Here is a 57,671-nt window from a genome sequence, read left to right as displayed (position 1 = left end):
ATTAGTCAAAGCCCACCGCATCCAGTCAAAAATGCTGCAAGAATATGCTTCAGGGACTTCATTTACCTGCGATATCTTGTTGATCCATGCACAAGATCATTTGATGACAACCATGACCCTCAGAGAAGTAGCACTAGAAATGCTAGGGATTTATCAAAAAATGAGTAGCCTTGAAGAAGCGATCCAATGCAGGAGTGCAGATGGCTAGTAAGCAAGCAAAAGTTGCTCAAAGAGATGCGGCGCAAAAACTGACGAAGAAAAATCTCTATTTTCAACGGCTGTTGCTATTGCGGTATTTAGTCGCATTCTTTTTCTTTTTTAACCTATATTGGCTGTTGGCTGCTTCTTTGGCAGGGCAATGGCTGCGTGTGGTTCCACTGAGCCTGTTGCTGTTGTCAATGAGAGCGATCAGTGAGTTTATCCGCTTATATGGACACCACGCAACCATCGTTTCCAAGCAACTCTTTTTTACTACATGGTATTTACGCCTTCAAATGGGGACAATGGCCATTCTTTTTTTATTGACTTTTTTTGGCGTGACAGAAGTTATTTTCCCCTATTTCACCTCGCAAAGTATCGAGTATGTTCGCATAGTTCTCTGGATAAGTGGTGTCTTTGCTTGGAGTGGTATCAGAAAATTGAAGAAAATTTTTCGCAATAAAGACCGACATTGGCAATGGATTCGCGAATTTGAAGAGATAGAAAGAAAGGGTGATTGATTTGACAGAATCGAACAATAAACTATTTCAACTTTTAGAAAAAGCAGTAATGGGTCCGATGGGAAAGATTTCCCAATACAAAATCGTTCGTAGTATCATGTCGGCAGGGATGGCGTCGATTCCTTTTACGATCGTAGGCTCAATGTTTTTAGTATTCAACATTTTACCGATCACGTTTCCGTTTTTAGCTGACTTTTTTGAAGCGACTTTTTTGAATTTCAGTGATTTGTATATGTTAGCAAATAGTACGACCATGGGGTTATTGGCATTATATTTTTGTATCGTTCTGGGCTATGAGTATTCCAAGATCATTCAAGTCGAGGAGAATCTCGACCTGACGCCGATCAATGGGGCGTTGTTAGGTGTTTTTGCTACATTGATGTCGATTCCTCAGCTTGTTTTTGACGGCGGAAAAATGACACGGATGAATGATGTGGAAGAAGGGCTGATCAATGGGTGGTTGATTGGTGCCGATGGGGTCGCACGTTTAGGAACTGTTGGTATTTTCACTGGGATCGTGATGGCGGTCGTTGCCGTTCAGCTGTATCGTCTCTGTGTAAAAAACAACTGGGTCATCAAAATGCCTGAAGAAGTGCCTGAAGGTGTGGCTCGTAGTTTTACGGCACTGATACCAGCCTTTGTGGTGGCAGTCGTGGTTCTGACCATCAATGGTGTTTTAGTTGTTTTAGGGACGGATATTTTTCAACTAGTAGCAATTCCGTTCGGGTTTGTTACCCACCTTACGGATAGCTGGTTGGGAATCATGGTGATTTATTTCCTCGCGCATGCCTTGTGGTTGGTAGGGATTCATGGATTCAATATCATTAGTCCACTGATCACCCCGATCATGTTAGCTAATTTAGCTGCCAATGTTGAAGGGGCGAGTTTCCCATTAGCAGGCCAATTTACCAACGGGTACGTGACATTAGGTGGTTCGGGAGCAACCCTTGGTTTTACCTTATTTATGATATACATTGCTAAATCGAAACAGATGAAAGTATTAGGGAGAGCTGCCATCGTCCCGTCGATTTTCAATATCAATGAACCGATCATTTTCGGCGTGCCGATCATCTATAATCCTTATTTAGCAATTCCTTTCTTGTTAGCACCGATGGCATCCGCCACGATCGCGTATTTTGCCACAAGGATGGAATTGATTCGTCCCATGATCGCCAATATTCCTTTCCCAACACCCGTTGGACTTGGTGGCTTTATTGGCACCGGTGGAGACTGGCGTGCAGGCGTCGTTGCCATTGTTTGTGCAGTAGTTTCTTTCTTGATCTATTTTCCATTTGCGAAGTTTTATGACACAAAATTGCTGAAAGAAGAACAAGAAGCCGCATAAGACGAGCAGTTGGGAAAACAGCAAGTAGCTACATTATCCCTATAAGAAAAAAACAGTTGTCCCTTTGCAGTTGAAGGGATAACTGTTTTTGCAATGGTCCTTCTTTTTCATGGTAAAATAAAGAAAAGCAAATCGAGGAGGGTCCTTATGAAGTATGAATGGCGCAAACTAGAAAAAGAGCTCTATCTTCCCAAAAAACCAACAGTGATCGAGGTGCCAACGTATCAATTTATCAGTTTGAGCGGCAGCGGCAATCCGAATCGACCTGAATTCAGCGAAGAGATCGCCGCTTTATATACGATTTCTTATTCACTCAGGATGGGATTAAAAAAAGGGGCTTTTGGCAATGAACCCTTTGAATACACGGTCTTTCCTTTAGAAGGTGTGTGGACCTCTCTGACAAAGCCAGACGGTGCCGTCAACAAAGAAGAATTGATCTACAAAATCATGATTCGCCAACCAGAACCAGTCACGGAAACACTGTTTCAAGAACAGCTCTTGGCAGTCAAAGAGAAGAAAGACAATCCAAATCTAGAAAAGCTCATCTTTGAGCGCTATGAAGAAGGATTGTGCCTGCAAGCGATGCATACAGGCTCTTTTGACACTGAAGCGGAAACCTTTGCGAAAATGAAGGAGCTGTTAAAACAAGAACAGTTAGTGATCCGTCCAACGATGGACACGTTCCAGCATCGAGAAATCTATTTGTCTGATCCGCGAAAAGTTTCACCAGATAAAGCCAAAACCGTCCTGCGATGGGCAGTAGAAGCAGAGGGTGGGATTCAGTGAATAAAAACTATTTAAGCATCGACATCGGCGGCACGAAAATCAAATCGGCTGTCATTGATCGCTCGGGGAATATTCTGACACGAGGACGGATGGATACGCCGAAAAATCTTACGGAATTTCTGACAGGGATTGAAACGATCGTTGAAGACGTTCATGGGAGCATTCGGGGCATTGCTGTTAGTACTCCAGGAAAAGTCAACCCAGAGACAGGGACGATCTCGTTTGGCGGGGCATTGCCTTTTTTAGATGGAGTCTCCTTAAAACAGCTGCTGGCAAAGTACCAAGTGCCGCTGGCTGTGACCAACGATGGCAAGGCAGCCGCATTAGCTGAATGGTGGCTAGGAAACCTTAAAGGGATTCAAAATGGGGCTGCCATAACCTTAGGTACTGGTTTGGGTGGTGGTGTGATCGTTGAAGGAAAACTGATCCAAGGTGCACATTTTCAAGCAGGGGAATTAAGTTTTCTACTAAATGCCACTAAGAGAAGCGATGCTCCAGAAAACGCTGAGCAACCAAATAATCAGGGATTGACCCTGCAGCAATTGGCAGGTTTTAGCGGTTCAGCGGTCGCCATGATTCGTCGCAGCGCCCAACTGCTAGGCTTAGCTGATCTTGCGGATGGCGAAGCAGTTTTTGACGCTATCAATCAAAAAGAGCCACGGGTCTGGGCGCTGTTTACAGCGTATTGCCGAGAAATTGCGTGTGTCATACTCAATGTTCAAGCCGTGATCGACTTAGAGCGCTTCGTGATTGGTGGTGGCATCAGTGCCCAAGCGATCGTGGTGGAAGAAATCGACCGTCAGTATCAGCAACTGCTGGCTAGTTTACCGATTTTGCAGCAGACCTTGACGAAGCCGGAAATCCAAGCCTGCAAATTTCAAAACGATGCCAACTTATTAGGGGCGCTCTATCATTTCTTTTTGGAACATGAGATGAAATAAAATAGACCAAAAAACTGCCGCGAACCAACGATTCGCGACAGTTTTTTTAGGCTTTTTTCTTGGTGTCTTTGTCTTCGTCACCTAGGTAATCTTTGCTAGTGAAGGCACTGTGGAAGTATTTGCCTTCTTGACCGTAATAGCGGTTATAGCGCTGCTTGAATTTGCGGAACACGTAAACGACAAGAACTTTTAGCAGACAATAAATTGGAATCCCGAAAATCACCCCAACGATCCCCATCAAATCACCCATCACTAATAAAACAACCAGAATCGTAATAGGATGAATTTTCAATCGGTCACCCATCACACGGGGCACGACTAAATCCCCATGAAGCAACTGTACAGCAAACCAAGCAATCAAAAATTTAACCAACATCCCGGTGGAGTCTTGTGCGGCAATGAAAAGTCCCGGGAAAAAGACGATAAAAGGACCAATATAGGGGATGATGCAAAGCAGACCAGCGGCGATCGCCAGAATACTGGCATACTCTAAGCCAATCAATAGGAAAACGACCCAATAGATCGCCCCTAAAATCAAGGAAGAAATGATTTGTCCTTTCAAAAAGGCACCGACTTGTATGTCAGAGATCTTGACGATTTCATTAAAGTCTTTGCGAAAACGTGGTGGCACTAACGAGAGAACCGAAAAATAAAACTTGTTGGGGTTGCGCAATAAGAAAAAGGCAATGATCGGTCCCGTAAACAAAGCGATGAACAAGGTCGATATCGTTGAAAACAAACTGCTGAGCCCAGCAGCACCAGTTTCCCAATAGTCCCCAATAAAACTCATGATGTTGTTGGTGATATTTTGCAATGTGTCTGTAATTTGTGCCATCTCATCTTGAAACGGGGTATTTTCTAAAAAGGCGGTCGCGTTTTTCTCAAAGTCACTGACCAAACTTGGTAAGCTGTTGATCAGATCGGTGGTTTGCTGCTCCAAAATCGGGTAAAGCTGGAAACCAGCAAAGACGATCAACAAAAGAATCAAAAGATAGATCCCAGCAATCGAAACACTGCGGGGAATTTTTTTCGATTCCAATTTATCGACCACCGGGTTAAACAGATAGTAAAGGATCAGCCCAAATAAAAAGGGGGGGATAATAGCTGTAAGTATGGCTGAAAAGGGTGTAAATAAAAAAGAAATCTGATTTAGCAAAAAGACAGCAACTGCTGACAAGATAATCAGTCCTAAGACATAATAGCTTGTTTTGCCGCCTAAAAAGTGGATCAATCGGTTATTTTTCATAATAAGCCTCGCTTTCTTAGCTACATTATAACGAAAGACCCCTATTCTGTAAAAAAACAACGTACCTTTTGAAAAAACTACGCTCATATTCTCAATATCTTTATAATGAAAGAATATCTTTGATAAGGGGTTAACTGGTGGCATCTTTCTTCAAAGCAGGCCAAAAATGCTCCCGTGTTTACAACACAGGAGCGAAAAGAATTATTTGCGCACTGTCGTCAAGGTACAGCGACCAACGGCAGTTTTTAACCCGCTAGCTAACCAAATAGTGGCTTGCCAAGTTTGGATACGGGCGCCGATGCGATCAGGACTAGCTTCTACGATCAGGGTTCCTTCTTGGGCGGCGGCTAGATGGTTGACTTGTAGGTCAATGCCGGCGGCGAAGGCTTCTTCTTGAGCCAAAGCTTGATTGGCACCGATGCTGCAGGCAGTCTCGATCAAAACGCCGTTAATGCCACCGTGAACGAGACCAAAAGGCTGTTTGTGCTGTTCTTTGATGGGCATTCGTAAACGAACAAAATCGGCTGTTGCTGCTTCTACTTCGATTTCTAAAGCTTCTAGTAAGTTCATTTTTTGCTCCTTTTTCTAAGAAAGTTACCATGATTATAGCACGAGTTTTGTTAGAAATAGCCGAAGTTCTCAGAAAGTCGGCAACAGGGGGAGAAGTCTTAAGAAATTCCCTTAACCAAAGCAATTTCTAACGAAAAGCGACTAGATATGTGTATAATAGAGCTATGTGAATTGAGGAGGAACAAGTAATGAGAGAATGGAAAACCTTAAAAGAGTACGATGAAATTTTGTTTGAACAACATGGAAAAGTGGCGAAAATCACGATTAACCGCCCAGAAGTCCACAATGCGTTTACACCAAAAACGGTGTTTGAAATGATTGATGCATTTTCGATCAGTCGCGATGAACCAGGCATCGGCGTGATTATTTTGACAGGCGCCGGCGACAAAGCCTTTTGTTCAGGCGGAGACCAAAAAGTCCGTGGTCACGGTGGCTATGTTGGGGAAGATCAGGTTCCTCGCTTAAACGTATTGGATCTGCAACGCTTGATCCGAACGTTGCCAAAACCGGTGATCGCCATGGTCAAAGGCTGGTCGATCGGCGGCGGAAATGTTTTACAATTGGTTTGTGATTTAACGATTGCCGCTGACAACGCTAAATTTGGTCAAACAGGACCAAATGTCGGTAGTTTTGATGGTGGCTATGGTTCGGGGTATCTTGCACGGACGATCGGTCATAAAAAAGCCAAAGAAGTTTGGTTCATGACAAAACAATATACCGCCGAAGAAGCATTGGCAATGAACTGGATCAATACGGTCGTTCCTCTTGATCGAGTAGAAGATGAAACGATGGAATGGGCCGAAACGATGCTGCAAAAGAGCCCGTTGGCGTTACGTATGATCAAAGCATCAATGAATGCCGATACGGACGGATTAGCTGGCATTCAGCAATTGGCCGGCGATGCGACCTTATTGTATTACACGATGGATGAAGCCAAAGAAGGTCGTGACGCGTTTAAAGAAAAACGTCAACCAGACTTCGACCAATTCCCTAAATTCCCATAATGACTGGGAGTTGGCTGCAAAGGCAAGCACAACTTCATCCAGAACGACCAGCTTTTTATTGGCATGAAAAAAGCTGGTCGTTTGCTGCCTTGCAAAAAGAGGTTTATGCTTACGCTGCTTATTATCAAGCCCAATTCGTTGATCAGCCAAACCGGGTAGCTCTTTTTAGCAATAACTCCCCTGAAATGGTCTTTACGATCCTTGCGTTATGGGAGTTGGGGATCGAAGTCCAGCTGCTGAATACGCGATTGACAGCCGCTGAAATCTCCTTCCAATTGCAAGATGCCCACTGCGACTGGGTGATCGCGGCGGATCAGGCTGTGATTTCGGGTGTTCGCAGCTTGACCTTTGGACAAGCGATCAAACAGGCGGAGGCTTTTATCGGTTCTTTTGATCCTTCGTTTGTTCCTAATAAAGCAATCTATCAAGTAGAACAGGTAGCTTCGATTATGTATACATCCGGTACGACTGGCAATCCCAAGGGTGTGCCGCAAACCTTTGGGAATCATCTAGCAAGTGCCGAAGCGACGCAAAAGAACTTAGTCATCACTAGCGAGGATTGTTGGCTTTGTGCAGTTCCGCTGTACCATATCAGTGGATTATCAATTCTCTTGCGTTCACTGCGACTTGGAATGAGTGTTCGTTTGTATGAGCGCTTTGATGCTGTAGAAATGGCCAAAGACCTTGAAGCAGGAAAAGGGACGATCGTTTCTTTGGTGGCAAAAATGTTGACAGATTTGCTGCCCTTGGTGCCCCAACAAGGCTTTGATTCGTTGCGTTATATCCTGCTAGGCGGCGGTCCGATTGCTAAAAGTATATTGGAAAAATGCCAGCAAAAACAGCTTTCTGTGATCCAATCCTATGGGATGACAGAAACCTGTTCACAAGTGGTGGCATTGCCGCCAGAAAAAGCTTCAGAAAAAATTGGCGCCTCTGGGATTCCCCTGCAAGGTATCCATTTAAGAATTGCGACGGATGGGAAAATGGCAGACCACCAGACTGCTGAAAGTACCCAGTCGATCGGAGAGATCCAACTGCAAGGGCCGGCGATCACGACCCGTTACTTAAACGATCGCAGTCCACAGCAGTGGGACCAAGAGGGCTGGTTTGCCACAGGAGATCTAGGTTATCTTGATCAAGAGGGCTTTTTGTATGTAGTCAGTCGTGCAAGCGAACTGATCATATCTGGTGGAGAAAACATCTATCCCGCAGAAGTGGAGCAAGCCTTGTTGCAGCATCCAGCGGTCAAAGAGGCAGCTGTGGTGGGGGAACCAGACGAGGAGTGGGGACAATCTGTCGCGGCTTATTTAACGTTAAATGAACCGATCCACTTCAAAGCTTTATTGGATACGTTAGAAGGGCAGATCGCCCACTATAAATTTCCGCGCCGTTTTTATCACGTGCGAGAAATGCCGCGCACAGCAAGCGGTAAAGTTTTAAAAAGGCTATTGCTGAGTGAAGAAAGAGTGAACTACATTGAACAGCAAATCAACAAGTAATTATGAGGCAGCGATCGCTGCCGGGAAAACCTATTTGAGTGAGTATCAACCTATAGAAAGGTGTGACTTACTGGCTCTTTATGCAGCGGCACAAGAATATCGAGGGGAACGCTATTTCTGGCGTACTCCTGATGAAACGACTAGTATGGTAGGGTTGGGTTGGTTAGCCACTTTTTCGCAACCCAAACTTGCAGACTTTTCAGAAGTCCGCTCTCTCTTAAAGCAAGCCCACTATCAACCAGAGGCACCTTTTCAGGCGCAGTTAGTTGGCGGCTTTGCTTTTGATGAACAGGCAGAAGTCAGTCAGGATTGGGCTGAGCTAGGTGCTGGTCTCTTTGCGTTGCCAAAAATACTGGTCAGCAAAACTGGCGATCAGTGTGGCGTCGTTTATACAGTAGCCGCTTCTTCCGAGGAACAACGACAACAAAAAGTCGCTGCCTTACAGGAAAAAGTCGCAAGCTGGTTGCAGGCCAATTCGGACAAGAGTCTTGTAGCAGAAACGCCTGCTTTTCAGGCACAAGAGGAACTAGATGTGCCCCAATGGCTGCAAGCGGTCGAAGAGACAGTGGCAGCCATTCGCTCAACTGAAACACCGTTGAAAAAAGTGGTTCTGGCAAGACGAATGAAGGTAGAAACGAAGCAGTCGATCATTAGTGCTGCGGTGTTGCAACGGTTGGCGCAACAGCAGCCGAATACCTATCTTTTTGCCATCGAACATGGGGGCCATGTTTTTGCTGGTGCGACGCCAGAACGCTTGCTAAAAGCGACTGTCGATCAGTTTGAAACGGTAAGTATCGCAGGTTCCGCGCCAAGAGGCAAAACCAAAGAAGAAGATGAGGCACTGGCACAAGCCCTCTTAGCGGACGCAAAAAATACCCATGAACATCAAGTAGTTGTCGATCGCTTAGAAACGGCGTTGGCCACTTTGTTAGCTGACGGCTTTCAATCAGAAGCCCGTTCCGTGATCAAAAATCGTGACATTCAGCATTTGTTTGTTCCTTTAGCAGGGCAAAGAAAGGCAGGAGTCAACTTTCTGACCGCCGTGCAAAAACTACACCCAACCCCAGCATTGGGGGGAGAACCGAAAGAAGCAGCCGTCTCATGGATTCGTACCCATGAACCAGCCAGCAGAGGGATGTACGGTGGACCGATCGGTTGGTTGGGTATTCAAGAAGATATTGGCGAGTTTGCTGTGGCGATCCGCTCAGGTTTCTTTAGCGGCAATCAAGCAACGCTGTATGCAGGCTGTGGGATCGTTGCCGATTCAGATGCGGAATCCGAACGTCAAGAAACACGGTTAAAATTTCAACCGATGAGGAGAGGGATCTTAGGAGATGAATAACCAGACAGTCATGACAGACTATTTACTAGCGGCGATCCAAGGACTAAAAGCAGCGGGTGCGAAGCGAGCAGTCATTAGTCCCGGTTCACGCTCAACGCCATTGGCGCTACTATTGCATCGTGATCCTGAGATCACCTGTACGGTGGCTGTCGACGAACGTTCAGCTGCTTTTTTTGCTTTAGGGATGTCCAAAGTTGATCTCCAGCCGACGATCTTACTGTGTACCTCTGGAACTGCAGCAGCCAATTATTATCCAGCTGTTTGTGAAGCAGAAGCTACCAACTTGCCACTGATCGTCTTAACGGCTGATCGTCCGCCAGAACTGCGGGGCGTTGGGGCGCCACAGGCAATGGATCAACAGAATTTGTATGCCTCTCATGTCAAAAAAATGGTAGAGATGACGGTGCCAGAAAACGATCCTGCTTTGTTGCGTTATAGTTTTTGGCAAGCTGCAACTTGCACGATCGAAGCGCAAAAACAGCCGAAAGGCCCTGTCCAAATCAACTTTCCATTACGGGAGCCGCTGTTGCCTGACTTTAGTCGACAATGCAGTATGCAGCAAGACGTGAGCTATCTGGCACCACAACAAGAGCTGTCAGCAGAGATGATCACCCAGCTAGCCCCTTACTTTGGTAAAAAAGGTATTCTGATTGCTGGAGAAAGCCTTACGATCGAAGAAGCGCAGCAGTTGCTGGCTTTTTCAGAGAAATTGGGCTGGCCGATTGTCGGCGATCCATTGACCAATTTGGCGACAGCCGGTACCAAAGTAGGAACATTTATCAGCCAAGCCGATCTTATTTTCCCGCAATTGACTTCTGCCTTCCAACCAGAGGTGGTCGTGCGTTTTGGTCGCTTACCAGTCACTAAAAATGTCCTGTTATGGTTGAACAAAGCAGCCGATACGACGACGTGGCTCTTTGTTGATCCATCGGGGCAGTGGCAAGACCAGTTGCATCGGGCAAACTATTTGATCGAAGCAGCGATCAGCACTTTCGTGGTGGCCATCACCCACTTGCCGATCGTCAAAAATACGGCGTGGCAACAACAATGGCAAGCACTTCAAGCGCGGGCAGATCAGGTGATTGCTGCAAGTCCCCAGTTGCAACAATGGGATGAGAGCAGCGCTGTGCGCATGCTCCAACAATGTCTACCTGAAGAAGCGCAAATTCTTTTGGCAAACAGCAATGCGATCCGTTTCTTTGATCGCTACGGCAGCAAAACTTCCTCCACTTATCGAGTGTATGGAAATCGGGGCGTCAATGGGATCGACGGCCTTGTCTCGACCGTAGCTGGGATTGCTTCAGCCAGTCAAAAGCCTACCTACTTGTTGATTGGTGATTTAGCGTTGTACCATGATATGAACGGCCTACAACTACTGCGTCAGTATCAATTGCCAGTAACGATCATTTTACTGAATAATAACGGTGGTGGGATCTTTTCCTTTTTGTCACAAAACACCTTAGAACCAAACGACTTTGTCCCGCTCTTTGGCACGCCGTTAGGCCTTGAGTTTCAAAAAGTGGCGGCCTTATATGAGGCAGATTGGCACACACCGACCTCTTTGCTAGAGTTTCAAACGATTTTAGCGGAAACAAGTCAACAGCCGCGCTTTCAAATAATCGAAGTGAAGGGTGAGCAAAAAGATCCGGTTAATACTTGGCAAGCACTGCAACAGCATTTTAGCGAGGCAGGAGCACAGCAATGAAGGACACGATAAATGGCGTCAGTTATTTTTATCAGTGGCTGCAGCCGTATCGACCATCCTTACCAACCCTTGTGGCATTGCATGGCTTCACGGGTTCTTCGGAAAGCTTTCGACCGGTTTTTGCAAAGGAAGGTTCTTACAATGTATTGGCAATCGATTTGATTGGACATGGACGCTCATCGATTTATGTCCATCCCATGCGTTATGAACTTCCTTTACTGGTGGAGGATCTCGCAAAACTTTTAGCGAAGATAGGGATTGAACGTTATGGCCTGTATGGCTACTCGATGGGGGCGCGAATCGCACTTGTCTGGGCGGTCATGGAACCAACGGCAGTGACCCATCTTTTGCTTGAGAGTGGTTCACCCGGGTTAGCTGATCCAGCGGAACGACTCGCTCGTCAGCGGCACGATCGTCGCTTAGCGTTGCGCTTACTAAGGGAGCCTTTGGTCGATTTTGTCGATTACTGGCAAGAACTGCCGTTGTTTGCTAGTCAAAAGGAGCTACCTTTAGCGCAGCAGGCTGCTGTACGGCAAGGACGCTTGCAGCAAAACAAATTTGGCTTGGCAGTAAGTTTGGTTTACGGTGGTACTGGCAAACAGCCAAGTTGTTGGTCGGAGCTTCCGCAACTAGCTTGTGAAATTCTTTATTTAGCGGGGGAAAAAGATTTAAAGTTTCGTAAAATCGCCCACCAAATGAAGCAGCTACAACCAGAGATGACCGTCAAAGTCGTTGCTAATGCTGGACATTGTATCCACTTAGAACAGCCGACACAGGTTCGTCATGAAATCGATCAATGGTTTGTAAAAGGATCGGGGCCACAGTCAGCTGATTGACAAGGAGAGAACGCAATGAAGATTGAGAAAATTGAACGCATCGCCTGTCGCTTGCCCCTCAAACACCCCTTTGTGACAAGTTACGGACAATTAACAGAAAAAGCCTTTGATCTTTATTTGGTGACGGCAGAGGAGGGAACGGTGGGCATCGGTGAATTGGTCGCTTTTGAGCAGCCAGATTACATTGAAGAAACCCTCTTTTCTGCTCGACAAGTGATTGAAACAGCACTGATCCCATTATTGATTGACCAAGAGATCGAGCATCCGCAAGAAGTTTGGCAGCTGTTTCAAACGGTCCAAGGAAACTACATGGCAAAATCGGCTTTGGAAACAGCAATTTGGGATCTATATGGCAAGCAAACGCATCAAAGTGTGAAAGAGCTGTATACCGCCACCCGACCGAGTGTCGCTGTTGGCGTTAGTATCGGCATGCAAGACTCTGTCGAAAAACTAATGGCTCTTGTTGCCGATTATGTCGCGCAAGGATATCAACGAATCAAGTTAAAAATCAAGCCGGGGCAAGATCTGGCACCCTTGCGAGCGATTCGACAAGCCTTTCCAGAATTGCTTTTGATGGCAGATTCAAACGGAGCCTATCAGAGTGAGCCAGAACGCATTTTGGCACTTGATGACTTAGGCTTGGTGATGATCGAGCAACCCCTTAAGGTACGAGATCTGGTGGGGCACAGTCAGCTGCAGCGGCAGATGAAGACACCTCTGTGTTTGGATGAGGATATTCGAACGGCAGAAGACGTCGATACCGTCGCCGCACTGGACAGCTGCCGTGCGATCAACCTGAAAATCCCCCGTGTCGGTGGGATCACCGAAGCCTTGCGAATCCTTGATCGATGTCAAACCCATGGACTACTCGTTTGGTTAGGCGGCATGTTTGAGTCTGGTGTGGGACGAGCCATGAATTTGCAATTTGCGAGTCAAGATATTTTCCATTTTCCTGGGGATCTTTCCGCTTCTGATCGTTACTTTTATGATGATGTCATTACACAGCCTGCAACTTTGCATGAAGGCAAGCTGCTGGTACCTGATGGAAAGGGCTTTGGCATCACGTTAGCAGAAACAAAGCTAAGTCAATATGGGCAACCTATAGAATGTATCTACTCAAGAAAATGATCAGCGGAAGAATAACATCAGCAAAGAAAAAACAGTAAAAACAAAAGAAATGGCCAGCAGGGAAATCTGCTGGCCGTTTCTTTTGCGTTATTCTGCGTTTTTGAATTCTTTTTCAATTTGTAGTCGTTGGACTTTCATGGTTGCTGTTCGTGGGATATCTTCGTATTCGCGCAAAATTGGCTGATTGAGGTGAGGGAGATCTTCCACCATTTTCCACCAAGCATCCCAATCCATTTCACGATTTGGCGCTAAAGCAATGATTGGTTGTGGTGAGTTTTCTTTGTCGCGAACAATCACAACTTCGGCAAGGAAGTCTAAATGATCCAGCAAAAGGTCTTCCAAGGCAAGATTGCTTTCAATATTTTTGATCAAGTCCACTTGACGGTCTTTTAAGTAAAGATGTCCCTGATCATCCATCATGCCGTAATCACCACTGTCCCACCAAGCGCCATAGACATTGTCAGCAAAACGCTGATCTTCTTTATAATAGGTCAACGCGCGTCCTTTTGAAAGGAAATGGATGTGCCCATCGGTATTGGCTGGCAGCTCGTTGCCCTCGGCATCGGCGATCCGCGCTCTCGTTAAGTCCTCCAGACCGACACCCATATCACGGGCATCGTTGGTAGTGATGCTTTCTAAGGTATGTGCTTTTAGAATCATTGGCCCGCACTCACTTTGGCCATAGACTTGTAAAAAGAGTGCTTCTTTTGTTGCTGAAGTATTTAAAAAAGTCGCCATTGTTTGATTGTTGATAGCATCAAAGGTTGAGTGATAGTAACGAATATTAGCAAAAGCATCTGGTTTTTCTTTTGCCACAAAGCTCCATTGGACAAAATTGTTTGGATGAGTTTCCAAAGCGATCGGTGGGTATTCTTTTAACATGCCTACGACATGAGCACCGTTGGCATTGGCTAATGGCATCATCGGGAAGCCCATCGCCATCAAGGAGGAGATACCGATATTGAAGCGGGAGTGCACCGGTGAAATATGGAACGCAATTAAATCAGAGTCAGCTTTGGTGCGATCGATCTTGGTGAAGATCGTTTTTTGCCATTTTGTCCGCCAGCCCATGGAGTTTGCTGAATGACAAATCAATTTTGGAATACCCGTCGTTCCAGAAGTATGGGTCATATAGGAAATTTGATCCACCGGTAATTCAGTTTGTTCCACTGGTTCCGCTGGCTGCTGCAGCAAATGGCGAACAGCGATCTGTTTGTCAGTACTGCTATTTTTCACTTGTGCGACGCGGACTTCGGTTTCTTCATCAAATAAGATGTAAGGATCTCCTAAGCGATCCACAAACACTTCGATGGTTTCAGCAGGAAAATGATAGGAGATCATAGCAGGAACGGCACCAAGGTAAGAAGCAGCCGTTGCTAACAAATACGTATCGAATTTTGAAGATTTATACAGAATGATTTTATCTCCTGCTTGCACGCCAAGTGAGGCAAGTTGATAAGCACGCTTTAAAATCATTTCATGGCTCGAACGGTAGGTACTACGATAGCCAAGCTCAGGAAATGCTGGCAACACTTCATCATGGATGATGGGGGTGTCAGGAAACGTCTCAGCAGCTTCGCGATAATTGGTGTATAGATTCAATGGACGATAGTCTAAAATGGACAAATAGAACACTCCTTTAAAAGTTCGTGAAAAAATTCATTTGATTTCTCCATTTTAGCACAGGAATTCCTCGATACAATAGATATTTTGTGTTTTTTATTTATTTCTAAAAAATCATTCGGGCAAAGACTTTCGAAGAATGAATGACTGTGATGTGTTATCATTCATTCCTCGTACTAAGCGGAAAAAGTGCATAATCAATGGGTGTATTTTGCTACAAAATCTTTGATTGGGAGGCGAAAGTCTAAATAGCGTGCTTTTAATTCTGCACGATTCCAATTCCACCAAGCGATTTCTTGCAAAGCAGTGATCGTTTCTGGATCAAAGCGGTATTTGATCACTTTTGCTGGAACCCCGCCGACGATCGCATAAGGCGGCACATCTTTGGTTACGACTGCGTTTGAGGCGATCACGGCACCATCACCGACGGTCAAACCAGATTGGATCACGGCACCGTGGCCGATCCAGACATCATTGCCAATGACGGTCGTTTTTGCTTTGCGTTTTTCTAAGAAGGACTCGTCCTTTGGCGCAAATCCATAGCCTTCGCCATTATAGGCAAAAAGATGCTGACTAGGGCGTTCATAGGGATGATTGGTAGGGCCGATGCGGACCATCGCTGCGATACTGATAAAACGTCCTAATTGGCTGTTCTGAATAAAGCAATATTGCCCCGTATAGGTATAATTGCCGATGGAAGAATGATCAATGTGATTGGCTTCGCCAATTTCGACATAGTCTCCTAAAGTTGTGTCTTGAAGCTGCGAGTCTTTGCCAACGATCGGCTGTTCATCTGGAAAATTTGTGATCGATAGGTGCATAGAAATCATCCTCTCTTGCGTATTGCTATCATTTTACCGCACTTTTTTGTACTATTTGACTAATACGCACTAAAGACAAAAGGAGGTCTGCTTTATGGAGACGATTTATCAGTTAGATAAGATGACCGAAACGATAGGTAAGCGAGCAATAAAAAAAGGATACTCGTTAAAAAATCAAGCGGCCCCAGAGGCGCTGTTTGTACGCAGTTCAACGGTTCCTAACGAATGGATCACACCAGAATTAGCTGTGATCGCTCGCTCAGGAACAGGCACCAATACGATCGATTTGGCACGGTGTACTCAAAATGGCACAGTAGTCTTCAATAGTCCCGGTGTCAATGCCAATGCAGTCAAAGAATTGGTGCTCTCCAATTTATTTCTCAGCGTTCGCCCCTTATTCAAAGCCATCCAGACGGTAGCCGATTTGCAAGAAGAGGTAACGTCCGGTCAAATTGAAGCAGAAGATGTGTTGAAGGTAGCTGAAGAACGGCGAAAAGAAGTGATCGGCGAAGAATTAGCTGGAAAAACCATCGGTATTTTAGGCTTAGGAGAGATCGGTGAACGGGTGGCAAAAGCCTGTCATCAGCTAGGGATGGAAGTCCTCGGCTATGCCCGTACGAAAAAAGCGGCACACGATTACGAACAAGTCAGTGACTTGCACGTACTGTTGGCCGAATCAGATTTTGTAGTGGTTTTGCTCCCTTTAAGTCAGGAAACCAAAGGCATGCTGAATCGACAAACGATTCAGCAGATGAAAAAAAATGCAGTGTTGATGAATTTTGGGCGCGGGGAGATCGTGGAAGAAGCAGCCGTCTTAGAAGCACTAGCCAAAAATCAGCTCAAACAATACATCACCGACTTTCCTAGTGCCGGCTTGATCGGACAACCGAAAGTGTTGTGTTATCCGCATATCGGCGGCAGTACTACCAATGCCTTGGAAAAGGGGGATCACGTAGTTTTTGATCGCATGCATGCCTATTTGCGCGCTGGGACGATTCAAGAATCGGTCAATTTTCCTCATGCAGAGCTGCCTTTTTTGGCACCGTATCGCTTGGCGCTGTTTTATCACGACAAGCCTGGTGCTTTTGCCCCGCTATTGCGGATCATTTCTGAAGCAGGCGTAGATATCGATAATTTGGCGAGTGAGAGAAAAGCCGGAGTCGCATATACCTTGATTGACCTTGATGAGACAAATGAAATACTGCTGCAAGATCTACAAAAGCAGATACAGCAAGAAACAGCGATCATCCGTGCCCGCTTGATCAAAAATTCGCGAACCAGTGAATAGTTGCCACCAACAATGTTTCTTGTTATGATGAAAAAAAAGTAAAGGAAGTTCATCATGACGAATAAGTTTCAAGATAAAAAGAAGGTCGCTTTGCCTCGTTATCAGCAGATTGCCGTGGCGATCGCGGAACGAATCGTTGAAAATCGCTACCAAGTTGGGCAAAAGATCCATGCGCGCTCAACGTTAGCCAGCAATTTCAATGTCTCTCCTGAAACAGCCCGCAAAGCGATCAATGTATTAGTTGATTTAGAAATCATGGATGTCCGTCATGGCAGCGGCGCCTATATTGCTTCAAAGGAAAAAGCACAGGCCTTTGTTGAACAATACCAAGATGTGCAGTCGATCCAAGAAATCAGACAAGACATTTTAGACAGTGTGGAGCGGCAGCAGCAAGAGCTGGATAATTTTTCTGACTTGTTGAACATGTTAGTGCAGCAGACCAAAAAGGTACACCATATGAGTCCGTTTGTGCCCTTTGAACTTCAGTTGACGGAACAAGCGCAGCATTTGGAAAAAAGTATCAATGAATTGAATATTTGGCAAGCCACAGGGGCGACGATTATCGCAATCCAAACAACCGAAGAATTGTTGTTGTCACCAGGACCTTATGCGAAATTCAGTGCAGGCAATACGATTTATTTTGTCGGAAATGAACTGGCGTTGCAGCGCATGACCAATTTCTTCTATCCAACGGACCATTCAGCGTAATTCTTTTTCCTGATTCCCATGCTTTTTTTGCAAAAGAAAAAGCATTGGGAAATTTTTTTTTGACAAAGTGACCACATCTTGTTAAGATAGTATGGTCACTTTCGTGAAATTTTTCAGAAAAAGGAGTATTAATCATTTGAGTAAAGTTAAAGTGGAACACTTAACCAAAATCTTCGGCAAGAAAAAGCAGCAAGCTCTAGCCATGGTCAAAGAACAACGCAGCAAAAACGAGATTTTAGAAAAAACGGGTGCCACCGTCGGGGTCTATGATGTGAACTTTGAAGTCAACGAAGGCGAGATTTTCGTCATCATGGGCCTTTCTGGAAGCGGGAAGTCAACATTGATTCGACTATTGAATCGATTGATCGAGCCGTCTGGCGGAGATATTTACATAGATGGCGTGGATGTTGCCAAAATGAGTAAAGAGGAACTACGAGAAGTTCGCCGTCACAAAATCAACATGGTTTTCCAAAGCTTTGGCCTTTTCCCTCATCGGACAATTTTAGAGAACACAGAATACGGACTAGAAGTCCGTGGGGTCTCGAAAGAAGAACGAACAGCGAAAGCGGAAAAAGCATTAGAAAACTCAGGATTGCTTTCTTTTAAAGACCAATACCCTGACCAGCTGTCTGGAGGGATGCAACAGCGTGTGGGACTTGCCCGTGCGTTAGCCAATGATCCAGAGATCCTCTTGATGGATGAGGCCTTTTCAGCATTAGATCCGCTGATTCGCCGTGAAATGCAAGATGAACTTTTAGAATTGCAAGCCAATGTTCAAAAAACGATTATCTTTATCACCCATGATTTGAACGAGGCCTTGCGGATCGGTGACCGGATCGCTTTAATGAAAGATGGTCAGATCATGCAGATCGGTACAGGAGAAGATATTTTGACGAATCCTGCCAACCAATACGTGCGTGATTTCGTGGAAGATGTCGATCGTTCCAAAGTCTTGACTGCGCAAAACATCATGGTCCCAGCATTGACGACGAACATCGAGATCGATGGACCAAGCGTAGCATTGAACCGGATGCGGAAAGAAGAAGTCAGCATGCTGTTAGCCGTCGACAAACGTCGTCACCTAAAAGGAAGCCTGACAGCCGAGTCTGCTCGTGAGGCACGGAAAAACAATCTGACCTTGAAGGAAGTTATTGATAAAAATGTTAAAAAGATCGATAAAGATATGCTGGTAACGGATATCTTCAATTTGATCTATGATTCGCCTACACCTTTAGCTGTGGTAGAAAACGATCGTTTGATCGGAGTCGTGATCCGCGGAAGTGTGATTGAAGCATTGGCTGAGACTGATTCAGCCGCTCAAGCAGAGGAAGGGGTAGTGACAAATGGATAATTTCTTACAACATACGATTCCGGTGGCTGATTGGGTCGAAAACTTTACTGATTGGCTAACAGGAACTTTTAGTGGATTGTTTTCAGCCTTACAGTCTTTCGGACAATTTATCATGGACGCTATTACAAATGTATTACTGTTTGTACCACCGTTATTAATGATCGTCTTATTGACAGCTGCTGCCTTTTTCGTTTCACGCAAAAAATTCGGCTTGCCAGCCTTTACTTTTGTCGGGTTGCTGTTCATCTATAACCAAGGGTTATGGACAGACTTGATGAACACCGTGACGTTGGTCTTGTTGTCGAGTTTGGTTTCGATCATCATTGGGATTCCACTAGGGATCTTAATGGCGAAAAGCGAAAAAGCGCAAAGTATCGTGACGCCGATCTTAGACTTTATGCAAACGATGCCTGGTTTCGTTTATTTGATTCCTGCGGTTGCTTTCTTTGGGATCGGGATGGTTCCAGGGGTCTTCGCCTCAGTGATCTTTGCTCTACCACCAACCGTTCGGATGACGAACTTAGGGATTCGCCAAATTTCTCGTGAATTGGTGGAAGCCTCTGATTCCTTCGGTGGGACTGGCTGGCAAAAACTGATCAAATTAGAATTGCCACTAGCCAAAAGCACTATTTTGGCTGGGGTCAACCAAACCACGATGCTGGCATTATCAATGGTCGTGATCGCGTCAATGATCGGTGCTCCTGGGTTAGGGCGCGGCGTCTTGTCCGCCTTACAACGAGCACAAGTCGGTAACGGATTTGTCAGTGGGGTATCCTTAGTTATTTTGGCGATCATCATGGATCGCTTTACCCAGAATTTGAATCGTTCGGCACATCAAAAAGCAGCCAGCAAGACAAGTCGCAAACAAAAACGTCTTTTTGGCGGGATTGCTGCAGCGGCAGTCGTTGCTTTGATTGGAGCATCGTTTGCCTTTGGAAATGTTTCTGACAGCAAAGGCACGGTGAACTTGGCGTATGTCGAATGGGATACGGAAGTTGCATCTACCCATGTGGTGGCAGAAGTTTTGTCGCAAATGGGCTACGAAGTCAATACGACGCCTTTGGATAATGCCATCATGTGGGAATCGGTGGCAAAAGGGGAAGTTGACGGGATGGTCGCTGCTTGGCTGCCATCTACGCATCAATCCCAGTATGAACAGTACCAAGACCAAGTTGAAAACTTAGGTCCTAACTTAGAGGGGGCAAAACTGGGGATCGTTGTACCAAGTTATATGGATGTAGATTCCATCGCAGACCTTTCTGACGAAGCTGGAAAAACCATCACTGGTATCGAACCAGGCGCTGGTGTCGTAAATGCAGCGGAAAATACGGTTGCAACGTATGACAACCTTTCCGATTGGAATGTCGCTACCTCTTCTTCAGGAGCGATGACAGTGGCATTAGGCCAAGCCATCAAGAACCAAGATGAGATCGTTATTACTGGCTGGTCTCCACATTGGATGTTTGCGAAATATGATCTGAAATATCTGGATGATCCAGAAGGAACAATGGGTGAAGCAGAAAGCATCAACACTGTTGTACGCCAAGGATTAGCAGATGACATGCCAGAAGTCTACGAAGTACTTGATCGTTTCAACTGGACACAAGAAGACATGGAAGAAGTCATGTTAGCAATCAATGACGGAACGTCAGCCGAAGATGCAGCCAAAGATTGGGTAGCCAATCACCCAGAAGAAGTTGCTGCTTGGACGAACTGATGTCTAAAAAAGAACGACCGCAGATTGAAGCGGTCGTTCTTTTTGTTGTTTAAAATACTTAGGTTCATAACGAAAGACGAGGGGATGATTTTTGCAAAAGATCGAGCTTTTGTGCAGGTTAAGCAAAACGATGAAAAATCGGCTGCATCTGTTCAAACGTACAGAGCTTAGTAAATCCTAATGACCGTAAAAGATCTTGTCCCTCTTTGATTTGAAACCCGAGGTGCTCTGGTTTATGACTGTCGCTGCCGATGGTTATCACACTTCCCCCCAAGTCACGATAAAGCTTGAGGATCTCGATCGATGGCGTATACCCGTTGATTCCGTAACGGTGGGAAGAGGTATTCAGTTCAATGCCTTTGCCATTTTTGATCACGACTTTCAAGATCTCTGCTATTTGTTCTTTCGTTTGTTCAAAAGCGTCCTTCTCTTTATCTAAATAACGACGAATCAAATCCATATGGGCTAAGACGGAATACTCTTTATATGTCGTGACTAGCTGATACATTTCATCATAATAGCGCTCGTAGCATTCCTGTTGGCTGCGTCCTTTTTGAAATTCTCCAGTCCAAAATTCTTGATCGTCTACCTGATGAACGGAAAGTAAAATGAAGTCAAAGGGATGCGAATGATAAAGACGGGTAAATTGTGGGATCGTGTGCATTTGTATCCCAAATTCCAGCCCAGTTTTTAGCTTGATTTGGTCACTGTATGTTTCCTTTAAGCGTGCCAGTTCGTTAAAATACAAGTCGTAGTAGACATTTTTTACAACTTTATTGGCCCCGACGAGGTACGTATCCGTCGCTTGCCAGTCTTCTTTGACTCCATAATCCACATGATCGGTAAAGCAGATTTCTGCTAAGCCTAGTTTAATGGCGTCTTTGACTACATCTTCCATCAAATACCAAGAATCATCGCTGTAATCACTATGGACGTGATAGTCTGTAAAAATCATGGCGTCTCCTTTTGTTTCGTTATTTTTGCTGCTTCTGCCAGTCTGCTCGTTTTTGATGATAGAGCTGGGCGGCAGTTTCCCAATGTTCTTTGTCAGCCGGCTGAATCTCACGGATCACACGGGCTGGATTGCCGCCGACGATCGTATTCGGCGGCACATCTTTTGTGACGACGGAACCAGCAGCGACGATGGCATGTTTGCCGATCGTGACACCTGGTAAAATCGTACTATTGCCCCCGATCCAAACGTAATCTTCGACGGTGATCGGGAGACCAAATTCCAAATCTTGACTGCGGACCACAGAATCGATTGGATGACCGGCGGTATAGAAGCTGACCCGTGGTCCCACCATCACATGATCACCAATCAGAATCTTATTGACATCTAAAAAAATGCAATCCATATTGGCATAAAAGTGATCACCAATCTCAACATGGCGACCATAATCAACAAAAAGGGGTGGCTGGACAAAGCAATGCTGCCCAAATTTGCCAAAGAGTACTTTTTCTTTGGCGATGATTCCTTCTCGGTCATCGACTGGTAAATGGTTGATTTCCTGGGCCCGTTTTTTTCCCTCCGCTGAACTATTCTCAGGGAGAATGCCAGCAGCTTGATACAATTGACCAGCCAACATCGCTTGATAATCAAAGTCTTCTTTCATTGCAAAATCCTTTCTAAGACGGTAAATCGTCGGTGGTTAATTCAATCAAATTGCCTTCGGGGTCTTGGACAACTGCTTCATAATAGCCATCGCCTGTTGTACGAGGACCATTTAAAAGAGGGTAGCCATCTTCAACAAACCGTTGAGCGTACCGATCGACGTCAGCTTGATCACCAACTGCTATCGCAAGGTGAGTGTAGCCTAAGCTTTCACTGACACGAGGGCTTAAAAATTTCTTGGTCGTTAATTCTAACCGACTGCCAGAATCAAAGGTCAAAAAATAGGACTGAAAGCCTGTTTTCGGATTATGGTATTTTGGGTTGCTGACCGCTTGAAAGTAGGTTTCATAAAATGTCCTCATTTTTTCCAAATCATTGACATATAGTGCGATGTGTTCAATTTTCATTATCGACAACTCCTTTAATAAGCAACATAGATCGTTTTTTTTTTTGAACTTAGTAAACTTTGTTTAATAAGTTGCTTCTATTATACCTTTGTTAACAAAATTAATAAAGATATATTCCCAGCTTTTTATCTGTTAAAATAGGAGCGTTGAGGGGGAGAAAAATGAAAGCTTATCAGCCAACGACCATTAAATTACATAATCAGGCAGTATTGCTGGATTTGCTAAAACAGCAGCAAGCGCCTATGACCAAGCGCCAACTGGCAGATGCCTCTCAATTAAGCGTGGTAACGATCAACAAGCTGCTTCCTGAATTGATTGAAAAGCAGTTGCTTTTGACGACGGATCAACCGCAACGAACGGGAGGACGTCAAGCTGCGGCTTACCAGTACAATGCGCAACGGACACTGTTGTTGATCATTCAGTTTATCGAAGAAGACCAGCAGATCGTGATTCGTTTTTCAGTCGTCGATCTCGTCGGGAACATTTTGCATCATGAGCAGTCAGCAGAGGGCCGATTGCCGCAGTTCTTGCAAGTGATTCGTCAGATAAAACAGGAATACCCGAAAATCAGCTTGGCAGTCGTGGGAATTCCTGGTGTGGAAATTGCTGGAAGACTGAAGATCATGGATGCTCCAGCATTTAAGGACATGGCGCTAGGGGAATTGATTGAAAAGGAGATCGCTGTAAAAACGCTTATTGAGAATGACGTGAATGCTGCGGTATTTCATTTCAAAGAAGAGAAAAAAATCGTGGCTGGCATTTATTTTCCGAAAAATTATCCGCCAGGTGCGGGACTGGTCATCGACCAACAGCTCTTTAAAGGAGCCAACCATTTAAGTGGCGAAATCAAGCATTTGCCGCATCTCTACACGGCTTCTTACCCTTTGGCAACAGAGGCGATCCCAGAACAAGTGACTGCCACTCTTCAAGCGATCGTGGCAGTGACGGACCCGCATCAAGTCATTTTGTTTTTGCCCTCTGAATGGCAGGCGCTCGTGTCGCGCTCCTTTTTGGAAAAGCAGCTGGCAGCAGTGTTTCAATATGGCGTCTTGCCAAAATTACACTTTTCCGATCGGTTTTCAGAAAATTATTTGGCTGGGTTGATCACGATGGGAATCGAAGCAGCTGGCTTAGGGCTTTGATTCCTAGCATTCAACTGGTACTGAGGACAAAAACTGCCGCTGCTTCCTTTATTCAGAAGTAGCGGCAGTTTTTTTGAAAATACGAGAACTCACAGCTTGGCGAGTTTCTGTGCTTTTTCGGTATTCGCAAAATGCAGTTTGGCATATTGGCCTAATAGTGCTATGCCACCCTGCTGCAGTAATTTTGCTGCAACTTGATCAGCAGCTGCGTGGGCGCCAGAAGGCAAGCGCAAACCGACTTCTTTAGAGGCTGCATCTAATTCATCCAAAAAGACTGTACGACATAAAATAGAGGCTGCCGCTACTGCTAAATGATATTGTTCACCTTTCGTCGCAAAATAGAGCTTTTCAGTGACCGCTACTTGTTCCGACTTTAAATAGGTGCGATAATTTTTTTCGCTCGTGAACTGATCGATCAAAATGGCATCTGGTGTCTCAGGAGCAATCTTTTGCAAAAGCAAACGAATGGCTTGATTATGCAAAGCAACTTTCATTCGGACTGTGTTGTATTTTGGTTGGATCTCGTTGTATTTGCTGGGCGTGACGGTGAGCAATTGGTAAGGAACCAATTCTTTGATTTTCGGCGCCATCTTACGGATCTCTGGATCTGTCAGCATTTTTGAGTCCTTGACTCCTAAAGCTTTCAGCTGTGGTAATTGCTCTTTTTTTGCATAGACGGCACAGACCACCAAAGGACCGAAATAACTGCCATTACCGACCTCGTCACTGCCGACGACGCTTTTTTCGCTAAATCCTGCTGGCAACGCAGTGGATGAAACAGTCGCTTTTTTCTTATCTGGTACAGCACTTGCCGTATCGCCCCATAAGGAAGCTTCTTTTTCAGCAGTCGCTCCTTGGAACATGACTTTTCCTGACGTATAAGCAGTGATCGTCGTTGGCCCTTTTTTGGCGACAAACACTGTATAAGGAACTTTCTTAGCTAGCAAATCTCGTTGGTAAAATTGCTGCATCTTTTGGATAGTTGAAGTTGGTACTTTGATAACGATCGTACTCATTTGATTCCTCCTGATTTTTTGTCTTTTTTTAGGTAGACAAAAGGATACTTTAAGATTTTACCATACTTCTTATTCTTTTTTACTAAGACGATCAGCAAACAAACGATTGGCATGGAAATTCATAAGAAAATCACGTATAATAGTTAAGAGTTTGCGACACATGTTCAATAAGTGATAGAATAGAGCAGAATGTAAGCAATGGGAGGAAATATTCCTATGACGGAGCAAAAGAAACGCTATAAAGCAGTTATCGCGAATCAAAGTTACACGATTATTGGACGCGAAAGCAAAGAACACATGGATATGGTGACAAGATTGGTCAATGACCAACTGCTTGAGATCATGCAATTATCGCCACAAACCGATCAAGAACAAGCGTCGATCTTATTAGCGATCAACGCTGTTTCCGACCAGCTGAAAAAACAAGAACAGCTGTTGGTCCTACAAAAAAAAGTGGACGAGTTGCGGGGACAAGCCATTAAAGCAACGGAGCTTGAGAATCGCATCAAGCGGATCGAAGCGATCGAATCCGAAGCACGGAAAGTTCTCGATGAGACAGGTCGCAGTGATGTGGAGATCCATAATCATGTGGAAGCACAACAGATCTTAAATGAACAAAGGAAACGAAAAATTCAAGAAAAGACAGCCCATGGGTAGTGCGGCGTAGAAAGGATTCCTAAATGATTGGATTATTTGTCTTGGTTTTGTTGTTGGCAGCCTTTTATGGCGGCGCGCGGCGCGGAACCAGTTTACAATTGGTCTCAGTTTTGGGCTATTTGATCTCTTTTTTCTTTGCAGTTGCGAATTACCAAGAAATTGCGAAAAAAATTGAGCTCTATGTTCCTTATATGTCAGTAACGGCGGATTCAAAGTTAAAATACTACGATATGGAACTGGCTTTAGATTTAGACAAAGCCTATTATGCGGCCATCGCTTTTGTGATGGTGCTCTTTGCTGGTTGGCTGATCACCAAACTATTAGTGATTTTTGCAGACAGTTTGCGTTACAAACGGCTACGTTTTTTAGGTGGTTATGACTGGGCAGTTGCGGGTGTTTTGAATGTCATCTTGATGTATATCAATTTGTACATGTTTTTCATGATTCTCTCAATGATCCCGTTTGCCACGATTCAAAATCTGTTTGAAACGAGCGGAACTGCGAATTTCATCGTTGATCGGTCGCCGATTCTCTCAGATTACTTCTATCGATTGTGGATCACAGATGTGATTGGGTAAAAAGCAGGCAGATGGTTGCAGAGCCATTCTGCCTTTTTCTTAGGAACAAAAAGTTAAAACAAAGCAGGTGAGAAAAGAATGAATACTAAGATCCTTGATGTTTTAGGATTTGAACAAGTAAAGAGTCAAATTGGTCAGTATATTGTAACATCCCAAGGAAAAGAAGCCTTAGCAAAGCTTGCGCCATCAAGTGATGCGCAAGTCATTTCCTCTTGGCTAGCAGAAACAGAAGACGCGATCAAGATCCAACGTTTAAGAGGCGGAATCCCTGTACCAAAGATTGAGAATATTCGTCCCCAAATGAAACGGATCGAAATTGGCGCCGATTTAAACGGCATTGAGTTGGCACAAGTTGCCCGTGTCTTATCAACTACGCAGGAATTGAAACGCTTTTTTGCTGATTTGTCTGAAAGCGAGATTGAATTTTCCCGCTTGTATCACTGGGAAGAACAGTTGGTGTCTTTGCCAACCTTGAATCGACGCTTGAAAGAAGCGATCGATGAGGATGGCCGAGTCACAGATGATGCCTCTCCAGCACTACGTGGAATTCGGCAATCGATCCGACGAGCAGAACGGACGATTCGCGAGACATTGGATGGCATCGTCCGAGGTGGCAATGCAAAGTATCTAAGTGATACGATCGTAACCATGCGAAATGAGCGTTATGTGATTCCAGTCAAACAAGAGTACCGAGGTGTTTTCGGCGGGGTAGTCCACGACCAAAGTTCCTCTGGTCAAACCTTGTTTATCGAACCGAAACAAGTAGTGGAACAAAATAACCGTTTGCGCCAGCATCAAATTGCGGAACGGGATGAAATTACACGTATTCTAGCAGAATTGTCAGCAGAGTTAGCCCCATATCAAAGAGAGATCCTCCATAATGCGTATGTGATCGGGATCATGGATTTCATGAATGCCAAGGCTCGTTTTGGAAAAGAGATGAAGGCAATCGTACCAGCGATCAATCAAGACAACCATGTCTTTTTTAAGCAAGCACGTCATCCATTGATCGATCAAGAAAAAGTCGTTCCTAACGATATTACGATTGGAAAAGACTATCAAGCCGTTGTCATTACTGGGCCGAATACGGGTGGGAAAACCATCACCTTAAAAACATTAGGGCTATTGCAGATCATGGGCCAAGCTGGTTTACCAATTCTGACAGAAGAAGAAAGCCAAATGGGTGTCTTCAATGAGATTTTTGCGGACATTGGGGATGAACAATCCATTGAGCAAAGTCTATCGACCTTTTCTTCTCATATGACGACGATCGTTGAAGTGTTGAAAAAAGTCGACGAGACAAGCTTAGTTCTCTTTGATGAATTAGGCGCAGGAACCGATCCTCAAGAAGGGGCGGCACTAGCGATTGCGATTTTGGACGAACTTGGGGCTAAGTCGGCTTATGTCATGGCGACGACCCATTATCCTGAATTGAAGGTTTATGGCTATAACCGATCCAATACGATCAATGCCTCTATGGAATTTGATGTTGATACCTTAAGTCCGACCTATCGCTTGTTGATCGGGGTTCCAGGACGAAGCAATGCGTTTGAGATTTCGAAAAGACTTGGCTTGCCAGAGACGATCATTGATCAAGCCAAAGAGATCATGGATGGAGAAAGCCAAGACCTGAATGAAATGATCGCTGATTTAGAAAATCGAAGAAAAATGACGGAAACCGAGTATCTTGAAGTCCGTCATCATGTAAAAGAAGCGGCCCGCTTGCACCAAGAGCTAGAAGCAGCCTATAGTTATTTCTTTGAAGAACGTGAAAAAGAATTGGCGAAAGCTCGGCAAAAAGCCAATCAGATCGTTGAAGAAGCCAAAGAAGAATCTGAAAAAATCATTGCCGATATTCGTAAAATGCAGTTAGCCGGCGGTCAAACGAAGGTCAAAGAACACGAGCTGATCGACGCGCGCACCAAGTTATCAGGGCTACAGCAAGAAGAACATCTGCAAAAAAACAAGGTTCTGCAAAAAGCCAAGGCAGCCAAGACACTGAAAGAAGGAGACGAAGTGCTCGTAACTTCTTATGGGCAGCGAGGAGTCTTGTTGAAAAAAGCAGGCAAAAATCAATGGCAAGTCCAAATCGGTATTTTGAAAATGAATTTGCCAGAAACAGATCTCCAACCAGCAGCGCCAGTGAAGGAGCCTACACAGCGTATCGTCAATACGATTCGTTCTGCTGACAGCAGTCCAGTGGTCAATCAGTTGGATTTACGCGGTAAGCGGTACGAAGAAGCCCTCAATGAAGTGGATCAATATTTGGATGCGGCGATTTTGGCAGGCTATCCGCAAGTGACGATCGTCCACGGAAAAGGAACCGGCGCATTGCGTCAAGGGATCACTGACTACCTAAAAAACCATCGCTCGGTGAAAAGTTTTGAATTTGCGCCAGCAAATCAAGGGGGCAATGGGGCGACCATTGTGAAGTTTAACTAATCGTTAAGACCCCTTACCTTTTGTAAGCAGACGATTTTAAAAAACTTCCGATACGTGGTATACTTTTTTTAGTTTTAAAAATGGAGGGGAAGTACGATGGCAAAAGAAATTACTGATAAAACTTTTTCAGAAGAAACCGATAAAGGCTTAGTCCTTATTGATTTTTGGGCAACTTGGTGTGGTCCATGTCGGATGCAAGCGCCGATCTTGGAACAATTAGCGAATGAATATGAGGAAGACGAATTGAAGATCGTGAAAATGGATGTGGATGAAAATCCTGAAACACCAGCTTCATTCGGGATCATGTCTATTCCAACTTTGTTGTTGAAAAAAGACGGCCAAGTCGTTGATAAAGCAATTGGGGTGCATACAAAAGATCAATTGAAAGCTTTAGTTGCGGAACATATGTAATAGAAGAAACGTTTTTGAAGCAATAGCCGAAAGTGGCTATTGCTTTTTTTATTTTGGGGACAAAGTCTTTGAAGAATGCCTTTGACGTTTCTAACTTCTACTCTTTGTTCCATGCACTGCTGCTGGGGTTCACTCAATTGCTAACGAGAAAAGTGAGAATGAACATTAAGAAAGCAGTCATTCTCCAGCAATGTTAGCAGATCAGAAAAAAAAGATTGACGCTGGTTATATCATTCGATAATATATCATTAAGTGATATAGCTAGTGGGACGGAGGAATCAAATGGATGAGGCATTGACAGATTCAACCTATTTGATTTTATTAGCGCTTTTAAAGCCGAAACATGGGTATCTCATCATGAAACAGATCCATGAGCTAAGCCAAGGGACGTTTGAGATTGGTCCCGCAACGATGTATACGATTTTAAAGAAGCTGACGAAAAAGGGGTGGATCGATTTAGAGGAGAGCGTTGACCGAAAAAAAATCTATCAGATTACACCAGAAGGAAGACAAGTTCTGGAGAGAGATATTCAACGGCGCAAATTATTTTATCAAATCGGAGAACAGGTTTTCGAAGCGTTAGGGGGAGAGCAAGATGGGCATCAATAAGAAATACCTTCTTTCACTTGGTGTAGCCTATTACCCAGAAAAGGAAATGGTTCGTCTGCAAAAACAAGCGTCGTTAGGGTGGCACTTTGTGAAGATGAATCGGTTAGGGTTTTTGAAGTTTATCAAAGGAGACCCAGAAACGACCAAATATGCAGTAGACTTTTTCGAAGGAGAGCCCTCTGAGATCGTTGATTACTTAGCGATGTATCAAGCAGGAGGCTGGACTTATATCAGCAATTATAAAGATCGCTATTTTTATTTTAAAGCGTCTCCTGACACACCAGCGATTTTCAGTGACCAAGAAAGCTATCAAGAACGGATCGATAATGAAACACGGTATTTAATGAAAAAATCGATTCTACTTTCGGTGATCAGTTTAGTGATATTAGCAGCAATTTATTTTCTGATCCGTTATTTCAATATTCGCACAAATCCATTTTGGTCCTTTGGACTAGGATTGATTACGGGGCTGGTGTTTATCCCGATTGGGGTAGGATTGACCACGATCCTGATGAAATTCTTATATAAAAATCGAGCAAGTTATTACAATGAACCAGAGAAACTGGCGAAGCGTCAACGAGTGATCCGCGATACCGTCATCTTGATGTTTGTCGGAGCGATCATTGGCGCCGTTATCGGCTTTTTCTTTAGTGATATATTTTATTAGATAGGGAAGGTGAGCATGTGTTAGAAGCAAAACAATTAGTAAAAACATTTGGCGATTATACAGCAGTCGATCAATTGTCCTTTACCATCAATGATGGACAGATCATGGGCTTGATTGGTCAAAATGGTGCTGGTAAAACGACGACATTCCGATTGATCTTGGATTTCTTGAAAGCCGATCAAGGGGAAGTATTGTGGGATGGCCATAAAATTAGTGAAAAAGAATACAATGTTATCGGCTATCTGCCAGAAGAACGCGGCTTGTTTCCAAAAGTAACGATTGAAGATCAATTGATCTATTTCGCGCGGTTACGAGGCAAGAAGAAAGAAGAAATCGTACCAAAAATCGACTATTGGATGGACAAATTTAAAGTCAAGGGCAAGAAAACCGATAAAGTCAAATCGCTATCAAAAGGAAATCAGCAAAAAGTTCAGCTGATCTCAACGTTGATCCATGAACCAAAATTGGTGATTTTAGATGAACCATTTAGTGGGTTAGACCCCGTCAATGCAGAACTGTTGAAAAATGGGATCATTGAACTGAAAAAAAATGGCTCATGTGTCATTTTCTCCAGTCATAATATGGATAATGTGGAAAAAATCTGCGATCACTTGATTATGCTGCGGGATGGTCAAACTGTCTTAAACGGAAAAGTTCATGAAATTCGTGAATCCTTTGGGCGGACGAAAGTCTATTTAGAATCCAACTTGACGAAAGAACAGCTCTTGGCAGTGGCAGGTGTCGAGGAAGTTCTTGCCAGAGAAGATGGCAGCTATGATATTACGATCGCTGATCCTGCAGTAGGAAAAACCTTATTTGATTTAGCAACGGCGGATGGTTATATCCCTATGTTCAATCAACAACCGCCAACGTTAGAAGAAATCTTTAAGCGGAAGGCGGGAAAAATAAATGAGTAAGTTTTGGGTAATCGCATTAGATGTTTATAAAAAAAATATCAAATCAATTTCGTTTTTGATTATGATTCTCGTGCCATTTATTGCAACGGGGGCATTTTATCTCATTGGTTATTTTGCTGATGGTATGAACAGTGTCGACAAAATTGCCGTTTATGCGAATGAACCAGCCATTGCGCAGACCTTTGTGGACCAAAGCGGCGATGATTTTGAATTTGAAATTGTTGACAGCGAAGAACAAGGGCAGCAACAGATGGCAGACAAAGATGCTGATGCTTTGTTACTTATTACTGCTTCTGGGGATACGCTGCAAGGGGAATTATTAAGCGAGTCCTCGATGGGGCAAGCTTTAGAGCTGACGATCCAACAGTTATTGACGGGTTTGCAGTCTTCCTATAGAGCTAGTGAGCTTGGCTTGACTGCTGAGCAAGTGGCAGTCCTTAGTGAAGTCGCACCGCTTGATCGTCAAAAAGTTTCCTTCGGTGAAGATGGCGAAATGACTTATGGGGAAGACAATACCGCGATGCAATCACTAGTAAGTATGATCGCAACAATCATCCTCTTTTTCTTTATCATTACTTACGCACAGATCATTGCACAAGAGATCGCTTCTGAAAAAGGAACACGCATCATGGAAGTCATTTTGTCTAGTACACGGGCGCAAATCCATTACTATGCCAAATTGACTGGTGTAATCATGGTTGCAGCGACCCAGCTAGTTGCTTATGTTGCGATTTTTGGCGGGAGCTATTTCTGGATCAAGGATAACCCAATGGTAAAAGACTTGTTGGCAAACTTTTCGACAGATGGCATTTTTGGTCCCTTCCTGGTGTTTGCGATCGTTTTCGTCTTCTTAGGAATTTTGATCTACTCGGTCTTGTCAGCCCTTTGCGGGTCGTTAGTGAACAAAGCAGAAGATACGGCGAAAGCCATCATTCCAGTAACGTATCTTTCATTAGGCGGGTATATGCTTGGAATCGTGCTAGGCGGTATGGATCCTCATAACGTGGTCTTGCGAGTAACTTCCTATGTACCATTTTTATCTTCCTTCATTATGCCAGTACGGCTTGCTAATGATACAGTGGGTATCGGCGGTGCATTGATTTCAGTAGGGATCCTTGCTGTTACCACAATTGTCCTGATGCTGGTTTCTGCAAAAATGTACAAATCAAATGTCTTGATCTATAACGACAATGGCATTTTAGCAACGTTGAAACAATCACTAGTGTTAATGAAAAACGAGAAATAAGCAAAACGCCCGATCCTTTTCGTGATCGGGCGTTTTTTATTCGCTAAAATCTAGAAAACAAGGGGCAAGACTTTAGAATTCCTGCACAAAAAAGTTGAAGATCGATTGCTCAGAAGGCAGCTTGTGAGCGGCTAGCTCAGGATGCCACTGAATGCCTAAGATCGGTGCGCCATAGGCAGTGGATTCAATGGCTTCAACGACACCATCAGGAGCGGTGGCAATCACGTTGAAATCATCCGCAACTGTTTTGACCGCTTGGTGATGAAAAGAATTGACGTGATAGGTTGTGCCTAAAAGAGCAGCCAAACGACTGTCTGCCTTGATTTTTACCCGATGTGTAGGGAATTGAAAGAACGTCGGCAATTGCACGTGTTTGATCGTTGGGTGATCGATCAAAGAGAGATCTTGGTACAAACTCCCACCAAATGCGACATTGAGTAACTGCATGCCGCGGCAGATGCCAAAGATCGGTTTGTTTTGAGCCACTGCTTCTTTGATCAATGCCAATTCAAAGACATCACGATCAGGATGAATGCCTTGAATCAAGGGATGAGGATCTTCGCCATAGTGAACAGGGGAGACATCGTGACCACCGGCTAACAATAGTTTATCGATTTTGCTGATGTAAGTTGCAGCATCTTCCACGACACCCATTGGTAATAATAGGGGAATGCCTTGGGCTTGTTGGATATGGGTCACAAAATTTTTGGGTGTATAGGACAACCAATGTTCTGCTTCTTCAATCATTGGTCGTTCATTAGCAGCGATGCCGATAATGGGTTTCATTTGATCAAACCTTTCTACTAGTAAATGAATCGAAAAAGAAAAAAGGACACGAGGTCCTTTTATCGATCACCTTCGCTTTATTTTTCGCGAATAACTTCGATTTTGTAGCCATCAGGATCTTTCACAAAATAGTAAGAAGGAGAAGTTCCTGGGAGTCCTTTCAGGTCAGTGACATCAAATCCAGCCGCTTGGTGCTTCTCATGAAGCGCTTCTAGATCATCGGTACTGATGGCGATATGGCCATAGCCGTCGCCTAACTCATAGCCAGGATGGTCATAGTTATAGGTCAACTCTAGCTCGTAATCATCACCAGGCAAAGTTAAGTAAACCAAAGTAAATTTATGTTCAGGAAAATCACGACGGCGAGATTCTTCAAAACCAAAGGCAGTTTGATAAAAATCTAGAGAAGCCGTTAAGTCTTTGACGCGGACACATGTGTGAGCCATTTTCATGGGTAAATCATCCTTTCGATCTTGATAGTTGTATGATAACATATTTTCTCTTTTTGTAACGAATAAAAGACAACCGAGCGTTATTTCCAGCTTGTCCAGACTATTGGCATAGGGTAAAATGGAAAGAAAGTGTTGGTGGAGGGAATCATGCCAGAAAAGGAAATTGTGTTCGGGGAAAAAGAAGCGGGGAAACCATACAAATCAAGATATGGGGCGTATGTCGTTCTTCCAAACGAAAAAAATGAAGTGATCTTGGTGCAAGCACCCAACGGCGCATACTTTTTGCCCGGTGGTGAAATTGAGCCAAATGAGAGCAAAGAAGAAGCGATCCAACGAGAATTGATTGAAGAACTTGGATTTGAAGGGGAGATTGCTGAGTATCTAGGGGAGGCAGTTGAATACTTCTATTCGCGCCATCGCGATACATTTTACCATCACCCGGGCTATTTCTATTTAATGACACAGTGGAAAAAAGTTTGCGAACCGACAGAAGAAACCAATCAATTGTCTTGGCACACGCCAGAAGAAGCGATCCAACGATTGAAACGCGGCAGCCATAAATGGGCAGTTGAACAGTGGTTGGCAAAATAAAAAAGTCAGGTTTCCGATAAAAAGGAAACCTGACTTTTTTGCACTTAGTTATTTGTTAAAACATACTTGTTGATCACTTCTGCTACACCGTCTTCTTCATTTGAAGCGGTGAGGACAACTGCGGCATTTTTCACGTTTTCAGTAGCATTGGCCATCGCCACACCGATACCAGCATATTCCACCATGGTTAAATCATTTTCATTATCGCCGATCGCCATGACTTCTTCTTGTTTGATGCCTAAGTGCTCCGCCAATTTTTTGACAGCAGCTCCTTTATGGGCTTGTTTATTTAGGACTTCCAAGAAGTATGGAGCACTTTTAACCACATTGTAGTTGTCGGTCAAACTGCTCGGCAATTGTGGGATGATCTGATCCAGTATTGCGGGATCATCGATCATCATCATTTTGATGATATTCAAGTCAGCAGTCATTTCTTCTGGTGTCCGATATTTCAATGGCATGTTGACTAAGAAGGCTTCATAAATCGTGTAAGGACTGATATCGCGGTTAGCGGTATACATGGTATCCTCAGTTTCTACATGAAGGTGAACCCCTAATTTTCTCGCAGTCATCTCAACAAAGAGATAGTCATCTTGGGACAAGCCGAATTCAGAGATGATCTCTTGATTTTTGGTTTTTTGAACCAAAGAGCCATTGTAGGTAATCACGAAATCATTGTCCGTAAATAAGTCTAGTTCCTTCAATAAATCTTGGACACCAGTTAAGGGGCGTCCCGTACACAAAACGATGCGCACGCCTTGTGCTTCTGCGTCTTTTAATGCTTTGTAAACTGCTGGAGTGATCTTGCGGTCGTTGTTCAGCAGGGTACCATCGATATCGATGGCGATCAGTTTGATACTCATAAGTTCCTCCTAGTGGCTTGGTTTGATCAAAGCACCATTGCGAATGTGCTTGGCAAACTCTTGATACGTCTCTCCAAATAAATCATAGTGATTTTGGATGTTGGGGTCAATCATTTCTTTTGGAAAATAAAAGCGTTGGTCACCTTGGGTTTGTCCCGCTAAGGCTGCAACAAGTTGACTGGCTTGGGATAATTCTACAAGGGAACCATCTTTTTCCTGTAATTCGATCTGTGTCCGATGCTTACCAGAAGTTGGTCGATAAAAATCATAAGGCAGATCGAAGCTTGAATTGATGGCAGTATAGTAGCGGGGATTGAAGCCGACTTTTTCCACCAATCCCTGCATTTCTTCAATCATCGGCAACTGCGTCTCATCGTCAAAGCGAGCGGATTTCAACGGTTTACGATTTAAGAACCGCTTGGCTAAATCGCTGAGGATCGGATCATTCTCTTCCGTCCATTGGGTAAAGTAGGTATTCAACACGCCATCGTCGAGTTTCAAGTATTCATCTAAAGTGAATTCTTGTTTTAAAAATGGGAGAAGCAGTTGCGAATGGCTTTGAAACATTTCCTGATCCACTTGATAAAGTTCTGCAGCACGATCCAGCAAGTGGGCTAAGATCACTTCCATCCCTCGAGAACTCGCATGGAAATAAACTTGCACATACATTTGGTAACGACTGACGATGTAGTCCTCCACAGCGTGCATGCCATTCATAGAAAAAGCAATACCGCCTTCGTACGGACGAATCACTCGTAAAATTCTGGTCAGATCAAACGTGCCGTATTCAGTGCCGGTAAAATAAGCATCGCGCAGCAAGTAGTCCATCCGATCAGCATCGATTTGACTGGAAATCATTTGAACGACTTGGGGATTTGGATAGGTTTTAGTGATGACACTTGCCACTTTCTCAGGAAATCCAGCCTCCACTCGGTTCAATATCTGATGAACTTCCGTTTCAGGAGAAGTGATGATCGCCACTGTGATGGCTTCATGGTCTGTATGGAAAATATGCTCAAAGGTGTGGGAGTATGGACCATGGCCCACATCATGAAGCAATGCTGCACACAAGGTCACTAAACGCTCCTTATCATCCCAGCCGTTCGGTCCAACTTTTTCAATCGAATAATTGCGTTGGAAAATATCGCAAATGCGGCGGCTGATTTCATAAACCCCCAAGGAGTGAGAAAAGCGGCTGTGTTCTGCTCCGTGAAAGGTGAAAGAAGCAGTCCCTAGTTGTTTGATTCGTCGCAAACGCTGCACTTCTTTGGAATTGATCAAGTCTAAAATCACTTGGTGCTGCACATGGACATAGTTATGAACAGGGTCACGAAACACTTTTTCTATCGCTAAGGTTTGATATTTATATGGTAGGCTCATCGCTAAACTCCTTTATTGGGTGATTTCGCTTTTCCATGCCAGCTAAGCGTTGCTGCATTTGTTCGCTAAGGTCATTTTCTGAAAGCCATTGATCCAGTGACTCAAGCGGATATAGGGATTGGTCTGTGATCAAGAAAAGCAGGGCTTTTTGCAAGCGGTCAATCACCTCTTGTGTGGTAAACTTACGGCCGAGAGCCGCTTCTAAAGTGGCCATGCTCGCAGGATTGACGGCTGGATAGCCATCCGTACCAAAGCGCTCTTTTAAACCTGCTTGGTAAAAACGACGAACGAGAGAGCCGCGGGCTGGTTGGTCGCCATTGATGCTCAGATACATCATGACAGCCACGCCGTCTTTGATCCGTCGTTGTGCTGTGCCAGCAATTTTTTTTCCGTCAATACTCAGGTCATAGGTGCCTGGGCAGTACGAGTCAGCAATTTCATAAGCCAAAATTGTCCGCTCAGGAAAGGCTGTTTGCATCAATGTCGCCATCATTTCATAGGCTGCATCCGTAGTGGCAGCCAAATGTTTAGGGAAAATGAGGGAGACATTCAAAATACCGGCATCATTGATGACCCCAAGCCCGCCTGAGTTGCGGATGATCGAGTCATAGCCAGCTTCTTTCAAAACCTGCAGACCATCTATCAAAAAAGGCAGCCGGGTATCTTTCATTCCTAAAATCATCGTATCGGACAACTGCCAAAAATGACAATAAACTTGTTCAAGTTTGCCAGCAGCTTCGGTGGCAACATCGGTGAAAGCAAACGGCTCATAAGGATTGTGGATACGTGGTAAGGTTTGATCCATTATATAGATAGTCAAATCGGTTAAACTCCTTTAAAAATACCTGTTATCCTTATTATATACGATTCTTGGAAAATTACTTGGAGAAAAGAATGAAAGCTTGCTTTTGTTTTCGTTTTTTATTTTCAATGAAGAAATAGACCAAGGAGAATCAACTGAAATGATTGACAAACGAATGAAAAAAAGCAAGAATGAAACTGAAATCTTCAAAGGAGGCACACGTACATGCAAGAATTATCAAAAGGAATCCCAATCTCAATTCATTTAACAACCAATGTACGTCAAGCAGGGGAAACAGAGAACTTTCTGTTTGATCTGCAAGGACAAGCAGTCAAGATCGGTGATACCTTATATATCCGTTACAAAGAGATCCAGCCAGATGGCACCGACGTTCCTGTTACGATGAAAATCATGCCAGACGGATTGATTCAATTGATTCGCTCTGGGGAAATGCGCATGCGCTTGAAATTTTCTTATAAGGAACGTTTAGAGACGAGCTACCAAACCCCGTATGGCTTGATGATGTTCCACACCTTCACCAATCACCTGCACGTTAGCTTGAAAGACCGTCCATACTCGGGAAAGATCGATATCGATTATGACTTGTTCATGGCTGCTGACAAAGTCGGCGAATACAAACTGTCTTTAGAATTTACCGCTTGATCAAAGGGAAATTGAAAGAAAAAATTGCAATTTGAGCCGTAATTTTGTATGATTAGGAGTAGACTGTGAAAGGACGTGTCCCGTTTGGAAATTAATGTATTTGAAGGTGTAAATAAAAACGAATTGTCGATGATTGAAGTTGCCCATGCGATTTTAGAGCAGCGCGGTGACGTGATGGATTTTTCTGATTTGGTCAACCAAATTCAAAACTATCTTGAAACTTCAGACAGCGAGATTCGTGATTCATTGGCGCAGTTTTATACAGACTTGAATATCGACGGTAGTTTTATTTCTTTAGGCGACAATCGTTGGGGCTTACGTTCATGGTACGCCATTGATTCGATCGATGAAGAAGTCAACCATGGCATCGAAGACGAGGATGAAGATACACCACGTCGTCGCAAACGTAAAAAAGTCAATGCCTTTATCAACGATGATGAAGACGCAATCGATTATAACGATGATGATCCTGAGGATACTGATTTGTCAGATGACGAAGAAGATGATCTCTTTGATGATGATGATGACGAGGATGAAGAAATCTCGGCATACAATTCAGACTTGCAAGAAATCGGCGCCGACAATAGCACCGATGATGAAGAAGAATTACCTGACAGCATTGAGGAAGATCTAACCATTATCGATGACGATGATGAAGATGATTTTGCGGATGAAGAGGAAGAAGAGGAGTAATCCTCTTCTTTTTTTCGCCTTATGGCTGCAAGCAGCGTTTAATCGTTGAAGGACGATTTCGTCTTCTTACATAGATATAAATAAAAAAAGGAACCGCGTCAGCGGTCCCTAAGTGCTTTTGAATTATTGATTTGAATCGAGTATACTTGTAACGAAAAGAAAAAACGCGCCTTGAGGGAATCGAACCCCCGTCTCAAGAACCGGAATCTTACGTGATATCCACTACACTAAAGGCGCGAAGCACAAATATTAGTTTAACCAATTTCAGTGAAAAAAACAAGAGGTAGAATGATGAAATTTCAACAGCAATTTTCACAACAACAAAAACAGACGCAAAAGCTTGCTATGACGCAGAAATTGCAGCAATCGATCCAAGTGCTGCAATTTTCCGCAGACGAATTATTGTCCTTCATAGATAACCAAGCATTAGAAAATCCATTGATTGATCTGGGGGAATATGATTCGCCCATCACACCAAGCAAAAGCAATGGCTCATCAGAACAATTGATGGATTATTTAAGCCAGATCCCTGACCAGCATACGTCTTTATTCGAATACCTCATCGATCAAGTGCATTTAAACTACCGAGATACCTTCTTGCGGACGATCGTTTTATTTTTAGTCGAGTACATTGATTTAAACGGCTTTTTGACGATTGATCTGGAAGAAGCTGGAAAACTTGTTGGTGGGACCCCAATCCAAATGCTCGATGCCTTGACCTTGATCCAGCAGCTAGATCCAGCAGGCGTCGGTGCTCGTGATCTAAGAGAGTGTTTGATGCTGCAAACGGAAAGAGATGACTATGCGCCGCCAATGGCTTATCTCATTTTAGAAGAATTCTTCACGGAAATGGCAGAGCGCAAGTGGGACAAAATCAGCAAAGCGCTGCAGATTCCATTAACTGAGATTCAAAAGGTCTTTGATTATGTTCAAACATTGACCCCCACACCAGGGGCGGCGTTTGGGTCGACCGATGGGCTTTACATCGTTCCTGACCTGCGAGTGACGGTTGAAAAAGGACAACCGATCGTGAAATCAAACAAGCGCGCCTTACCAGAAGTTCGCTTTCAGCAGCAGTATTTTGATCAATTGAAGCAAAGTGGTGATCCAGAGGTCTTAAGTTATTTAGACAATAAAGCCCAAGAGTTCGAGTGGCTGAAAAAGACCTTGCTGCAACGAGGGGATACCATCTATCGTGTCGGGGTGCAGATCGTTGCGCGGCAAAAGGAGTTTTTCACTCAACCAGATCGACCATTAAAGCCATTGGTTTTAAGAGAAGTTGCCGAAGAATTAGGAATTCATGAATCAACGGTCAGCCGGGCAGTCAATGGGAAATACTTGGAGACCTCCTTTGGGGTGTTTGAATTAAAACTATTCTTTGGACAGAAAGTTTCGACACAAGAAAGCGGTGATGACCTGACGACGGCATCGATCAAACAGCAGCTAAAGGCACTGATCGATGAAGAAAACAAAAATAAACCATTGTCAGATCAGAAGTTGACAGATGCCCTCAAAGCCCAGGGCATCGATATTTCCAGACGAACGGTGGCAAAGTATCGTGAAGCTATGAATATCCCAGGTTCTTCCAAGCGGAAACGATTCGAGTAAAGCAAAACGTACTATTAACGAGTAGGAAAGGCAGCAAAGCCTTTCCTTTTTTTATCGATCCTTTCCTCTTTTTCAAATTATGACAATTTTATGAAAAGCAAGATTTTGTGACTGAAATAGTTGCGTATCAAGGCGATAAGTGCTACTATTATTGGTGTAGGAAACAGATTTAAATTTTTTTTGCAATCGATGGGTCATTTTAAGTCATTGTAGGACGAAAATTGTCCAACGGGAGGATATAAAATGCTCGATGAATTAAAATTGATTGAGGCAATCACCCCGGATATTCTCGCTGTACTCCAGGAACGTTACCGTATCTTAAGAAATATTTATTGGATGCAGCCCGTTGGCCGCCGGACACTTTCGGAAAGTTTATCAATGACGGAACGCGTGTTGAGGACGGAAACAGATATCCTTAAAAAGCTAAAACTGATCGACTCTTCAAAAAGCGGCATGCAATTGACCGCCTATGGAGAAGAAGTGTACACGAAGATCGGTGCACTGATGGATCAGCTGTTCGGAATGCACCAAATCGAAAAACGATTATCAGAGACCTTTGGCATCGATCGTTGTTTGATTGCGAGCGGCGATGGTGATCGACAACCGAAAGTGATTGCTGAATTTGGCCAGTTGCTGAATGAATCGTTGGATCTCTTATTGCCAGAAGGCAAAAACACCATCGCAGTGATGGGAGGGACGACAATGGCGAAAGTTGCCGAGGAATTGGGCAATTTGGAAACCGCCAAACGTCATAACTTGTTTGTTCCAGCCCGTGGCGGTATCGGAGAATCAGTCAACGTGCAAGCAAACTCAGTCAGCTCAGTAATGGCGATGCAGACAAACGGCGATTATCGCTCCTTGTTTGTACCAGAACAATTAAGCATGAACACCTACGAGTTTCTCTTGAAAGAACCCGCCATCGTTGATGTCTTAAACTTGATAAGTCAAGCGAATTGTGTTATTCATAGTATTGGACGGGCGTTGCATATGGCGGCTCGACGAAAAATGTCAGAACAAGAAATTCTGATGTTAAAACAAAAAAATGCAGTTGCAGAATCCTTTGGGTATTTCTTTAACGAAGCTGGCGAGGTCGTCTACAAAGTTCCTCGCATCGGACTTCAATTAAAAGATTTGCAAAAAGTCCCAATCATTTTTGCGGTCGCTGGCGGACAATCAAAAGCCAAAGCGGTCAATGCATACATGAAAAATGCACCAAAACAAACCTGGCTCATCACCGATGAAGCTTGCGCAAATGAGATTTTAAAAGGGGCAACCCTTTAAAATAAATATTTTTATGATTTTCATAAGGAGGAAATCTTAAATGACAGTTAAAGTAGGTATTAATGGATTTGGACGTATCGGACGCTTAGCATTTCGTCGTATCCAAGAAGTAGAAGGAATCGAAGTTGTGGCTATCAATGACTTAACAGATGCTAAAATGTTAGCTCACTTGTTAAAATATGATACAACACAAGGACGTTTCAACGGTACAGTTGAAGTTCACGAAGGTTCATTCAATGTGAACGGAAACGAAATCAAAGTTTTAGCTAACCGCAACCCTGAAGAATTGCCTTGGGGCGAACTAGGTGTTGAAATCGTGTTAGAATGTACTGGATTCTTCACTTCTAAAGCAGCTGCTGAAAAACATTTAACAGCTGGTGCAAAACGTGTAGTTATCTCAGCTCCTGGTGGAAACGATGTTCCAACAATCGTTTACAACACAAACCATGAAACTTTAACAGGTGAAGAAACAGTTATCTCTGGTGCTTCATGTACAACAAACTGTTTAGCTCCTATGGCGAAAACATTGAACGACAAATTTGGTGTGATTGAAGGATTAATGACTACAATCCACGCTTACACAGGTGACCAAATGACTCTAGACGGACCACACCCTAAAGGTGACTTCCGCCGTGCCCGTGCTGCTGCTGCAAACATCGTGCCTAACTCAACTGGTGCTGCTAAAGCGATCGGCTTAGTAATCCCAGAATTGAACGGCAAATTAGATGGTGCTGCTCAACGTGTTCCTGTTGCAACTGGTTCATTAACTGAATTAGTTACTGTTCTTGACAAAGAAGTAACTGTTGATGAAATCAATGCAGCAATGAAAGAAGCTTCAAACGAATCTTACGGTTACAACACAGACGAAATCGTTTCTTCTGATATCGTTGGTATGACTTACGGTTCATTATTTGATGCAACTCAAACAAAAGTTATGACTGTTGGCGACAAACAATTAGTTAAAACTGTTGCTTGGTACGACAATGAAATGTCATACACTGCACAATTAGTACGTACTTTAGAATACTTCGCTAACCTATAAGAGTTGCGAACGACTTTAATTTAAACCATCGCAAGAGAAAGCGGGGAAGCATCGCGCTTCTCCGCTTTTTTTAACAATTATGCTAGGAGGAATCTGTTCATGGCGAAAATGACAGTTCAAGATATCGATTTAAAAGATAAAAAAGTTCTTGTACGTGTGGACTTCAACGTTCCATTGAAAGATGGAGTGATCGGAGATGATACACGGATCAAAGCAGCATTACCAACAATCAATTACGTGATCGAAAACGGCGGAAAAGCAATTCTTTTCTCACACTTAGGTCGTGTGAAAGAAGAAGCAGATAAAGCTGGAAAATCTTTAGCGCCAGTTGCGAAACGTCTAGGCGAATTGTTAGGCAAAGAAGTAACTTTCGTGGATGAAACCCGCGGCGAAAAATTAGAAGCAGCGATCAACAACATGCAAGATGGCGATGTCGTTGTTTTTGAAAACACTCGTTTCGAAGACATCGATGGCAAAAAAGAAAGCAAAAACGATCCTGAACTAGGTAAATACTGGGCTTCTTTAGGCGATGTTTTTGTAAATGATGCCTTTGGTACCGCACACCGCGCACACGCTTCAAACGTAGGGATCGCTTCAACAGGTATCCCAACAGTTGCTGGTTTCTTAATGGAAAAAGAAATCAAATTCATCGGTGAAGCAGTCGAAGAACCAAAACGTCCAATGATCGCGATTCTTGGTGGAGCAAAAGTATCTGACAAAATCGGCGTAATCGAAAACTTGATTCCTAAAGCAGACAAAATCTTGATCGGCGGCGGAATGACGTATACGTTCTACAAAGCAAAAGGTATGGAAATCGGTAATTCTCTTGTGGAAGCAGACAAAGTAGAATTAGCAAAAGAATTGATCGAAAAAGCTGGCGATAAATTAGTATTACCAGTTGATTCAATCACTGCTGCTGAATTTTCAAATGATGTCCCAACAGAAGAACATACTGGTGATGTTCCTGAAGGACAAATGGGCTTAGATATCGGACCTGAAACTATCGCTTTGTTTGCTGAAACATTAAAAGGCGCAAAAACAGTCGTTTGGAACGGACCTATGGGTGTGTTTGAAATGTCTAACTTCGCAAACGGTACGATCGGTGTTTGTGAAGCAATTGCCAACCTTGAAGATGCAACAACGATCATCGGTGGCGGTGACTCTGCAGCTGCAGCAGAACAATTAGGTTTTGCTGACAAATTTACCCACATCTCAACAGGTGGCGGTGCCAGCCTTGAATTGCTAGAAGGAAAAACACTTCCTGGCCTAGCTGCGATCAACGATAAATAATCAATGACAAGCCGTGCAAAGGATCTCCTTTGCACGCTTGATAACGAAAAGGAGTGCCAGAACATGCGCAAACCAATTATTGCCGGAAACTGGAAAATGAACAAAACTGCGAAAGAAGCAAAAGAATTTGCTGAAGCAGTCAAAACAAAAATTCCTAGCAACGATACAGTTGACTCTGTGATCGGTTCGCCAGCTCTATTCTTAGAAACATTAGTGAATGCTGCTGAAGGAACAGAATTAAAAATTGCTGCTCAAAACAGCTACTGGGAAAATGAAGGTGCCTTTACTGGTGAAACTTCACCAGCAGCTTTAGCAGATCTAGGTGTTGACTATGTCATCATTGGTCATTCAGAACGTCGTGAATACTTCCATGAGACAGATGAAGACATCAACAAAAAAGCCAAAGCAATCTTTTCAAACGGCATGATCCCAATCCTATGCTGTGGTGAATCTTTAGAAACCTATGAAGCTGGCAAAACAGCGGAGTGGATCGAAGGACAAATCACTGCTGGCTTAGACGGTTTAACAGACGGTCAAGTAAGTAATCTTGTGATTGCGTACGAACCAATCTGGGCGATCGGTACTGGTAAATCAGCGGATGCAAACATCGCAGACGAAATTTGTGGCGTTGTCCGCAAAACCGTTGAAAAATTATACGGCAAAGAAGTTTCAGATAGCGTGCGTATCCAATACGGCGGTTCTGTAAAACCTGAAAACATTGCTGAATACATGGCAAAAGAAAATGTTGACGGAGCATTAGTTGGCGGCGCAAGCTTGCAAGCTGATTCATTCCTAGCATTATTAGATGCTGTAAAATAATTTCATTTTCATGAAAATAACATTTGCAGAATCGTCATTTTTTCACTACAATTAAGTTGTTCGCAAGGGGCTTTCCCCTTAAGATAAAACAAACTCAAAGGAGAGACAAAACATGTCAATTATTACTGATGTTTACGCACGCGAAGTCTTAGACTCACGTGGTAACCCAACTATCGAAGTAGAAGTCTACACAGAATCAGGTGCTTTCGGCCGCGGAATGGTTCCTTCAGGAGCTTCAACAGGTGAACACGAAGCAGTTGAATTACGTGATGGCGACAAAGCTCGTTATGGCGGTAAAGGTGTAACGAAAGCAGTTGACAATGTAAATAACATCATTGCAGAAGCTATCATCGGCTACGATGTACGTGACCAAATGGCTATCGATAAAGCAATGATCGCTTTAGACGGAACTCCTAACAAAGGCAAATTAGGCGCAAACGCGATTCTTGGTGTTTCTATCGCTGTTGCTCGTGCAGCTGCTGATTACCTAGAAGTACCTTTATACCACTACTTAGGCGGATTCAATACAAAAGTATTGCCAACTCCTATGATGAACATCATCAACGGTGGTTCTCACTCTGACGCACCAATCGCTTTCCAAGAATTCATGATCTTGCCTGTAGGCGCACCTACATTCAAAGAAGGCTTACGTTGGGGTACTGAAGTATTCCACGCTTTGAAATCAATCTTGTCTAAACGTGGTTTAGAAACTTCAGTAGGTGACGAAGGTGGTTTCGCTCCTCGTTTTGAAGGAACTGAAGACGGTGTTGAAACAATCTTAGAAGCAATCAAAGCTGCTGGTTTAGAACCAGGTAAAGATGTATACCTAGGATTTGACTGTGCATCATCAGAATTCTACGAAAACGGTGTTTACGACTACTCTAAATTTGAAGGCGAAAACGGCGTAAAACGTACTGCTGCTGAACAAGTTGACTACTTAGAAGAATTAGTTAACAAATACCCAATCATCACTATCGAAGACGGTATGGATGAAAACGACTGGGATGGTTGGAAACTATTAACTGAACGCTTAGGCGACAAAGTTCAATTAGTAGGGGATGACTTGTTCGTTACAAATACTGAAATCCTTGAAAAAGGAATCAAAAACGGTATCGGTAACTCAATCCTGATCAAAGTTAACCAAATCGGTACATTGACTGAAACTTTCAATGCAATCGAAATGGCGAAAGAAGCTGGTTACACTGCAGTAGTTTCTCACCGTTCAGGTGAAACAGAAGATTCAACAATCTCTGATATCGCAGTTGCAACAAACGCTGGCCAAATCAAAACTGGTTCTCTTTCACGTACTGACCGTATTGCAAAATACAACCAATTACTACGTATCGAAGACCAACTTGGTGAAGTTGCTGAATACAAAGGTTTGCAAGCTTTCTACAACTTAAAAAATAAATAATCTTAGCTTAATCAAACGTTGTCGTTTGGCTGAACTGAAATGATGGTAAAGTCCCCTCATGTGTAATTGACATGGGGGGACTTTTTACGAGTTTTATCGGTATGCTAATTGTATGATAGACTATAGGAAAACTTAGTATTTTAGGAGAGAATGCTGATGAAAAAATTGTACATAAATAATGTAGTATCAAAGGAAGTAGAACATATTGTTTCGGCTGCAGGAATTATTGACCTATTTCCAAAAGAAGTGATCCTCCAGTATAATTGGCTGATTACCGATTATTCAGGTGACATAAGTATTTTGCATTCGATTGAAAAGAAGAAAAATGGAAAGTCGCTTATTTGGCTGAGCGGCCATAATTTATTGGATGCAATCAAAGATACTTATCTTTATGAAGGGGTGCTAACTGGTTTTTTACCCAGCATTTCTTTGGATGATCTTTTGATCTTTGATTCTTATCCTGAGTGGGAAGGCTGGAATCGTGATGTAGATCTTCCGTACATTCAGCATCCATTAGGCAGCTTAGAATTAATCATTGATGATGGTAGCTCATATTCTGTCGTTACAGACGATACAGATCTATTGGTATATATAGAAAAGCATTGTAAGGATATAGCTGTGTCTGATTCATGTGATGAAAGACCAGACAGATCGTTTGGCGATCTTTATAGTCAACAGTTGCTACCCACAACTGTTGGCAACTGGTGGTTAACCTTTAACGGGGAGCCGATTTCTTTTAAAGTAATCGATGGTCATAGCAATTTTTCGAGTGACTACGGTGAAACTCATCCAGATTGGGTCAACGAAATAATCGGTCGCTTTATCTTATTGCCTAATTTAAAAATGATCAAAGGGAAGGGAAAACTTGAGATAAAAACGGATCTTCCTCGACACTCTTTCCGTGATTTTGAAATCGTTAGTGGGCAAAGATACTATGGCGCGCAATATTTGTTAAAAAAATCTGCCAATAACCTTAATTTTGCTGTAACTCAATATTATGACGATGAGTGTTTCCTGAAAAAATCCGGGGGTGTATATCAACTTGACAGATCTGACTCGGGATTCCCAGCTTATTATATTGAGGGGAATCAAAGTCCAGTTGATTTAAGATTTTGTTTGTCATGGGGTGCATTGGCTACTGCAGATTCTTTGTCCTTGGATGTGGCTTGTGACTTTGATCAAGAGGAGATTGTTCAAACTTTTAGTAATTAAAAGTGAATGAAAGCTATATAGAAAAAATCTGTTTCTAGTAGATGAACAAGGAACAGTTTTTTTCTATAGAATGTAAGTTGAAAAGTTAAGAGAACTTATAAATAGAGGGAAAATAACAATAAGATTTTAAAGAATCTGCTAAAATTTTTGTAACCAAAAATGAAAATAATATGATTGTTTATGAAAATTTTCATTTTCAGTTTACATTTTTTTTTTTTTGACAAGTGAAATTTTAGCGAGTAGCCAATCACTCCTGGTGTTTAAGAGTTTTCAATGAAAGAACTTTTATCACAAACAAAAGATTCTTTCTGGATTTTGAGTATTTATAATGAAAAAAATATTCTATTGTTTTTCAAACAAAAGAAATCCTATTTCATTTTCACAAATTTCCTTGAGAGCAGGACCCATTTTTCGGTTTTTGCTCTCATTTTTCTCACAGAATCAAAATTTGGGTCATTTTGCATTTTCTCTTTTTTCCGATTAGGATAATCACCTGAGTAAAATTTGTTGTTTGGAGGAAGAGAAATGCGTACTTATGTGAAAAAAATAGTTCACCCAATGTTCATGCTGTCCTTACTTATGTTATCCTACTTGGCGCCTTTATTATCAGTCATCACAGCCAATGCGGATACCGAGGAGAGTCCCAAATCAATCCTATTTCAAAACGAAAAGGGCACAGCGCAAGTGACCTCATTACCAGATTCTACCACAGGGGAGATCACTTGGACGATCCAAGTAAAAAAGAATCAACAAGCAGCAGCTAATCAACTGGCATTCAGCTTGAGTGAAGGAGAACGAACGGTTCTGCCGGAATCAATCCAAAGTAACGGCAAGAAATTTACATATGATTCGCAAAGACAGCAGTTGATAGAAGAAACTGCTAGCAGCTCCTTTAGCCAAATGACGCTAACGTTTCAGACAAAAGGTCTTGAAACATTGACAATCAAATCCGCGTTTCTTCAAACAGAGGAAGAAAATGGTCAAGTGAAAGAAGACATTATCAACACAACAGATGTAGCAGTTGTTCTACCTGACAATCAATCCACAGAAGCAACGAGTGCCGAAGCAGTGCTTGCTGACAGTCAGGAACAAACAGAAGCTTCCAAAAAACAGCCTGCAACAAAAAGCAGCGAATCACAACCACAAGCAGAGTCAACTACCGCATCAACAGCAATAGAATCAACGCCTGATACACAAGTAAGTGCGCCATCAGCTGCACAACTATCAAGTGGCGGCAGCTTTAAAAATGATGTGCCAGAAGTTGATGACGCACTTCTAGGAGAAGCCCAATATTTTCATATTTTTGCTAACCATGCGACGCTAAATACCCACACGAACGGAAACTTAGCAGTGGGAGAACTAAATGGCAATGTCAATTTTGGAACCAGTATTCAGGATGGTTCGTTGGCAACAGAAATCAATTATATTCAAAAGGTCAATACGATCGCAAATTCTTCCTTTGTGTCAGGAACTGATAGCAGAAAAAACAAAGTTGTCTTTGGCCCATCAGTCACAGTAGATTTAGCAGATCAAAATCAACAACCTGCCGTTTTTGTAAATGGACAGAGAATGGATCACTTGAAAACTTCCGAAGTTTTCCAAGATCAATCCGCAAGTGAACCGTATATAGATTTTAAAAAGGTATTCTCAACGTTACAGGCGACGTCAGAAAGGCTAGGAGCCTATCCGCAAACACCCGGTGTAACCAAAGACTTTACTGATAATAATCAGCGGGTCATCAATACCGCCCGTGCTGAAAATGATACGCAAGAGGTTGTGTTGACCTTAACGGATGAACAAGGAAACCCGCTTGATGACGGTGTCTACAAACTTCAAAATAAAAAGACACATAAAGAGGTTGATGAAGAGGTCACAAATGATGATGGACAAGTAATCGAAACGGATCTTCCAGAAGGGGACTATTCCTTTGTTGAAACAGAAGCGCCAGACGGTTATCTAATCGACAAGAAACCAATTTCCTTTTCGGCAGACACTATTGATGAAGAAGATCAAAAGGTAGTCGTTACTCTTTCAAAAACAGAGTTAGAAAAAGATACACCCATTACCATCAAAGGGCTAACAAAAGGCACGTCTCCTGTGCTCATCAATGTGGATACCGAAGGAGCAAGTACCGTTAATATCAAGTCGCAAATCAAACTAGAATATACAGATGGTACGACGCGCAATAGTCATGAAACAGAAGCGTTTGACGATGCCGTTATCCTATGGAATTTTATTAATCAGCCAGAAAATCAAATGATTTCGATTAATAGTCCCTTCCAAGGAACGATTTTGGCTGTTGGTGATACAGTTGATGTCCACCAAAATGTTGACGGTAGTATCATTGCTGATACGGTATTGGTCAATGCGGAAACCCACCGCTGGGATCTTCAAGCCAATGAAACGGTTGTACCGATAATCAAACTAGCTGCAATGAATCACCTGCTGTCTCTTGATACAACGACAATCAGCGGAACCAAAACGTGGGACGATTATGACAACAAATTTAATACCCGTCCAACAAGCATTACGGTTCAATTACTGCAAAACGGTGAAGTGTTCCAAACAAAAACGGTTACCCCAAATAAAGAGGGGGAATGGCATTATGAATTTACCGATCTACCAACAACCGACGAATCTGGTCAGACCTATGACTACGCAATTCAAGAAACACCCGTTGAAGGATACACCACCAAAGTAAACGGCTATGACTTAGTCAACACCTACCGTAACACCGAAACGACAGAAGTAGCTGGAACAAAGACATGGAATGACTACGACAATAAGTTCAATACCCGCCCTGAAAGCATCACTGTCAAACTGATGCGAAACGACGAAAAATACGCAGAAAAAATTGTAAAAGCAGATGAAGAAGACAACTGGACTTATCACTTTGACAATCTGCCTAAGTATGATGCCGAAGGAAAAGCATACACTTATACGATCCAAGAAGAAAATGTTCCAGGATACACCAGTGAAATCAATGATTATGACCTAGTCAACACCTACCACAATACCGAAACGACAGAAGTAGCTGGAACAAAGACATGGAATGACTACGACAACAAGTTCAACACCCGCCCTGAAAGCATCACTGTCAAGCTGATGCGAAACGACGAAAAATACGCAGAAAAAATTGTAAAAGCAGATAAAGAAGACAACTGGACCTATAGATTTGACAATTTGCCTAAGTATGATGCCGAAGGAAAAGCCTACACTTACACGATCCAAGAAGAAAATGTTCCAGGATACACCAGTGAAATCAATGATTATGACCTAGTCAACACCTATCTCAATACCGAAACGACAGAAGTATCAGGAACAAAGACATGGAATGACTACGACAACAAGTTCAATACCCGCCCTGAAAGCATCACTGTCAAGCTGATGCAAAACGGCGAAAAATACGCAGAAAAAATCGTAAAAGCCGATAAAAAAGGCAACTGGACCTATCGCTTTGATAAGCTGCCAAAATACGATGCCGAAGGAAAAGCCTATACCTACACGATCCAAGAAGGAAAAGTTCCAGATTACACCACCAAAATAAATGGCTATAACTTAGTCAACACTTATACAGGGCCAGAGACACCAAAAACACCGAGTGATCCTAAAAAGCCAGATACTTCTAAACAATCGGAAGATGACAACAAGAATGACGCAAACCATGCGACTACTGAAAAACGATTGCCTAAGACAAACGAGCGCTCTTCTTATGAGTGGAGTATTCTTGGAAGTATTTTACTCGTTACAAGCGTTGGCATACTTTATCGACGAAAACATAGTTAACCAATCAAAACTTTGCCCTGACTTCTAACAGATAAGCAGGGCAAAGTTTTTTTAAAAGTATAGGACTTATTTAAGACCTGCGACAAAACTTTGGCTGAAATCCATTGTAAATGGTAAACTAAAATTAAGGGGGGATCCTATGGTTTGGCTATTGCTACTACTGCTTATTTTTGGTTTTTTGGTGTACTATGTTTATCGCACGTCTGTTTTGAAAAAGGGCGTACGTTATTTTGTTTCGGCGATCATTATGCGAAACAATGAATGGTATGAAAAAGAAGGCAGAAAGAAACTGGGGATTCCATACAAAGAGCGGATCGCAACAAAGAGTTCAGCTTTTTGGACACAAGGTTCGGAATGTACGGTAACGACCGCTGATGATCTGATCCTGACAGCGGAAGTCTTCGATCAGTGTGCAAAAACGTGGGTGATTTGCTTGCATGGGTATCGCAGTGATGGGCAAGCAGACTGTCAAGAGGCGGCTGAGAAATTCTGGTCTGCTGGTTACAATGTTTTAGTTCCTGATTTGCGTGGACATGGCCGCAGTGAAGGCAAAGAGATCGGTTTAGGGTGGCTAGATCGGATGGATCTGCTTTTGTGGATCGATAAGATTTTGGAAAAAGACCCACAAACACAAATCTTCCTCTATGGTTTAGGAATGGGGGCTGCGACCTTGCTGCTGGCTAGTGGAGAAGTCATGCCGGTGCAAGTAGTTGGGTTGATCTCAGACAGCAGCTATACGTCCGTTTACAGTGCGATCCGATCAAGCTTACCGCAATTTTCTCGGTTACCGATCAAACGCTTTTTGCGCTTAGCGAATCGCTATAGCAAACAATTAGTCGGTTATCCCTTCTTGCAGATCTCGGTGACCCGACAAGTCGGCAGCAACCATTTACCTGTGCTGTTTTTACAAGGAGAAAAAGATTCGTTTCTTTCGGAAAAAGAGATCAATACTTTAATGGAGGCAACAGCTGGACCGAAACAAAAAGTCCTCTTTGCGAATATGGGACATTTACAGGCAGTGAAAGATGCACCAGAATATTGGCCAACCGTTTTGCAATTCATTGAGAATATCAAACAAAATACAGACATTGTCTGATAGAAAGGAAGAAAGCAATGGAAATCAAAGAAGAAAATAAACGTTTTGCTTTGTATGATGGAGAAAAAGAGGTGGGAGAAATCACATGGCAAGAAACGCCAGATGATGTTCTAGAAGTAGACCACACCTTCGTCAACCCTGATTATCGCGGCCAGCAATTGGCGCAAAAATTACTCAAAGCGGTTGTTGAAAAAGCACGACGGGAAGAGAAAAAAATTATGCCTGTCTGCTCCTTTGCGGTCAAAGAGTTCAAAGAAAAACCAGAATACGATGACGTACTCGTTCGCTGATTTGAACGAAAACAATCTATGAGAAAAAGGCTGTCAGAAAGGACAGTCTTTTTTTAAACCGTCCTGCAACGGTCAATGACAAAAAGAGAGTAGTAATTTCCAGCGGAAAATGCTAAAATGGAAAGGACGACTTTAGCAAGCAAGGAGGAGCTAACGTGTATAACATCTTATTAACTGCTGTGATCGTTATTTCGATTTTAATGGTCATTACGATCATGATGCAGCCTAGCAAGCAAAATAGTGCAGCTAGTGCCTTTACTGGCGGTGCAGATCAATTGTTTGGTAAGCAAAAAGCCCGTGGATTTGAAGCGGTGATGCAGCGTTCAACGGCCATTTTAGGTTTTGTTTGGATGGTCTTGCTCTTTATTTTGGCTTTTCTTTCATCAAACTAATCACTTTGTTAGCGAACCTCTCGTAAAGAGAGGTTTTTTTCTTTTTAACGGGAAGATTTTGATCGCATTTGTCGAAGTATTCTTGCTAACTATGGTAGAATTGGACGTGAGGTGAAAGGAAACATGAAAACATTTAATCAACCAAAACCGGTTTTTGCTGAACACGGCAAACGAGCGGTCATTTTGTTCCATGCCTATTCAGGCAGTCCTAACGATGTGCGCATGCTTTGTCGTTCGTTAGAACAAAAAGACTACACGGTTTATACACCGATGTTTACTGGACATGGTACACCGAATCCAGATGATATCTTAAATCAAGGAATGACTGTTTGGCAGCAGGATGCTGCGGATGCAGTTGCTTATGTGAAAGAAAAAGGCTATGAGGAAGTTGCCGTTCTTGGACTTTCGATGGGTGGGATTTTAGCGATGGATCGTTTGACGCAAGACCCAACATTGATGGGCGGCGGTCTTTTTTGCTCACCGTTATTTGAAACCAAGAACGAAGTACCAGTCAATTTTGAAAAGTATGCGGAAATGGTCATACCCTACGCTGATTTAGATGAGGCGACCCAAAAAGAAATCTTGGCAGAAGTCCCTCGTAAGGTCAGAGAACAACTGCAAGGAATCGAAACAGTCGGACAAACCACGGCTGAGCATTTAGGAAAAATCGAGCGCCCAATCTTCTTGGCGCAAGCAGGAAGGGACCAAATGATCGATCCACAGACGGTTTTCAAAACCGCAGCGGCATTGTCCCATGTTCCCTATACGCTTCAATGGTATCCTCAAAGTGGTCATGTGGTGACGGTTGGACCAGAACGGAAAAAATTAGAGCAGGATGTGTTTGCTTTCTTAGAAACACTTGCTTGGAAAGAGTGAGTTATGACAGAAACGATTAAAACAAAAATCATTCAGTTTCTCGAAGAAAGCCGTAAAAAAAGTTTTTCAATGGAAGAAATTGCTGAAGGTCTAGGACTTCAAAAAAGTACAGACTTTAAGAATCTTGTCCAGACAGTAGCGGCGATGGAACGAGAAGGCAGTGTGATTTTTAACAAAAAAGGCAAAGTGAAATTACCGATGAAACGAGTGTTTGTGGAAGGAACCTTCCGTGCCAACGAGCGGGGCTTCGGCTTTGTCACGTTGGATGAAGAAGAAGACGATATTTATATTCCTAAAGAAGCAACAGGCTATGCCATGGACGGCGATACCGTTGCTGTGGACATCGTGCACGTTGCGGATCCTTTTTCAGATCGCGGCGCAGAGGGAAAGGTCGTAGAGATCAAACAACGGGCCATCAGTCAGTTGGTCGGCGAGTTTACATTATTTGACGAAAAAGAGATCGAAGAATCGGATCTATATGGCGTTGTTCAACCTAAAGATAAAAAACTAAGCGATTTAAAGGTGTTTATCGGCGCCCAAGGAATTCGTCCAGTAGACGGCAGCATCGTGATCGTTGAGATCAGCCATTACCCAGAAAAAGGCTATTCGAAAAGCTTAGAGGGGTTGATCACAAAAGTTGTGGGGCATAAAAACGATCCTGGAATGGATATTTTATCGATCGTCGTGGCGAATGGGATTCCCACAAAATTTGAGGAAGAAACCTTGACAGCGGCAGATGCAGTCCCAGATACGATCGATCCTGCTGACTTTCCAGAACGACGGGATTTGCGAGATCAACAGATCGTAACGATCGATGGAGCGGATGCCAAAGATTTGGATGATGCGGTGACGGTAAAAGCATTGCCTGACGGCAGCTTCTATTTGGGCGTGCATATCGCCGATGTTTCTTATTATGTGACAGAAAACAGTGCGTTGGACAAAGAAGCTTTTGAGCGGGGAACGAGTGTCTATCTAACGGATCGAGTGATCCCGATGATCCCACAACGTTTATCAAACGGGATCTGTTCGTTGAATCCGAATGTCCCAAGGTTGGCCATGAGCTGTGAAATGTGGATCAACCAAGAGGGGATCGTCACGGATTACAATATTTTCCAAAGTATTATTCAAACAAGTGCCCGCATGACTTATCAGGCAGTCAATCAAATTATTGAAGACAATGATCCGCAAACCAGCAAAGAATATGCGAAACTAGTACCGATGTTCCATGATATGGCCGCCTTGCATCACGTGTTAGAAACGATGCGGATCAAGCGTGGGGCAGTTTCTTTTGAAGACCGCGAAGCGAAAGTCTTGGTCGATGGAGAAGGACACCCGCAAGAAATCGTTCTGCGAGAACGTGGCGTCGGCGAACGATTGATCGAATCATTCATGTTGGCAGCCAATGAAACCGTGGCGCGCCATTTCAATCGGAAGCATTTACCATTTATTTATCGGATCCATGAGGAACCAAAAGAAGAGAAAATGCGTCGCTTCTTTGATTTTGCTTCTGCTTTAGGGATTGTAGTCAAACAAACCAACGGCTCGATCTCACCAAAACAACTGCAAAAAGTGGTTGAAGATGTCGCAGATAAGCCAGAGGCAATGGTTGTCAATACGATGCTGCTCAGAAGTATGCAGCAAGCGAAGTATTCAGAAGAAAACGTCGGCCACTATGGTTTGGCAGCGGAAGATTATACCCACTTCACGTCACCGATCCGTCGGTACCCCGACTTGATCGTGCATCGCTTGATTCGTTCTTACAGTGAAGATGTCTCTGAAGTCAACCAAAACAAATGGGCTGAAATCTTGCCTGACATCGCAATGCACAGCTCCCAAATGGAACGACGAGCAGTCGATGCAGAAAGAGAAGTCGATGCGCTTAAAAAAGCTGAGTATATGGCCGATAAAGTAGGAGAAGAGTTTGACGGTATCATCAGTTCCGTCGTTAAGTTTGGCTTGTTTATTGAATTGCCTAACACGATTGAAGGGCTGATCCATATCAATAATCTGAAGCAAGATTACTTCCATTATTTGGAAAACCATCTGGCACTTGTAGGTGAACGGACAGGCTTGACCTTTAAAATTGGTCAAAAAGTTCGTATCAAAGTCGTGAAAGCTGATCCTGAAACAAGAGAGATCGATTTCGAATTGGTAGCAGCAGAAGAAGTCGAAAAACTGCAAGCACCAAAAGCTAACAAACGAAACAACCATCAAAAAAATGAAGCGAACCGTCGCGGGAAAAAGCAACGCAACCCTGAGAAAAACCAAGGGAAACGCTTTGAACAAACCGGTAAAGGCAAATCAAAGAAAGCTGGCAAACTGAAAAAGAAAAAACCTTTTTATAAAGGAATCAAGAAAAAATAATTGGAGGGATGGCCCGTGCCTAAAGGAGAAGGGAAATTAATCGCCCAAAACAAAAAGGCCCGCCATGATTACACGATCCTCGATACGATCGAAGCGGGGATCGTCTTACAGGGAACAGAGATCAAAGCGATCCGTAACAGTCGGATCAATTTGAAAGACGGCTTTGTACGCATTCGCAATGGTGAGGCATTCTTAGTCAATGTGCATATCAGCCCATACGAGCAAGGAAACATTTTTAATCATGATCCACTACGGACAAGAAAACTGTTACTGCATAAAAAGCAGATTGCTCGTCTGATTGGCGAAACAAAAAATACAGGCATGACGATCGTTCCGTTAAAGGTGTATATCAAGGATGGTTATGCCAAAGTTTTGATTGGTTTAGCGAAAGGAAAACGCGAATATGACAAGCGGGAATCCTTGAAGCGCAAAGATCAAGAAAGACAAATTGACCGAGTTCTTAGAAATTTCTAATTTTCTAAGAACTTCTTTTAGAATCCGATAGAGGTTATTGCTTTGAAAATCGCGCTAAATTTGGTAGCATTTAAGGGAAAGCTGTTGATATAACAGGCTTTTTCTTCCACATAGCGACACGGGGATTTTTCATTTAATTTAGGATTTTTGGCATTGTGAGTTTTTTGTCTAATTTTCTTGAAAATGCTTTGAAATTTTCCATTCGTGGTGGTATGATACCGATTGTTATGAGAGGAAACGCATTGTAACACCAGATTTTTTTCTGGAGATGACAGGAAAAGAGGTGAGAAAGATTGGAAGATAAATCGCTTATGTTTCATATCGGTCCTATATGGTTTGATGGAACTGTAGCTATGATGACAATCATTTCTTGTATTATTGTTTTTTTGGTGGTCTTTATTTGTACACGTAATCTGCAAATGAAACCGAAAGGGAAGCAGAACTTCATTGAATGGGTCATTGACTTTGTTCGCGGTATCGTAGCGGACAATCTACCAGGATCTCAAGTGAACAACTTTCATTTGCTCGGTGTAACAATGTTTCTTTTTGTGTTTGTGGCAAATGAGATCGGGTTAGTCACAAAAATCGTGACGACAGATGACATTACCTTATGGAAAAGTCCGACAGCAGACCCGTTTGTTACACTGACACTCGCACTTATGGTTATTTCCTTGACACATTTCTTTGGGATCAAGTCGTTGGGCTTCAAAAATTACTTGATCAATTCGTACTTGAAACCGGTGGGGTTCTTATTGCCGCTAAAAATCATCGAAGAATTTACGAATGTCATCACGTTAGGCTTGCGTTTATATGGAAATATATTCGCGGGAGAAGTGTTATTAGGATTGATTGCCAACATGTTTATTAGTCTTGGTTGGTGGTCATTGCCGATCGTGATGCCGCTAGAAATGATCTGGATTGGCTTCTCGCTCTTTATTGGAGCGATCCAAGCTTATGTATTTGTTACATTGACCATGGTATTTATGAGCCACAAAATCGTGGCAGAACATTAATCGAATCGACATACAATTAGGAGGAAAAAAGAATGAACTTTATTGGAGCAGGATTAGCAATTATCGGAGCAGCAATTGGTGCAGGGTATGGTAACGGACAAGTAATCGCAAAAACGATCGAATCAATGGCACGCCAACCTGAAATGTC

The 57,671-nt window shown here is 43.3% G+C and carries 56 protein-coding genes and 1 tRNA gene (2 of these 57 only partly in view); 43 read left to right on the top strand and 14 right to left on the bottom strand.

Annotation, left to right across the window (positions count from 1 at the left end):
• The 5 genes from IGI69_RS12425 to IGI69_RS12405 form a co-directional block, all read left to right on the top strand.
• Positions 1-208, top strand: the 3' portion of a protein-coding gene (locus IGI69_RS12425; RefSeq protein WP_275854078.1) for a PTS lactose/cellobiose transporter subunit IIA. Its footprint begins 146 nt before the window's first position; 208 of the gene's 354 nt are visible here — the last part of the coding sequence; its start codon lies beyond the left edge, outside the window; it ends in the stop codon at positions 206-208.
• Complete coding sequence (locus IGI69_RS12420; protein ID WP_275854079.1) at positions 201-719, top strand: hypothetical protein; 519 nt, start codon at positions 201-203, stop codon at positions 717-719. Before IGI69_RS12425 ends, IGI69_RS12420 begins: the two co-directional genes overlap by 8 nt.
• A complete protein-coding gene (gene celB / locus IGI69_RS12415; protein WP_275854080.1) occupies positions 712-2,064 on the top strand; it encodes a PTS cellobiose transporter subunit IIC in 1,353 nt (450 codons plus the stop codon). Before IGI69_RS12420 ends, celB begins: the two co-directional genes overlap by 8 nt.
• Positions 2,065-2,211: 147 nt before the next feature.
• Positions 2,212-2,850 (top strand): GyrI-like domain-containing protein, encoded by a 639-nt coding sequence (locus IGI69_RS12410; RefSeq protein ID WP_005228587.1) that lies wholly within the window; start codon positions 2,212-2,214, stop codon positions 2,848-2,850.
• Complete coding sequence (locus IGI69_RS12405) at positions 2,847-3,791, top strand: ROK family protein (protein WP_016608813.1); 945 nt, start codon at positions 2,847-2,849, stop codon at positions 3,789-3,791. The genes IGI69_RS12410 and IGI69_RS12405 overlap by 4 nt, the downstream gene beginning before the upstream one ends.
• Positions 3,792-3,837: 46 nt before the next feature.
• Here IGI69_RS12405 and IGI69_RS12400 read toward each other — a convergent pair whose 3' ends face one another.
• Together IGI69_RS12400 and IGI69_RS12395 are read right to left on the bottom strand one after the other, a co-directional pair.
• Positions 3,838-5,037, bottom strand: coding sequence for an AI-2E family transporter (locus IGI69_RS12400; RefSeq protein ID WP_060792815.1), 1,200 nt, complete (start codon positions 5,035-5,037; stop codon positions 3,838-3,840).
• A 201-nt stretch (positions 5,038-5,238) separates the two neighbouring features.
• Positions 5,239-5,607: a PaaI family thioesterase gene (locus IGI69_RS12395; RefSeq protein ID WP_016612672.1), complete on the bottom strand. Its 369-nt coding sequence runs from the start codon at positions 5,605-5,607 to the stop codon at positions 5,239-5,241.
• A gap of 188 nt (positions 5,608-5,795) precedes the next feature.
• Here IGI69_RS12395 and menB point away from each other — a divergent pair, with 188 nt between their 5' ends.
• Genes menB through menC form a run of 6 tightly spaced genes read left to right on the top strand, consistent with a single transcriptional unit; the run spans position 5,796 to position 13,121 of the window.
• The gene (gene menB, locus IGI69_RS12390; protein ID WP_005228595.1) at positions 5,796-6,611 is read left to right on the top strand and encodes a 1,4-dihydroxy-2-naphthoyl-CoA synthase; all 816 of its coding nucleotides are present in this window, start codon (positions 5,796-5,798) and stop codon (positions 6,609-6,611) included.
• Positions 6,611-8,110: an o-succinylbenzoate--CoA ligase gene (gene menE / locus IGI69_RS12385; RefSeq protein WP_167826944.1), complete on the top strand. Its 1,500-nt coding sequence runs from the start codon at positions 6,611-6,613 to the stop codon at positions 8,108-8,110. Before menB ends, menE begins: the two co-directional genes overlap by 1 nt.
• Positions 8,088-9,452, top strand: a complete 1,365-nt coding sequence (locus tag IGI69_RS12380; RefSeq protein WP_438740983.1) for an isochorismate synthase — start codon at positions 8,088-8,090, stop codon at positions 9,450-9,452. The genes menE and IGI69_RS12380 overlap by 23 nt, the downstream gene beginning before the upstream one ends.
• A complete protein-coding gene (menD, locus tag IGI69_RS12375; RefSeq protein ID WP_373192524.1) occupies positions 9,445-11,157 on the top strand; it encodes a 2-succinyl-5-enolpyruvyl-6-hydroxy-3-cyclohexene-1-carboxylic-acid synthase in 1,713 nt (570 codons plus the stop codon). The genes IGI69_RS12380 and menD overlap by 8 nt, the downstream gene beginning before the upstream one ends.
• On the top strand, positions 11,154-11,993 hold the full coding sequence (gene menH / locus IGI69_RS12370) for a 2-succinyl-6-hydroxy-2,4-cyclohexadiene-1-carboxylate synthase (protein WP_373192523.1): 840 nt from the start codon (positions 11,154-11,156) through the stop codon (positions 11,991-11,993). Before menD ends, menH begins: the two co-directional genes overlap by 4 nt.
• Positions 11,994-12,008: 15 nt before the next feature.
• Positions 12,009-13,121 (top strand): o-succinylbenzoate synthase, encoded by a 1,113-nt coding sequence (gene menC, locus IGI69_RS12365; RefSeq protein ID WP_438740981.1) that lies wholly within the window; start codon positions 12,009-12,011, stop codon positions 13,119-13,121.
• Between the two features lie 87 nt (positions 13,122-13,208).
• Here the strand turns inward: menC and IGI69_RS12360 are convergent, their stop codons facing one another.
• Both IGI69_RS12360 and IGI69_RS12355 read right to left on the bottom strand, forming a co-directional pair.
• Complete coding sequence (locus tag IGI69_RS12360) at positions 13,209-14,747, bottom strand: AMP-binding protein (RefSeq protein ID WP_373192521.1); 1,539 nt, start codon at positions 14,745-14,747, stop codon at positions 13,209-13,211.
• A 194-nt stretch (positions 14,748-14,941) separates the two neighbouring features.
• Positions 14,942-15,565: a DapH/DapD/GlmU-related protein gene (locus IGI69_RS12355; RefSeq protein WP_373192520.1), complete on the bottom strand. Its 624-nt coding sequence runs from the start codon at positions 15,563-15,565 to the stop codon at positions 14,942-14,944.
• Between the two features lie 94 nt (positions 15,566-15,659).
• On the opposite strand from IGI69_RS12355, the gene IGI69_RS12350 reads away from it, so the two are divergent.
• The 4 genes from IGI69_RS12350 (at position 15,660) to IGI69_RS12335 (ending at position 20,629) form a co-directional block, all read left to right on the top strand.
• Entirely contained in the window at positions 15,660-16,853 is a 1,194-nt protein-coding gene (locus tag IGI69_RS12350) for an NAD(P)-dependent oxidoreductase (RefSeq protein WP_061053153.1), read from the top strand.
• A 54-nt stretch (positions 16,854-16,907) separates the two neighbouring features.
• Positions 16,908-17,561, top strand: a complete 654-nt coding sequence (locus IGI69_RS12345; protein WP_061053152.1) for a GntR family transcriptional regulator — start codon at positions 16,908-16,910, stop codon at positions 17,559-17,561.
• Positions 17,562-17,697: 136 nt separating this feature from the next.
• Positions 17,698-18,912, top strand: coding sequence for a quaternary amine ABC transporter ATP-binding protein (locus IGI69_RS12340; RefSeq protein ID WP_005228609.1), 1,215 nt, complete (start codon positions 17,698-17,700; stop codon positions 18,910-18,912).
• Positions 18,905-20,629 (top strand): ABC transporter permease/substrate binding protein, encoded by a 1,725-nt coding sequence (locus tag IGI69_RS12335; protein WP_005228611.1) that lies wholly within the window; start codon positions 18,905-18,907, stop codon positions 20,627-20,629. Before IGI69_RS12340 ends, IGI69_RS12335 begins: the two co-directional genes overlap by 8 nt.
• A gap of 118 nt (positions 20,630-20,747) precedes the next feature.
• Here IGI69_RS12335 and IGI69_RS12330 read toward each other — a convergent pair whose 3' ends face one another.
• Genes IGI69_RS12330 through IGI69_RS12320 form a run of 3 tightly spaced genes read right to left on the bottom strand, consistent with a single transcriptional unit; the run spans position 20,748 to position 22,651 of the window.
• Complete coding sequence (locus IGI69_RS12330; protein WP_005228616.1) at positions 20,748-21,584, bottom strand: histidinol-phosphatase HisJ family protein; 837 nt, start codon at positions 21,582-21,584, stop codon at positions 20,748-20,750.
• 19 nt (positions 21,585-21,603) lie between these two features.
• Entirely contained in the window at positions 21,604-22,245 is a 642-nt protein-coding gene (locus IGI69_RS12325; RefSeq protein ID WP_438740976.1) for a sugar O-acetyltransferase, read from the bottom strand.
• A gap of 13 nt (positions 22,246-22,258) precedes the next feature.
• Positions 22,259-22,651 carry a VOC family protein gene (locus IGI69_RS12320; protein WP_016619764.1) on the bottom strand — a complete coding sequence of 131 codons (393 nt, stop codon included), beginning with the start codon at positions 22,649-22,651 and terminating at the stop codon, positions 22,259-22,261.
• 161 nt (positions 22,652-22,812) lie between these two features.
• On the opposite strand from IGI69_RS12320, the gene IGI69_RS12315 reads away from it, so the two are divergent.
• Positions 22,813-23,793 (top strand): ROK family protein, encoded by a 981-nt coding sequence (locus IGI69_RS12315; protein ID WP_016608796.1) that lies wholly within the window; start codon positions 22,813-22,815, stop codon positions 23,791-23,793.
• An 89-nt stretch (positions 23,794-23,882) separates the two neighbouring features.
• Here the strand turns inward: IGI69_RS12315 and rnhC are convergent, their stop codons facing one another.
• The gene (rnhC, locus tag IGI69_RS12310) at positions 23,883-24,809 is read right to left on the bottom strand and encodes a ribonuclease HIII (RefSeq protein WP_005228632.1); all 927 of its coding nucleotides are present in this window, start codon (positions 24,807-24,809) and stop codon (positions 23,883-23,885) included.
• Between the two features lie 216 nt (positions 24,810-25,025).
• Between rnhC and zapA the strand changes: the two genes are divergently transcribed.
• From zapA to IGI69_RS12270, 8 genes are all read left to right on the top strand, one after another.
• A complete protein-coding gene (gene zapA / locus IGI69_RS12305) occupies positions 25,026-25,466 on the top strand; it encodes a cell division protein ZapA (RefSeq protein WP_005228634.1) in 441 nt (146 codons plus the stop codon).
• A gap of 23 nt (positions 25,467-25,489) precedes the next feature.
• Complete coding sequence (locus tag IGI69_RS12300) at positions 25,490-26,044, top strand: CvpA family protein (RefSeq protein ID WP_005234314.1); 555 nt, start codon at positions 25,490-25,492, stop codon at positions 26,042-26,044.
• A 78-nt stretch (positions 26,045-26,122) separates the two neighbouring features.
• Positions 26,123-28,486 (top strand): endonuclease MutS2, encoded by a 2,364-nt coding sequence (locus IGI69_RS12295; RefSeq protein WP_438740973.1) that lies wholly within the window; start codon positions 26,123-26,125, stop codon positions 28,484-28,486.
• Between the two features lie 96 nt (positions 28,487-28,582).
• Positions 28,583-28,897 (top strand): thioredoxin, encoded by a 315-nt coding sequence (gene trxA / locus IGI69_RS12290; RefSeq protein WP_005228645.1) that lies wholly within the window; start codon positions 28,583-28,585, stop codon positions 28,895-28,897.
• A 282-nt stretch (positions 28,898-29,179) separates the two neighbouring features.
• Positions 29,180-29,506: a PadR family transcriptional regulator gene (locus IGI69_RS12285; RefSeq protein ID WP_010749815.1), complete on the top strand. Its 327-nt coding sequence runs from the start codon at positions 29,180-29,182 to the stop codon at positions 29,504-29,506.
• Positions 29,493-30,173, top strand: coding sequence for a DUF2812 domain-containing protein (locus IGI69_RS12280; protein ID WP_010749814.1), 681 nt, complete (start codon positions 29,493-29,495; stop codon positions 30,171-30,173). The genes IGI69_RS12285 and IGI69_RS12280 overlap by 14 nt, the downstream gene beginning before the upstream one ends.
• Before the next feature lie 17 nt (positions 30,174-30,190).
• Positions 30,191-31,090 carry an ABC transporter ATP-binding protein gene (locus IGI69_RS12275; RefSeq protein WP_438740970.1) on the top strand — a complete coding sequence of 300 codons (900 nt, stop codon included), beginning with the start codon at positions 30,191-30,193 and terminating at the stop codon, positions 31,088-31,090.
• Complete coding sequence (locus tag IGI69_RS12270; RefSeq protein ID WP_005228656.1) at positions 31,083-32,336, top strand: ABC transporter permease; 1,254 nt, start codon at positions 31,083-31,085, stop codon at positions 32,334-32,336. Before IGI69_RS12275 ends, IGI69_RS12270 begins: the two co-directional genes overlap by 8 nt.
• Before the next feature lie 72 nt (positions 32,337-32,408).
• On the opposite strand, the gene IGI69_RS12265 is transcribed toward IGI69_RS12270, so the two are convergent.
• Both IGI69_RS12265 and gloA read right to left on the bottom strand, forming a co-directional pair.
• Positions 32,409-33,122, bottom strand: coding sequence for a gamma-glutamyl-gamma-aminobutyrate hydrolase family protein (locus IGI69_RS12265; protein WP_015510190.1), 714 nt, complete (start codon positions 33,120-33,122; stop codon positions 32,409-32,411).
• A 77-nt stretch (positions 33,123-33,199) separates the two neighbouring features.
• A complete protein-coding gene (gene gloA, locus IGI69_RS12260; protein WP_005228659.1) occupies positions 33,200-33,574 on the bottom strand; it encodes a lactoylglutathione lyase in 375 nt (124 codons plus the stop codon).
• A gap of 147 nt (positions 33,575-33,721) precedes the next feature.
• On the opposite strand from gloA, the gene IGI69_RS12255 reads away from it, so the two are divergent.
• Complete coding sequence (locus tag IGI69_RS12255; RefSeq protein ID WP_005228661.1) at positions 33,722-34,165, top strand: NUDIX hydrolase; 444 nt, start codon at positions 33,722-33,724, stop codon at positions 34,163-34,165.
• 44 nt (positions 34,166-34,209) lie between these two features.
• Here the strand turns inward: IGI69_RS12255 and yidA are convergent, their stop codons facing one another.
• Genes yidA through IGI69_RS12240 form a run of 3 tightly spaced genes read right to left on the bottom strand, consistent with a single transcriptional unit; the run spans position 34,210 to position 37,213 of the window.
• The gene (gene yidA, locus IGI69_RS12250) at positions 34,210-35,028 is read right to left on the bottom strand and encodes a sugar-phosphatase (protein ID WP_438740967.1); all 819 of its coding nucleotides are present in this window, start codon (positions 35,026-35,028) and stop codon (positions 34,210-34,212) included.
• A 9-nt stretch (positions 35,029-35,037) separates the two neighbouring features.
• Complete coding sequence (locus tag IGI69_RS12245) at positions 35,038-36,408, bottom strand: HD domain-containing protein (protein WP_010749809.1); 1,371 nt, start codon at positions 36,406-36,408, stop codon at positions 35,038-35,040.
• Positions 36,392-37,213 carry a lipoate--protein ligase family protein gene (locus IGI69_RS12240; RefSeq protein ID WP_438741535.1) on the bottom strand — a complete coding sequence of 274 codons (822 nt, stop codon included), beginning with the start codon at positions 37,211-37,213 and terminating at the stop codon, positions 36,392-36,394. Before IGI69_RS12240 ends, IGI69_RS12245 begins: the two co-directional genes overlap by 17 nt.
• Before the next feature lie 222 nt (positions 37,214-37,435).
• Here IGI69_RS12240 and IGI69_RS12235 point away from each other — a divergent pair, with 222 nt between their 5' ends.
• Complete coding sequence (locus IGI69_RS12235) at positions 37,436-37,873, top strand: DUF1934 domain-containing protein (RefSeq protein ID WP_005228669.1); 438 nt, start codon at positions 37,436-37,438, stop codon at positions 37,871-37,873.
• Between the two features lie 84 nt (positions 37,874-37,957).
• Positions 37,958-38,566 carry a DNA-directed RNA polymerase subunit delta gene (rpoE, locus tag IGI69_RS12230; protein WP_005234347.1) on the top strand — a complete coding sequence of 203 codons (609 nt, stop codon included), beginning with the start codon at positions 37,958-37,960 and terminating at the stop codon, positions 38,564-38,566.
• Positions 38,567-38,731: 165 nt separating this feature from the next.
• Here the strand turns inward: rpoE and IGI69_RS12225 are convergent.
• Positions 38,732-38,803 (bottom strand) — tRNA-Arg (locus tag IGI69_RS12225).
• Between the two features lie 51 nt (positions 38,804-38,854).
• Here IGI69_RS12225 and rpoN point away from each other — a divergent pair.
• The 16 genes from rpoN to atpE all read left to right on the top strand — a co-directional run.
• On the top strand, positions 38,855-40,174 hold the full coding sequence (rpoN, locus tag IGI69_RS12220) for an RNA polymerase factor sigma-54 (protein ID WP_176323943.1): 1,320 nt from the start codon (positions 38,855-38,857) through the stop codon (positions 40,172-40,174).
• 243 nt (positions 40,175-40,417) lie between these two features.
• Positions 40,418-41,455: a sugar-binding transcriptional regulator gene (locus tag IGI69_RS12215; protein WP_438740965.1), complete on the top strand. Its 1,038-nt coding sequence runs from the start codon at positions 40,418-40,420 to the stop codon at positions 41,453-41,455.
• Between the two features lie 40 nt (positions 41,456-41,495).
• Positions 41,496-42,497 (top strand): type I glyceraldehyde-3-phosphate dehydrogenase, encoded by a 1,002-nt coding sequence (gene gap / locus IGI69_RS12210; RefSeq protein ID WP_008380858.1) that lies wholly within the window; start codon positions 41,496-41,498, stop codon positions 42,495-42,497.
• Between the two features lie 99 nt (positions 42,498-42,596).
• A complete protein-coding gene (locus tag IGI69_RS12205; RefSeq protein ID WP_005234355.1) occupies positions 42,597-43,787 on the top strand; it encodes a phosphoglycerate kinase in 1,191 nt (396 codons plus the stop codon).
• A gap of 63 nt (positions 43,788-43,850) precedes the next feature.
• A complete protein-coding gene (tpiA, locus tag IGI69_RS12200; RefSeq protein WP_010749804.1) occupies positions 43,851-44,606 on the top strand; it encodes a triose-phosphate isomerase in 756 nt (251 codons plus the stop codon).
• A 112-nt stretch (positions 44,607-44,718) separates the two neighbouring features.
• Entirely contained in the window at positions 44,719-46,020 is a 1,302-nt protein-coding gene (gene eno / locus IGI69_RS12195) for a surface-displayed alpha-enolase (RefSeq protein ID WP_005234360.1), read from the top strand.
• 156 nt (positions 46,021-46,176) lie between these two features.
• A complete protein-coding gene (locus tag IGI69_RS12190) occupies positions 46,177-47,232 on the top strand; it encodes a hypothetical protein (RefSeq protein WP_438741543.1) in 1,056 nt (351 codons plus the stop codon).
• 525 nt (positions 47,233-47,757) lie between these two features.
• Complete coding sequence (locus IGI69_RS12185; RefSeq protein WP_438740962.1) at positions 47,758-51,018, top strand: Cna B-type domain-containing protein; 3,261 nt, start codon at positions 47,758-47,760, stop codon at positions 51,016-51,018.
• A 139-nt stretch (positions 51,019-51,157) separates the two neighbouring features.
• A complete protein-coding gene (locus tag IGI69_RS12180; protein WP_438740960.1) occupies positions 51,158-52,114 on the top strand; it encodes an alpha/beta hydrolase in 957 nt (318 codons plus the stop codon).
• A 17-nt stretch (positions 52,115-52,131) separates the two neighbouring features.
• The gene (locus tag IGI69_RS12175; RefSeq protein WP_015510184.1) at positions 52,132-52,404 is read left to right on the top strand and encodes a GNAT family N-acetyltransferase; all 273 of its coding nucleotides are present in this window, start codon (positions 52,132-52,134) and stop codon (positions 52,402-52,404) included.
• 155 nt (positions 52,405-52,559) lie between these two features.
• The gene (gene secG, locus IGI69_RS12170; protein WP_005228700.1) at positions 52,560-52,796 is read left to right on the top strand and encodes a preprotein translocase subunit SecG; all 237 of its coding nucleotides are present in this window, start codon (positions 52,560-52,562) and stop codon (positions 52,794-52,796) included.
• A 123-nt stretch (positions 52,797-52,919) separates the two neighbouring features.
• Positions 52,920-53,672, top strand: coding sequence for an alpha/beta hydrolase (locus IGI69_RS12165; RefSeq protein WP_074536100.1), 753 nt, complete (start codon positions 52,920-52,922; stop codon positions 53,670-53,672).
• Between the two features lie 3 nt (positions 53,673-53,675).
• A complete protein-coding gene (gene rnr / locus IGI69_RS12160; protein ID WP_438740956.1) occupies positions 53,676-56,036 on the top strand; it encodes a ribonuclease R in 2,361 nt (786 codons plus the stop codon).
• Between the two features lie 15 nt (positions 56,037-56,051).
• Positions 56,052-56,510: an SsrA-binding protein SmpB gene (gene smpB, locus IGI69_RS12155; RefSeq protein WP_008380870.1), complete on the top strand. Its 459-nt coding sequence runs from the start codon at positions 56,052-56,054 to the stop codon at positions 56,508-56,510.
• A gap of 293 nt (positions 56,511-56,803) precedes the next feature.
• Positions 56,804-57,523, top strand: a complete 720-nt coding sequence (atpB, locus tag IGI69_RS12150; RefSeq protein ID WP_008380872.1) for a F0F1 ATP synthase subunit A — start codon at positions 56,804-56,806, stop codon at positions 57,521-57,523.
• 32 nt (positions 57,524-57,555) lie between these two features.
• Positions 57,556-57,671, top strand: the 5' portion of a protein-coding gene (gene atpE, locus IGI69_RS12145; RefSeq protein ID WP_005228705.1) for an ATP synthase F0 subunit C. Its footprint extends 97 nt past the window's final position; only the first 116 of its 213 coding nucleotides appear in the window; it begins with the start codon at positions 57,556-57,558; its stop codon lies off the right edge, out of view.

It is taken from the genome of Enterococcus sp. DIV1083b, assembly GCF_051713705.1.
Classification (GTDB): Bacteria; Bacillota; Bacilli; order Lactobacillales; family Enterococcaceae; genus Enterococcus_D; species Enterococcus_D casseliflavus.
This window is presented reverse-complemented; position numbering and strand designations above follow the sequence as displayed.

Coding starts and splice junctions, on each gene's coding strand:
- gap (WP_008380858.1), top strand. CDS start 41,496: ATGACAGTTAAAGTAGGTATTAATGGATTTGGACGTATCGGACGCTTA.
- IGI69_RS12355 (WP_373192520.1), bottom strand. CDS start 15,565: ATGCACCTATCGATCACAAATTTTCCAGATGAACAGCCGATCGTTGGC.
- IGI69_RS12255 (WP_005228661.1), top strand. CDS start 33,722: ATGCCAGAAAAGGAAATTGTGTTCGGGGAAAAAGAAGCGGGGAAACCA.
- rnhC (WP_005228632.1), bottom strand. CDS start 24,809: ATGAGTACGATCGTTATCAAAGTACCAACTTCAACTATCCAAAAGATG.
- IGI69_RS12320 (WP_016619764.1), bottom strand. CDS start 22,651: ATGAAAATTGAACACATCGCACTATATGTCAATGATTTGGAAAAAATG.
- IGI69_RS12345 (WP_061053152.1), top strand. CDS start 16,908: ATGACGAATAAGTTTCAAGATAAAAAGAAGGTCGCTTTGCCTCGTTAT.
- IGI69_RS12335 (WP_005228611.1), top strand. CDS start 18,905: ATGGATAATTTCTTACAACATACGATTCCGGTGGCTGATTGGGTCGAA.
- IGI69_RS12165 (WP_074536100.1), top strand. CDS start 52,920: ATGAAAACATTTAATCAACCAAAACCGGTTTTTGCTGAACACGGCAAA.
- IGI69_RS12410 (WP_005228587.1), top strand. CDS start 2,212: ATGAAGTATGAATGGCGCAAACTAGAAAAAGAGCTCTATCTTCCCAAA.
- IGI69_RS12215 (WP_438740965.1), top strand. CDS start 40,418: ATGCTCGATGAATTAAAATTGATTGAGGCAATCACCCCGGATATTCTC.
- IGI69_RS12180 (WP_438740960.1), top strand. CDS start 51,158: ATGGTTTGGCTATTGCTACTACTGCTTATTTTTGGTTTTTTGGTGTAC.
- IGI69_RS12280 (WP_010749814.1), top strand. CDS start 29,493: ATGGGCATCAATAAGAAATACCTTCTTTCACTTGGTGTAGCCTATTAC.
- zapA (WP_005228634.1), top strand. CDS start 25,026: ATGACGGAGCAAAAGAAACGCTATAAAGCAGTTATCGCGAATCAAAGT.
- IGI69_RS12420 (WP_275854079.1), top strand. CDS start 201: ATGGCTAGTAAGCAAGCAAAAGTTGCTCAAAGAGATGCGGCGCAAAAA.
- IGI69_RS12185 (WP_438740962.1), top strand. CDS start 47,758: ATGCGTACTTATGTGAAAAAAATAGTTCACCCAATGTTCATGCTGTCC.
- rpoN (WP_176323943.1), top strand. CDS start 38,855: ATGATGAAATTTCAACAGCAATTTTCACAACAACAAAAACAGACGCAA.
- menE (WP_167826944.1), top strand. CDS start 6,611: ATGACTGGGAGTTGGCTGCAAAGGCAAGCACAACTTCATCCAGAACGA.
- IGI69_RS12235 (WP_005228669.1), top strand. CDS start 37,436: ATGCAAGAATTATCAAAAGGAATCCCAATCTCAATTCATTTAACAACC.
- IGI69_RS12300 (WP_005234314.1), top strand. CDS start 25,490: ATGATTGGATTATTTGTCTTGGTTTTGTTGTTGGCAGCCTTTTATGGC.
- IGI69_RS12190 (WP_438741543.1), top strand. CDS start 46,177: ATGAAAAAATTGTACATAAATAATGTAGTATCAAAGGAAGTAGAACAT.
- menC (WP_438740981.1), top strand. CDS start 12,009: ATGAAGATTGAGAAAATTGAACGCATCGCCTGTCGCTTGCCCCTCAAA.
- yidA (WP_438740967.1), bottom strand. CDS start 35,028: ATGAGTATCAAACTGATCGCCATCGATATCGATGGTACCCTGCTGAAC.
- IGI69_RS12295 (WP_438740973.1), top strand. CDS start 26,123: ATGAATACTAAGATCCTTGATGTTTTAGGATTTGAACAAGTAAAGAGT.
- IGI69_RS12270 (WP_005228656.1), top strand. CDS start 31,083: ATGAGTAAGTTTTGGGTAATCGCATTAGATGTTTATAAAAAAAATATC.
- tpiA (WP_010749804.1), top strand. CDS start 43,851: ATGCGCAAACCAATTATTGCCGGAAACTGGAAAATGAACAAAACTGCG.
- trxA (WP_005228645.1), top strand. CDS start 28,583: ATGGCAAAAGAAATTACTGATAAAACTTTTTCAGAAGAAACCGATAAA.
- IGI69_RS12330 (WP_005228616.1), bottom strand. CDS start 21,584: ATGATTTTTACAGACTATCACGTCCATAGTGATTACAGCGATGATTCT.
- IGI69_RS12350 (WP_061053153.1), top strand. CDS start 15,660: ATGGAGACGATTTATCAGTTAGATAAGATGACCGAAACGATAGGTAAG.
- IGI69_RS12175 (WP_015510184.1), top strand. CDS start 52,132: ATGGAAATCAAAGAAGAAAATAAACGTTTTGCTTTGTATGATGGAGAA.
- gloA (WP_005228659.1), bottom strand. CDS start 33,574: ATGAAAATGGCTCACACATGTGTCCGCGTCAAAGACTTAACGGCTTCT.
- menB (WP_005228595.1), top strand. CDS start 5,796: ATGAGAGAATGGAAAACCTTAAAAGAGTACGATGAAATTTTGTTTGAA.
- IGI69_RS12265 (WP_015510190.1), bottom strand. CDS start 33,122: ATGAAACCCATTATCGGCATCGCTGCTAATGAACGACCAATGATTGAA.
- IGI69_RS12400 (WP_060792815.1), bottom strand. CDS start 5,037: ATGAAAAATAACCGATTGATCCACTTTTTAGGCGGCAAAACAAGCTAT.
- IGI69_RS12245 (WP_010749809.1), bottom strand. CDS start 36,408: ATGAGCCTACCATATAAATATCAAACCTTAGCGATAGAAAAAGTGTTT.
- rnr (WP_438740956.1), top strand. CDS start 53,676: ATGACAGAAACGATTAAAACAAAAATCATTCAGTTTCTCGAAGAAAGC.
- IGI69_RS12285 (WP_010749815.1), top strand. CDS start 29,180: ATGGATGAGGCATTGACAGATTCAACCTATTTGATTTTATTAGCGCTT.
- eno (WP_005234360.1), top strand. CDS start 44,719: ATGTCAATTATTACTGATGTTTACGCACGCGAAGTCTTAGACTCACGT.
- IGI69_RS12315 (WP_016608796.1), top strand. CDS start 22,813: ATGAAAGCTTATCAGCCAACGACCATTAAATTACATAATCAGGCAGTA.
- IGI69_RS12325 (WP_438740976.1), bottom strand. CDS start 22,245: ATGAAAGAAGACTTTGATTATCAAGCGATGTTGGCTGGTCAATTGTAT.
- IGI69_RS12240 (WP_438741535.1), bottom strand. CDS start 37,213: ATGGATCAAACCTTACCACGTATCCACAATCCTTATGAGCCGTTTGCT.
- IGI69_RS12205 (WP_005234355.1), top strand. CDS start 42,597: ATGGCGAAAATGACAGTTCAAGATATCGATTTAAAAGATAAAAAAGTT.
- menD (WP_373192524.1), top strand. CDS start 9,445: ATGAATAACCAGACAGTCATGACAGACTATTTACTAGCGGCGATCCAA.
- menH (WP_373192523.1), top strand. CDS start 11,154: ATGAAGGACACGATAAATGGCGTCAGTTATTTTTATCAGTGGCTGCAG.
- IGI69_RS12395 (WP_016612672.1), bottom strand. CDS start 5,607: ATGAACTTACTAGAAGCTTTAGAAATCGAAGTAGAAGCAGCAACAGCC.